We start from the raw sequence: 56,004 nt of genomic DNA, 5'->3' as shown, positions 1-56,004 counted from the left end.
ACAAACGGTTAATTACCGTGAGACCGACCACGTCCGCGCTTACTACGCCTCGCTGCGTGACTGACGGCGGAATGCCAGGAGATTTGCCATGCGTTTAACTCGCAAAACAGACAACCCCAAGGCCTCTGGACTGGGAATTTCCCGCCGACAATTCCTCAAGCGCACCGGTGCAGCCACAGGCGGCGTGGCCGCTGTCGGCTTCATGGGCGCGCCGATGATGCAGCGCTCGGAAGCCGCGGATAAAACGCCGGTACTGGACTCTCCGGTAGAGACCAAACGTACCATCTGCTCCCACTGTTCAGTGGGTTGTGGCGTTTATGCCGAAGTTCAAGAGGGTATTTGGACTAAGCAAGAACCCGCTTTTGATCACCCCATCAACCGCGGCGCACACTGCGCAAAAGGCGCTTCACTGCGCCAGCACGGGCACTCCACGCGGCGCCTCAAGTACCCGATGAAGCTGGTGGCTGGTGAGTGGGAGCGCATGAGCTGGGAAGACGCCGTTAACGAAATCGGCGACAAACTGCTTGAGCTGCGCGAAGAGCACGGCCCGGACAGCGTTTACTGGCTGGGCTCGGCGAAGTTTAGTAACGAGCAAGCGTACTTGATGCGCAAGCTTGCATCGCTGTGGGGTACCAACAACACTGACCACCAGGCACGTATCTGTCACTCCACCACCGTGGCGGGCGTGGCGAACACCTGGGGTTACGGGGCGATGACCAACTCGCTCAATGACATGCATAACAGTAAGGCGATTCTGTTCATTGGCTCTAACCCCAGTGAAGCGCACCCGGTCGCGATGCAGCATATCTTGATCGCCAAAGAGCGTAATAATTGCGACATCATCGTTGCCGACCCGCGCTTTACCCGTACCGCCGCCAAAGCCAACAAATACGTGCGTCTGCGTCCTGGCTCTGATGTGGCGTATATCTGGGGCCTGCTGTGGCACATTTTCGAGAACGGCTGGGAAGATAACGAGTACATCAACCAGCGTGTTTACGGAATGGATGAAGTGCGCGCCGAAGTCGCCAACTTCCCGCCCAGCGTCGTCGAGGAAGTCACCGGCGTGCCCGAAGCCGAGATGTACGATGTCGCCAAACGCCTCTCCGACAACCGCCCAGGCTGCGTGGTCTGGTGTATGGGCGGCACCCAACATACCACCGGCAACAACAACACCCGCGCTTACTGCATTCTGGAGCTGGCGTTGGGCAATATTGGTGTCGCTGGCGGCGGCGCCAACATCCTGCGTGGCCACGATAACGTGCAGGGTGCGACTGACCTTGGCCTTGGCTGTGACTCGCTGCCGGGCTACTACGGCTTGGCGGAAGGCGCATGGCAACACTGGGCGCAAGTATGGGATGTCGACTACGAGTGGATTAAAGGCCGCTATGACGATACCGAATACGCCGATGGTCAGCCCATGTACAGCCCCGGCATTACCGTGTCGCGTTGGGTCGATGGCGTGCTCGAAGACGACGAAAACATCTCCCAGCGCACCGCGCTGAAAGCGATGTTCTACTGGGGCCACGCGGTTAACTCCCAAACCCGCGGTGTAGAAATGCAAAAGGCGATGCAGAAGCTGGAGATGATGGTCATCGTTGACCCTTATCCCACCGTCGCTTCCGTCATGCATGACCGTACCGATGGCGTTTATTTGCTGCCAGCAGCCACCCAGTTTGAGACGACCGGCAGTGTTACCGCCACCAATCGTTCGATTCAGTGGCGCGACCGCGTGATTGAGCCGCTGTTTGAGTCCAAGCCCGACCACGAAATTATGTACCTGTTTGCCCGCAAGCTGGGCATTGGTAATGAGCTGGTGAAAAACTACCAGATGAACGGCGACGAGCCGTTGATCGACGATATTCTGCGTGAAATCAACCGCGGCATGTGGACGGTAGGCTATACCGGGCAAAGCCCTGAACGCCTCAAAGAGCACCAGAAAAACTGGCACACCTTCAGCTTCGAGAACTTGCGCGCAGAGGGTGGCCCGGCGGATGGTGACTACTACGGCTTGCCGTGGCCTTGCTGGGGTACACCTGAGTTTAAACACCCGGGCTCGCCCAATCTTTACGACACCAGTGTTCCTGTGATGGAAGGCGGCATGGGCTTCCGCGCCCGTTTCGGTATCGAGCGTGACGGGATCAACCTGTTGGCGGAAGGTTCAGCGCCTGTCGGCGGCGATATTGACGACGGCTATCCGGAGTTCAACGACCAACTGCTCAAGGATCTGGGCTGGTGGGACGACCTGACCGCCGAAGAGAAGCAGGCGGCGGAAGGCAAAAACTGGAAAACCGACCTCTCCGGCGGTATCCAGCGTGTCACGATTGAGCATGGTTGTGCGCCCTACGGCAACGCCAAGGCCCGCGCTGTGGTCTGGACCTTCCCCGACCAAGTGCCGAAGCACCGTGAGCCGCTTTACACCACGCGCCGCGATCTGGTTGAACGCTTCCCTACTTGGGAGGACTTTGACTCGATCATGCGCCTGCCGACCATGTACAAAACCATTCAGGATCGTGACAACACCGGGGATTACCCGATGATTCTCACCTCCGGGCGTTTGGTTGAGTACGAAGGGGGCGGTGAAGAGACACGCTCCATGTCGTGGCTTGCCGAGCTGCAGCAAGAGATGTTTGTCGAGATCAATCCGGCCGATGCCAACGACCTCAGTATCAAAGATGGTGATGATGTCTGGGTTGAAGGGGCTGAAGGGGGCCGGGTGAAAGTTAAAGCGCTGGTCACGCCTCGCGTTGATCGTAACGTCGCATTCATGCCGTTCCACTTTGGCGGCATGTTCCAAGGCGAAAGCCTGCGCGACCGTTATCCGGATGGGTCTGACCCGTACATCATCGGTGAAGCGGCTAACACCGCCACCACCTACGGCTACGATCCGGTGACACTGATGCAAGAGACCAAGTGCACCATTTGCCGCATTGAGCGCGCCTGAGTCTAGAAAACTTGAGTCTAGAAAACTGAGTTTAGAACAAAAGACGCGACCGACCTGACAGTACGGCGGTGCGGGAGCCATCCCGCACCGGCATGAGGAGAACACCATGGCTCAAATGAAATTTATGTGTGACGCAGAACGCTGCATTGAATGCAACGGCTGTGTCACCGCCTGTAAAAATGCCAACGATGTCGAGTGGGGTATCCAGCGCCGCCGCGTGGTGACACTGAATGATGGCGAAGCGGATGAAATGTCCATTTCCGTCGCTTGTATGCACTGTGACGACGCCCCCTGCATGGCCGTCTGCCCGACCGACTGCTTCTACAAGACCGATGACGGCATCGTTCTGCACGATAAAGACCTCTGCATCGGTTGTGGCTACTGCCTCTACGCCTGCCCGTTTGGCGCCCCGCAGTTTCCCCAGCAGGATGCCTTTGGTGAACGTGGCAAGATGGACAAATGTACCTTCTGCGCGGGCGGCCCGGCCGAAAGCAAAGAAGAAGAGTACGAGAAGTACGGTTCTAACCGTATTGCCGAAGGCAAACTGCCGCTATGTGCAGAAATGTGCTCTACCAAAGCGCTGCTTGCCGGTGATGCCCAAGACGTTGCCGATATCTTCCGCCAGCGCGTTGTACACCGTGGCCATAAAGATGGCGGTTGGTCCAACAATCCCCAGGCCAGCGCCGACAACCTAGCCTATGATGCTGCCCATAAAGGGTAAGGAGGCGTGTCATGAACCTGTTGACTGCACAGGCACCCGGTGGGGTGCCAAGCTCAGGTAAAGGGCTCGCCCTGGGCATTTGGCGTTTTATGTTGGTGGCGCTTGCTTTGGTGCTAAGCCTCGGCTTTACGCAAGTGGCAGTAGCTCAAGCAGACCCTGATCGCGAAATGACCACCGCTGCCCCCGGCATTACCGCTGACCAGTGGCGTCAGGTACGTAGTGGTGAGACTGGCCCCAACTACCGCGACTCGCGCTATGAAAGCAACTACAGCCTGATCAACTCAAGCGGTGAAACCTGGCGGGAGATTCGTAACCGCTGGGTATCGCCGTTTGGATTGATTGCGGTATTTGGTATGGCGGCGCTGATCGCTTTGTTCTACTTCATTGTGGGCCGTAAGGAGCTTGAAGCTCCGCGCACGGGTCGCCTGCTGTTGCGCTGGACGCTAATGAAACGCGCACTGCACTGGACGGTAGCGACGCTGTTTATCATTCTGGCGCTGACCGGGATGACGTTACTGTTCGGCAAGTTCGTGTTCCGCCCCCTGTTTGGCGATGGGATTTGGGCGTGGATGATTGCGGCCACGAAAGTGCTGCACAACTACCTAGGGCCGATCTTTGGCATTCTGCTCGTCATACTGCTGGTTAGTTTGATTAAAGAGAACATTCCCAAAAAGCACGACTGGGTGTGGTTTAAGAAAGGCGGCGGCATGATTGGCAAAAAGCATGTAGATGCGGGTTTTGCCAACGGTGGGGAGAAGGCGTGGTACTGGATATTGGCGACGGTCGGTATTCTTGTCATCGCCAGTGGCTTTGTGCTCGACTTCCCCAACTTCAATCAGGGGCGCGACACCATGCAGTGGGCTAACATTATCCACGCAGTCGGTGCGCTAGGACTCACCGCCATCTCCTTAGGTCATATCTATATCGGCACGCTGGGTACTGAAGGTGCACTTGAGGGTATGACCACGGGCTACGTGGATGAAACCTGGGCCAAAGAGCATCACAACCTATGGTACGACGAGGTCAAAGACCAAACGCTATCCGAAGAAGAGGTGGCGGCGCGTAAGTCATCTGGCGGTAGCAGTGAACCGTCGGCAACGCGAACCAGTTGATACGTGCTTTATGGTAGCGAGGACACCGCCTTTTGGCGGTGTCTTTTGTTATGCTTCACCTTAAGTTCTTAAATAGCCAAATGTCATTTTAGGAGAGCAACGGTTATGTCAGCATTTGATGAGTTAGACCCAGCGACGCGCACTGAGCTGGAAGCCGCCGCATTTCGTCGCTTGCTTCAACACCTGGACGATAACAAGGATGTCCAGAATATCGATCTGATGATTCTGGCGGACTTTTGCCGTAACTGCTTATCTAAGTGGCTGGTGAGTGCCGCTGAGGCGCGGGATGAAAGCCTCAACTACGATGAGGCCCGTGAGTACGTTTACGGTATGCCTTATAGCGAGTGGAAAGAGCTTTATCAACCGGAAGCCACGCCAGAGCAAATGGCGGCTTGGGAAGCACACCACGCTAAGAAGAAAGCAGCCAAACAGGGGTGACGTCAATGAGCGAACCAATGGTGCCCCTCAACATAGCCGTATTGACGGTCTCTGACACGCGTAATGAAGAGACCGATCGCAGTGGGCAAGCCCTTGTGGAGCGCTTAACCAAGGCGGGCCACACGCTGGCTGAAAAGCGCATTGTGCCTGACGACGTTTACCGCATTCGTGCGGTAGTAGCGAACTGGATAGCCGACTCAACCGTGCAGGTGGTGATCACCACTGGCGGTACCGGCTTTACTGGTCGCGACTCTACGCCTGAAGCTATCTCTGTGCTGCTGGATAAGCATATCGAAGGCTTTGGTGAGCGCTTTCGCCAGCTAAGCGGTGACGAGATCGGCAGCTCCACTATCCAAAGCCGTTGCCTTGGTGGCTTAGCCAACGCCACGGTGGTGTTCTGCCTACCGGGCTCAACCGGCGCCTGCCGCACCGGCTGGGACGGCATTTTGGCTGAGCAGTTGGATAGCCGTCACAAACCTTGCAACTTCGCCAACCTGGTCATCCCAGGCCGGGGGCAACATGGCTGATTTGCAGCCGATTTCAGCCGCGCTTGAAGCGCTATTGGCAGATGTGAGCGCACTAAAAGCAGAGAGCGTTCCACTGGAAGCCGCCGCCGGGCGTGTGCTGGCCGAAGCAGTGACAGCACAGCTGGATGTGCCGCCGTTTGATAACAGCGCGATGGACGGCTACGCCTTACGCGCCGCCGATGCAGGGCAGTGGCTATCCGTGAGTCAACGCATTGCGGCTGGTACGCAGGCTGAAGCGCTTGCGCCCGGCAGCTGTGCACGGATTTTTACTGGCGGCGAGATCCCTTCGGGGGCTGACTGCGTAGTGATGCAAGAGCGTGTGGAGGTTGATGGTGAGCGTGCGCTGATTCCTGCCGATATTCCAGCGGGTGATAATGTTCGGAGCCAGGGCCGCGATGTGCGCCAGGGCAGTGTGTTGCTAAATGCCGGTGAGCGACTCGAAGCGGCGGCACTGGGTCACTTGGCGGGCCAGGGGATTACCCAAGTCAGTGTGCGTCGACGGCCCCGTGTGGCGCTGCTTTCGACTGGTGACGAGATCATCGATCCGGGCACGCCGCTCAAGCCGGGTCAGCTCTACAACTCCAACCGACCAATGCTTAAACGTCTGTTGGAGAACTTTGGCGCCGAGGTAGTAAGTACCGTTAGCGTGCCGGATGACTATGCACGCACTGTGGCACTGTTAACGGCGGCGGCTGCTGAGACTGACCTGGTAGTGACTACCGGCGGCGTCAGCGTGGGCGAAGAGGACCACGTTAAAGCTGCGCTGGAAGCGATTGGCCAGCTCGATATGTGGAAACTGGCGATTCGTCCCGGTAAGCCGCTAGCACTCGGTCGTTTGCCTCGCGACGATGGCAGCCAGGCGCGGTTTGTTGGTTTGCCAGGGAATCCGGTATCGGGGTTTGTCGGTGCTTGGCTATTTTTGCGCCCATTGCTGGGGGCAATGCTTAGCTGTCCTGCGCTGAGAACACTACCGACGATTACCGCCAGCGCTGGGTTCGCCACCACCACTGGCCCACGCGAGCACTATATGCGAGTGACGCTGAAATTTACGCCCCGTGGCGTGACGGCAATGGCCTTTGAGGATCAGAACTCTGGTGTGCTTTCGTCGTGTATCAACGCTGATGCCTTCGCGGTGATTCCTGCCAATAGCGACATAGCAGAAGGCGATTTGATTAGCTGCTTATGGCTGGCGGGCTAGGACTTGTGAAGGCTAAGCTTGTTTGCGTCCAGCAGAAGCACTAGTTGCTCCTGCTCAAAGGTGAAGCCACATAGAGCCGGTGAAAAACGTCGGGATTGCAGCAGCTTAGGCAGCGGATAGAGCATGCTGGCGGGCAGTTGCTGAAGCGAGATGTCGCCGTCCACGCCCAATTGCCAAGTGCTGGCGGCTTGGTCATTGACTGTTTGAGTATCGCGCAAGGTTAACCAGCGGCTAGGTTGGGGGGCATCGCTACTCTCTTCATCAAGCAGCGAATGAGCATTGGCAGTGCGCAGTGATGCAGGGTGATCGGTCATCGCGAGGACGTGAGATGCTTCCAGAGCAGCACGGTAACGACCTACCCAAAATAGCACCAAGGCGACTTGAGTTTGCTCATGATGGTCACGATCCATGGGCACTTTAACCCAGTCCTTGCTGGTAGGCGCTAAACAGTGCCTCTGGGTCAAGCAAGGCAAGCGCCTGGCGCTCATCGATCTGCCATAACGCGCTGACGTAGGGAAGTAATGTACTGGAGAGTGTTTCGGGGGGCGGTTGCAGTAGACTCTGAGCGATTTCACAAACATCATCTAGCTGCTCTATTCTTACGCCGCTACGAATTCCCGCGGCATTGACTAATAAAATCATGCCTTTAGAAGTGCCTTCCTGGGTAGGTAAGGCGAGAAGTGGCTGCAGACTTATTACCGACTCAATTTTACCCCGTAGGTGCAGCACGCCCTCGGTGGAAGCGGGCAGTCCCGGGACATAGTAGACGGGCTGATCACTGGGTAAAATCTCACTGACTGCACTACCGGGCAGAGCAAAACGCTGGCCATTAATACGAAAGAGCACTAGCTGCTGGGTGGGCTCGTCAACATCTACTACGCTTTCGTCATCATGGTGGGCAGCTAACGCTTCTTCTAATGTCTGTGAGATCGGCTGCTGTTCATTCGCGTGGCTGTGACGATCGGTTTCAGCGTTCATCGGCTAGCTCCATACTTACCTGATTACGACCCAGGCGCTTGGCGCGGTAGAGCGCCTGATCGGCGTTCAGACGCAACGATTCGGTCGACGGTTGCGCAGGGAAACTGCTAACGCCTGCGCTAAAAGTGCAGCGAAAGCGAACGTCACCGGCATGAAAGTCGACCAGCGAGAAGTCTTCGCGCAAGCTGTCGATTAACCCAGCGGCCTTCTCCGCACTAATGCCTTTCAACAGCACGACAAACTCTTCACCGCCATAGCGTCCAATAATATCGGAGAGCCGCAGACGGCTTTTCAATAACCTGGCCAGTGTGATGATGACTTGGTCCCCCGCTAGGTGACCATGGGTATCATTCACCTGCTTGAAATGATCAATATCAATCATGGCCATGGCGTGCTGGTTCTCTTCGCGGTGTGCCTGCGAGAGGGTTTTCGTGATCAGGTCGGTCGTCGTACTGTGGTTATAAAGCCCGGTCATGCTGTCGCGGGTCATTAATGAGCGCAGCAAGCGCAGGCGTTCTGCGCGCAGTCGCACGGCAGAGACGAGCTCTTCGGGTTGCACGGGTTTGGTAAGAAACGCTTCAACGCCGGCAGCCATGGCGGAAATCTGCTTTTGGCTATCGGTCTCGCTGGAGAGATAAATAATCGGTAGCCCAACGTGCTCTGGCTGCTGACGAATAATCGTTGCCAGTTCTTCACCCGAACACACGGGCATATACACATCGACCAGCACTAAATCAGGGCTAAAGCGTTCTAATGCATTGAGTGCATCGGCAGGGTGGTGCACCTGCTGCACAATCATGCTGGCTTCCTCAAGCAGCAAGGCGTGATAGGCAGCTACTTCGGGCTCATCATCGACAATAAGCACTTTCAGCGGTTCATCCGCCGCTGGGGCAGTGAGCTCATCCACGGCGAGCATCAGATCCAGCGGTTTCACCGGCTTGGTAAAGTAGCCACCGCAGCCAGCGCGAACGGCGCTAAGGCGCGAGTGAAAATCGCCATGGGCTGACAGCACGATAGCGGGAAGCGGCTCGCCGGTTAGCTTGTTCAAACTGGTTAAGGTTTCCGTACCGGCGGTTTGGCCTTGGGGGAAGTGTACATCCATAATCACCGCATCGGGACGGCGGGTGAGAACGGCATTAAAGAAGGTCCCTGTGTCAATAAACTGGACGACCTCATGGCCAAAACAGCGCAGATGATGAATAAGGTGACTGACCTGTTCTGGTTCGTCATCACATAAGTAAATAAGCCGCTGGCGTTTATTGCGTAGCGGCTCTGCTTGGTTGGTAAGCTCGAAGCTATTCACTGCCGCCAGGGCTTGCTGCTGGCCATGATGAGAACGCAAGTGCTGCTGCTCACGCTCCATCTGTTGTAGAAGCTGAGTGATATAGGTATCGATATCGCTGCGTGTGGGGCAGGAGGTCAGGGCCGTTTCAGCTTGGTCGGCGAGCAGGGCTAACCGTTCAAAGCCCAGTGAGCGACCGGTGCCTTTTAGACTGTGAAAGAAACGGTGCAGCTCTGGCGCAAGCCGCGTCTGCTCTTCCTCCGAGTTACGGCTTTGCTGCCACTGCACAGCGGTTTGAGCTAAGCGGTGGGGCAGTTGCTCAATAAAGCGCTCACGAAGCTGGTTCAGCTTATCGTGCAGCGAGGGGGCGGGCTTAGACATCAAACTACCTGCGTGAGTGATCGAAAGCGGCGATCCATTCCATCCATTATTTCTTCCATCTTGCGTTACTTACTTGTTAAGCGCCTGTTTTATGGCGGTTTCCAGATTACTAGCCAGCTCTGCATCTTTGCTCAGACAGGCGTGGAGGCCTGGCGTCTGGCGCAGCTCAGCATCTGGAGTATCTCCGGTGAGTAAGATAAACGGCAGGTCATTATCTTGTTCACGGAGCATTTCCAGCAGCGCTAACCCGCTAATCAAAGGCATATGCATGTCGCTGACAATCAGTGCGATATCGCTGTGTGTGTCCAGTTGCTCGACGGCACCCATCGCATCAAAGGCCATTAAGGTGTCATAACCTTGTGATCCAATCAGTGCGGCCGTCATTTCCCCTGCAAGCGGATCGTCGTCTACGACCAGAATGTGCATCCCATAACCTCGTAATGATTATTCTGTAAGTGATATTCGCGGTTAGCCCAGTAAGGCCTGAAGTGTCTCTACCAAGTTGTTTTGATCAAAGCTGCCTTTGACGATATAGGCATCAGCCCCGACTTCTATGCCGCGCCGACGATCGGCCTCTTTTTCCCGCGAGGTGATAATTATAATCGGTCGATAACGATAAACCTCATTTTCGCGCAGTCGGGCGGTCAGCGCAAAGCCATCCATTACCGGCATCTCGACATCGGTGAGTACGGCATCAAACGGCTCGGCCAGCGCTTTAGCCAAGCCGTCGCGACCATTTTCGGCCAGCGTGACATGATAGCCCCACGCTTCGAGCACATCTTTTTCTATTTCGCGGGTATTCAGCGAGTCGTCGACCACCAAAATCCGTTGTGCGGTAGCGGTGCGCTCAGCACTAGGTCGAAGCGTGCTGCGTCGTGTTACCTCTAATAAAGCGGGCACGTGCAACAGGCTCACCAACGCATTGCGTCCCATGGACACCATGCCCGACACCAAGGGCAAATGGCGTAGATGTCCAGGGAGTGGCTTGATCACCATATCGCGCTCATCAATCAGTGAATCTATGATGAGAGCGAGCTTCTGGTGGCGTTGATGAACGACCAGCAGCAAGGTGGTGTCGGTAACGTTCGTAGTGGGAAGCTCTAACAGGCTAGCCAGCGAGACGACAGGCACAAACTCATTGCGCAAAATCAGTGTGCGCTGGCCAGCAGCATCAATGAATGAGTCTGTTGAGCACTCGACGAGTTCCGATACGTAAGGCGCCGTTACACCGAGCTTGACGCTACCGACACTGACCAGCAGTACCCGCATCATCGCCAGCGAAAGCGGCAGCCGTAGGGTAAAGCGCGTGCCACGGCCCTGTTCGCTGGCAAGCTGTAAATCCCCGTTAAGCTCATCCACGACGGTGCGTTTCACCACATCCATCCCTACGCCGCGACCAGAAAAATCGGTAATCATACTTTTGGTAGAGAAGCCGGGCAGAAAAATCAGCTCAAGCGTTTCCTGTTCGCTTAGCGTGTTCAACTGTTCTTCGCTGACTAGCTGTTTGGCGAGCGCTTTTTGGCGCACCGCGTTCAGCGCAATACCGGCGCCGTCATCATGCATCTCAATCACCACCCAGCCAGCGTCTTGTCTCGCTTCGATGACTAGCTGACCCCGGGGCGGCTTACCTGCCGCCTGGCGCTCGGCGAGGGGCTCCAAACCGTGGTCTAACGCATTACGCAGCAGGTGAATGAGCGGGTCAGACAGACGGTCAATCATTTGGCGATCAAGTTCAATCTCGCTGCCGCGTACACGGCAGTCGACCTGTTTGCCAAGGGACTGGGCTAATTCACGCGACATCTGCGCGAAAGGATCCAATACCACGCTGAGCGGCAGCATCCGCATTTGCAGGGCGCGATCATGCAGGTCGCTCATCAACGAATCATGCGTCAAAACGCTATCTTTCAGCTCCCGGTGAAAGGCTTGAAACGGCGACTGTTGGTCGGCAGGGAGTGTAGCGCTCAGCTCGCGCGCCTGATCTACGAGTGAGTGCAGGTGATGGTGGCCAGAAAGGACTTCGCCCATCAAACGAATCACGTCGTCCAGTCGGTTCAGGCGCACGCGTACCGTATCGCTAAGGCGTAATTCACTCTCCGCCACTGGCGTTGAGGGAGAGGTTGGCGCGGCGGCCGGTGCAACGGGAACGGGTGAACTAGGCTGAGTGGGCAGTTGGCCATGCGCTGCGTTTTCCAGCGCGCTGCATAGCGCCGCATTCGCCTCGGGTAGCTCTTCTCCCGTTGCTCCTTCGGCCAGCCGACCAACAAAGTCTGTCAGCTCATCAACCGCTTGGTTGAGCAAGCTTGTCATCTCAGACGTTATGGTGAGCGTGCCTTCGCGTAGGGCGCTGAGCAGTTCTTCGGTGCTATGCGCTAGTGCCGTGATGGGCACCAGTTTCAGCATGCGCGATGAGCCTTTCAGTGTATGTGCAGCGCGAAACAACTCGTTGATCTGCTCGCGATCAGCGTTACCCTGCTCCAAGGCATGAATCCCTTCGCGCAGGCGGGGTAAATGATCGGCAGCCTCCTCCACAAAGCGCTGTATAAAGCGGCGAATATCCAGCGCCATATTAACCCACTCCCTGTGCGTTGCTGGTCGTTGCCAGTGTAATGTTAAGCGCTTTTAAATAGCGCTCAGCTAAAAAGCGCGCATCGCCTGGTGGTAGCGGTGGGTCGATGGTCTCTAACCCGCCACTCGCGGTGGGCGCGGCTGTTAATAGACGAACGACGGCGGCATAGCAACGTTGTTGCTGTAAGGGCGCATCGGTCAGTTCGCCCTGGCGATAAAGTTCAGCTAAATAGAAGTGTGCAGGCCAGCACTCCGGGGCTGCATAAATAGCCCGTTTAAAGTAGTCGTAGGCGAGCTCAGGCTCGTGCTGCCAGCGAGAGACTAACCCGGCCAGTACCAGCGCATCGATTGACCACGGCTGTTGCTTAAGCAGGGCCTCAAGTAGCTTGGCGGCGTCATCAAAAGCGTTTTGATTGAGCAACCTATGGGCGGTGTGCAACTGGTGGGTGAGGCTGTCAGCTGGTTCACTTTGCGTTGCGAACTCCATTGACGTATGGGGGGGTAAGCCAGTGCCGCGGGCTAACCCTTCGCTCGCGTTCTCACTGACATCAGCACTGCCATTAGTCGAATTACCCATCGCGAGCAAAGGGGGCTGAGAGGAAGCGACTGGCATTGATATGGACTGCTCTGGATGACGAAAATAAAAAACTCCCTGGGCTTCGGTAAGTTCAAACACGCCTAGATCATTCCCCAGGGTTTCGGTGACCCCGCAGAGTAAAATGCCATTGGGCGCCAGTAACTGGCTGAGCTGCTGATGAATTTGACGCCGAGTCTGCTGATCAAAATAGATCGATACATTGCGAAATAGAATGACATCGAAAGGACCACCTGGGTGGGTCTCTGCGGCGTTTAATAGATTGAAGGAGTGAAAGGTAACCCATTGGCGCAGTGATTCGCGGAGCTTAAAGCGGCCCTGGTGAGGGCAAAAGTAACGCTCTTTAAAGGAGGGCGAGAGGGCGCGAAACGCCATGCCGCCATACACGGCTTGGCGGGCCTTAGCGAGAACTTGTTGATCAAGGTCGCCGCCTGAGATGTTAAATAGCGTTTTGGCTCGTTCTCCAAAGCACTCATATAGCATCATGGCGATGCTATAGGGCTCTTCGCCAGAAGAGCAGCCAGCACTGAAGATAGAGATGGGGCCATTTTCAGTGGCTAAACGCTCAGGGAGATAAGTGTCAATCAACCAGTTTAAGGCGTCTGGCTCGCGACAAAAGTACGTTTCGTTAACCGTCAGCTGACTGACAAAATGGTCAAATAGTGTCTGGTCTCGGGTTAAAAGCGCAAGTAACTGCGAGGTGTTAGTGAGTCCTGTGGCGGCTTGTAAACTGGCGACTGCCCGAAATAGCCGAGCTTCGGCTAAACCCTCCAGGTGTAATCCACAGCGTTGATATACCAGGGTTTTAAAAGCGGTAAAGGTGCTCATGCGAAAGGCTCCGGTCGGCCATGATGACCGAGTACCGCGCGTAAAAGCCGGTTAGGCAGGCTATCGAGCGGCAATTCATACTGAATGACGCCTGCTTTAACCGCTTCTTGATTCATGCCGTATATCACTGAACTGGCTTCATCTTGCGCAAAGGTGGTGCCGCCTGCCTGAGAGATCGCCCGCATGCCATTAACACCGTCACGCCCCATACCGGTCAAAATAATGCCAATCGCATCACCGCCATAGACTTCGGCGACGCTTTGCAGCAGTACATCGCAGCTGGGATGGTAAAGTGAGCTTTCGGGGCTGGGTTGAAGCTGGAAGCGATGACGTGGCGTCACGCATAAATCACTTTCTGATGGCGATAAGTAAATATGCCCAGGGCGCAATTGCTCGCCTTCCTGGCCGACACTGACTGGCAAGGCACACAGCGATGCCAGCCATTGGGCCATGCCGCCAATAAATCCATGACTGATGTGCTGAGCAATCACAATGGGTGCTGGAAAACCGTCGGGTAGTGTCCGCAGCACGCGTACTAATGCTTGTGGGCCGCCGGTAGAGCAAGCAATCGCGATAACGTGCTTAAAATCGCGGGGGACACCTCGCAGTGGCGTCATCAGTGTCGAGTGAAACGATGTTGTTGGTGAGGAAACCGTGCAACGCCGGCGCAAGCGAGTAATCACCGATACCCCCGCCAGTAGGCGAACCCGCTCTAACAGACGTTCGGCGTCTGCCTCATCCAGAGAGGGTTTTGGCATGACTTCTAGTGCGCCTACTTCTAGCGCGTGGTAGGCCGTTTGAGCATCGGAGCGGTCACTAATCACCAAAATCGGTACGCCTTTGGTGTACATGATCTCTTCGATGGCGCTTAGGCCATCCATCACCGGCATGTTGAGGTCCATGGTGATTAGCTGCGGCGCTAAACGTCTGGCCAGCTCAACAGCCTCACGGCCGTTAGTGGCTTCCCCGACGATGTCAATGTCACCGTCTCGGCTGAGAATATCGCGTAGCACGTCGCGGGCTACTTGGCTGTCGTCGGCAATGACTACCCGAATTACACTCATCCGATATCCTAATCAGCGGTTTTTTATTTATCGTTGTTAACTGTTTTTGCCTGAGCGATGGTGAACTCCTGCACCAGCGCGTTGAGTTCGGTCGACATATCAATCATGTCCTGGCTAATGTCGGTAATGCTGCGCACCGAGTGCGCATTACGAGAACTGGCCGTATCGATATCACGCAGTGCCATGACCACCTGGCTACTGGCGGTTTTTTGCTGCTGAGTAGAGAGTGATATCTGCTGTGCCGCGCTGCTGGTTTGGCTGGCCGCTTTGAGCAGCGCTTCCAGATCTTGTGCGGTGCTCATACTTGCCTCAACGCCTTGCTCAATAGAAGAGGCGCCTTTTTCAGACGCGACCACCAAACGATTGATTGCCGTCTGGATATCATCGGTATGCTTTTCAATTTCCTGGGTAGAGTCCGTCACACTGTCAGCTAAGCGGCGTATTTCATTGGCCACCACTGAAAAACGGCGTCCAGACTCGCCTGCGCTTGAGGCTTCCAGCGCGGCATTAAAGGCGATCAGTTTGGTCTGGGCTGCCAATGTGTTGATCAGTTCCATAACCTTATTAATCTGTTTGGATTTAGCTCCGAGGGTCATTATTTCGGCGAGGCTCTGCTCGCTGTCGCTACGGATATCCTGCATTTTCGACTGCAGAAGCTGCATAGCAGTGCTGCCTTTACGGCTACGCTCTAACGTTTGGTTGGCGACATCTACCACCGACTGGGAGTGATCGGCTATTTGGGTGGATGAGGTGGAAAGCTCTTCCATCGTTGAGGTGATTTCAGCCACCGACGACGCCATCTCTTCAACGGCCGCTGCCATGGTTTGGCTAGCTTCATGGTGAATATCACTACCGTGCACACCCGAAAGCCCTGCGGTTTTTGCCAAACGCTCCGCTACGTGTGTCAGCGCCTGGGAGTTCTTGGCTACCGCGGCAATAGCACGGGAGAGGCGCTCAAGCAGTTCGTTGGTTTGATCCGCTAAATCGCCCAGCTCCGCTTTGTCGTCGGTACTGACCCGCCGCGATAGATCCAAACTGTGAGTAATGTCTTTAAGCTGACCCTGAAAATCAATCAACGGGCGAATAAGTCTCCCCGTTAGCGGGTAGAGCACCAACAAACCTGCTAGCAAAATGAGCAGTCCTATACCGCTGGACGCCAGGAAGCGCTCGCGGGTAGACGCCAAGTACGCCTCTTTATTGACTTCAACCATGAGGTAGCGCTGCAATTCCGGTATCCAGCGTGTGCTGATCAGTAGGGTTTGGCCGTTGCGCTCAATCTCGTCTACTTTTAGCTGTTCGTCACGTTGCAGGCGCTGCGCTGCTTGTGGGGGTAGGGCCTTCGCTACGTCAACACTACTAATGGTTTCACCACTGTGAACGAGCATCTCACCTTCAGCACTCAGCAGAGAAGCGCGGCCATCGTCACCTAGCCGAAAGTCTTCAATAAGCATGGCCATGTCAGAAAGATCAAGCCCTGCGCCTGCCACTACCAGCGGTCGACCGTTGGCTGCATTTGCCACACTGCGGTAATTAACATATACAAAGGCTTCATCTGTTGAAAATGTATCGCTATCCAAATTCAACTCGTACATGGCATTACCTTCCGTGAAGCGGTAGTACCAGTCGTCTTCGTTACCCGGCGGTTGGATAATACGCTGAAGAAATTCACCGTCGCGCAATTGAAAATAGTAGCCCCTGCCCTGGTATTGAGCGGCAATAAAGAGCAGTTCCGTATCCAGCTGTGCCATCAAACGCGAGAGATAAGTCGTGATCTCGTCCTGGCGCTCTTGGGGCATGCCCTCCTGTACCCACTGCTCAATAAAGTAGCTGTTAGCGAGGCTCTCAGAAACGGCTAAGTCCTGACTGAGGCTGAGGTTGATATGGGCAGCAAGCCCTTCGATTTGAGCGGGCAGCTCATTATTTAGCAGGTTATCAAGCCGCGCCTGACTATGGGTTCGAGCCTGAAGGTAGAGTGCCAACAGCATTGCAAGCGCGAGCACCGTTCCAAAAGAGAGAAATAGCCGAAGCCGTAGGGGTAGATGTTTCCAGCGCGCCATCATATTCGCCGTTGCTCCAAAGTAAACGGTGTCCCTGAAGACGCGGCAAGACTCGCATCAACGCTGTTGGGTAACGCTCAGGGTAATAAAGGTGAAGAGGTGAGTGCTACTCTATTGATTAGATCGGCTCATTAGATCTGCTCTTTAGAGTAACCCCCAAATTAGTAACCTCGATTTCAGCTTTTTTCGGTAGAGATGTCCAGCGTTTGTCGGAGGGATTTAGTCTTTGCTTTTATACAATCGCGTGGGGCACAAAGCAGGAGGAGTCTTTGGTAATCCGGCCAACGTCTTCGCGAATGCCCATACCGCAAGCGCGGTCGCCCACCACCCAGCTGCCAATTAACGCGTGGTTATTACCAAAGCGGGGCATGGGGTGATAGGCCTGGCGAATCCAGGGGCTGTCAGTATAGGGGCCGTCCACGGCCTCGCGATGGCCGGCTGGTGTGATCAATTCAACGTTGCTGCCTTCTCGAGAGAAGAATGGCTTGCGCACCCAGCCTGCTGGCAGCGGCGGGCTATTGGCATCCTCGAAAAACGCCGGTAGCAGGTTGGGGTGGCCCTCAAAGTGCTCCCATAGCAGGGGCAGAATACCCTTGTTGGAGAGAATGGCTTTCCAGGGCGGCTCAAACCAGTGGGTGTTTAGCTGCGGGATATATTCGCCGAAGGCATCGTCGGCCATCTCTTCCCACGGGTAGAGTTTGAACAGTGCGTGAATGGGTTGATTATCCAGATCAACGAAGTGCTCGGCACCGGACCGCAGGCCAATATCTTCGGTGTAGATAAACGGCGCTTTAAGACCCGCCTGCACCGCCACATCCTGCAAGTAGTGCACGGTGGCACGCTCTTCAGCGTTATCTTTGATGCAAGAGAAGTAGAGCGTGCGCGCTTCAAGGCGATCACCAAGGTGGGCCATGGCATTGATCAGCCGCTCTTGGATCGAGTTGTACTGATCCGCGTGGCGCAGCAGGATACCTTGCGCGATGGCCTGCTCAAGCCACACCCACTGAAAAAAGCCCGCTTCGTAAAGCGAGGTCGGTGTATCGTAGTTAAGTTCTAGTAACTTCGCCGGACCATCGCCCGAGTAGGCAAAATCCATCCGCCCGTAGAGGTGCGGTTGGCCCGATTTCCACGAGTTATGGATGCTGTCCCACATATGTTCTGGCAGTGCTAAGCGCTGCATTAAGGCATTGGAGTGGCAGACTTTATCGACCAGCTCCATACACATCTCGTGCACCGCTTCGGTAGGGCCTTCAATATCCCGCTCTACCTGCTCCATGGTGAACTGGTAGTAGGCATCTTCTTTCCAGTAAGGTTCACCATCGATGGTATGAAAATGAAAGCCCAGCTCGTGAGCCAGGGCTTTCCAGTTGCTTCGTTCAGGGATATCGATTCGCAGCATGGTAGTATCCGATGAAGGCTAGGAGCCCCAGCCACCCCGGGCTGAAGAGCGTGAGCCAAAGCCTCGACGCTGAGAGGTCGCTACCGAGTTACGCATGGCATCGTTTCGCTGGTTTACCCGCTGGGTCGCCTGATTAGTGGCCGTATTCCAGTTGCCCTGATTCTGACGATTACGGTACACCGGCTCCTGGTAAACCCGCTCAAAAGAGCGGCCACGGTTGGTGTTCGACATCATGCTGCCGACCATATAACCCATCATGGCGGGCATAAACCAACTACCCCCGGTGCTGCCCGTCGCCGCTTGAGACTGCTCTTCGGTGGGGGCGGTACAAGCGCCTTCACCATTCTCAGCTTCGCACTCTTCCAGGGTGCTATAACGCGGCACCGCTTCCAAAGAGGCTTCGTAGGCGTCTTCGCAGGCGCTACGGGTATAGACATTCTCCGCGACACAGGCTTCTACGCTTTCAAAGCTACGTGGCTCGTCAAATTCGATCTCAGTGATCTGCTCTTCCTGGGGCGGCTGACCACAGGCGGTGAGTCCAAAGGCGCTGGCGCCCATCATCGCCAATGACAGACGTGCACTACGTTTACGGCGGGGCAGATGGGGTGTGTGATCGTGTTTAGACATGCAGGCTCTCCTTTACCACGTCGTCGTTACCAAGTCATCGAAGCGGCGTTGAGCAAGCCGACTGCCACGGCCACACTGGCCATTAAAATGCCGTAGGCCTGATGGCCTTCGGTAATGTGCTGAGACAGGCTTTCACCCTGCTTGCGCAAAAACAGCTTAACGCCAAAGAAGGTGGCTAACTGAACGATAAAGGCGACGATGCCCCAGAGCACAAAATCGATAAAATTGATCGAGTGCGCCATTGCGCTGTAAAGCGGAATGGTAAAGCCAAGAATGGAGCCGCCGTAGGCAGAAGCGGCGGCTGCGTTACCTTCACGAATCAGCGTCCACTCGTGATGCGGAGTGATGCGACTGTAGCAGTACATAAAAGCGGCGAGCAGTAAAATCGCGGTCACTAGATAGGCGATAAATGACGGCAAGCCGTACAGGTAGTTCACCATGGTGGTGGTTTCCTTTTGTCGTAGGTAAATACGTATTTAAAAAACGGCGGTAATGATTACATGGCGTCGATATCGACGGAGGCTACATCTACCCCCACGTTGTGCACCACCATAAAGCTGCCTTCGTCATCATTTTCAGCGCTCATCAGCAGGTACTCCATGCGCTCGGTGCCTTCGATGGTACGCTCATAGAGCATTGCATGGTGGGTCACATGGCGGGCTGACACGCTCTCGGTGGTCATTACCTGCTCTTCGAAAACCACCGGCGGCGACCACAGGCTGTCGCCATCCCCCCATACTCGCTGATAGGTGCAACTACGCGCTTCCTCAGTGGTTGAGGTGAGCGAGATAGCTTGGGCGCCGATGCTGTCGGGCTGCTTATCTTCACCGTTGATCAAATTATCAAATTCGGCATCCGAGAGATGGGCAACACGGTAAAAGTCGAACAGCTTATATTCAAGCACCTGGCCGTTCTCAATGTTGGCCTGTAGCCAGGTGTCGTTGTCCAGATAGAAGCGCACTAGGTGCGCCCCTTGGCCTAGATCGACATGCCCGACGGCGGCAATGTGATGATAGGCATCGTCGTCCCAGCGAAACAGCGCATCGGCATGGGCGCGCAGGCCAATCAGCTTAATATTGACGCGACCATCCAGTCGCAGGCCCTCTAGATCTTCCTGGCTGACGCTCATGGGCAGGCCCGCCGCTACCGGGCGGCCCGCAGCCTGCTCGGGCTGCTTCTGCGTGGTAGCGCGAAAAAGTGCTTTCAGGTTGTTAAGCATGGCCTGCCTCGCTAATGAGCTTGTTGAAGAGAGAACTTACTCTTGTGGAGCGCTTTTCTTTGCTTTCAGGCGCGCTAATACATCGTCTGCTTTGCGCTGCGTGCCGCCGATGCCCGCTGATTTCAGGCGTGCTTCCAGCGAGCTACCGCTCTCTTCCGCGGCCATTTCGTCGGCTGCTTGCATCTGCGCTGAGTTAAGCTGCTGGCGCTCTTTGATGCGCTCCAGTGACTCCATGGCACTGCCCATGGCGCTGTTCTGGCCCGAGTGGCGAGCGGCCACGGCAGATTGCGCTTTCTGCGCAGACTCCGTCGCTTTAACCACGCTAACCTGCTGCTTCAGTTGGCGAAGCTGGTTGTCGGTGCCGCGAATCGCGCCGCGCAGTTTCTCGATGCTGGCATCGTATTCGCTGACAATGGCGCGCTCAGCCTCCAGGTCATCCTGAAGTGCCACCATGCGTTCAGCCACTTCTACCGCCAGCGCTTCCTCGCCTTTATCCAGCGCGGCTTCGGCGCTTTTTTCCAGCTCAGCGATTTTGCTTTCCAGCGTGTCGGCTTTGTTGCTGTTGAGCTGGCGCTGGGCCATCAGGCGGGTCAGTTCAGTTTTCGACTGGCTGAGGTGATTTTCTGAGTCGCGAATTTCCTGGTCTAAAATACGCAATGCCTGGGAATCCACGACCGTTTGACCGGTTTCATTCGCTTTGCCGCGCAGGGCCGTCATAATTTTGCTTAACATAAATAATCTCACAGGTAAGTTGCTGCAATAATAGTGGCTTTAATAATAGCCGAGCAGTGGTAAGCGTTATACGAAATGCGTTTGAATCAGTTCGGCAACTTCCATGGCAGCGCCAGCGGTGGCATGCAGCTCTGCACAAATAGACTCAAGTTTGGAATCGCCAAACAGCTGCCCATAGGCCACATAAACGTCGTGGCCGTCGATTTCGACAATACCCACGGAGGCCAGCGGTAGCGAAATGCCCTGGCGCAGCAGCACTTCGTTGAGCTCAGCGCTGTTTTTAACGCCTTCTACAGCAGCGATGGGCGCCATCGCCATCCACTCATTTTCGCTACGCGACAATGTAATCGCCAAGTTGCCGTAATCACTCAGTTCCCAGATGAGCGTCTGATTCGTCTCGTCCAGGCTGATCGTGCCTTCAGGCCACTCAGGGGTATTGTCGCCCGCGGGCTGGTTGACTAAATGATATAGCTCGGTGGCGGTGATGCCGTTGGTGACGGTAGGCGTAGTCAAAGCAATTTGCTCCATCGTTCGTTAAGTCTTTTCACCTTAACACTTAGTGGAGCAAATGGTTCCTTTTACCCAAAAAGCCCCGCGGTAAGCGGGGCCAAAAGGAGGGAGAGCAAAACGTTAGTGAAGAGCGCGTCTAAGGGCGCTGGTAGGTGTCGTCAAATTGCTTGCGAAGTTCATTTTTTTGCACTTTGCCCATGGTGTTGCGGGGCAATTCATCGACAAAAAATACCCGCTTGGGCTGCTTGTACTTGGCGAGCCGACCGTCTAAATGGCTGATCACATCGTCTTCTTCAAGCCGGCCCTCCTCAAGATCGGCTTTTGGCTGGCGCACGACAACGGCGGTGACGCCTTCGCCAAAGTCAGGATGTGGCAAGCCGATGACCGCAGATTCGGCAACTTGATCAAGCTCGTCGATCACCTGCTCGACCTCTTTGGGGTAAACGTTGTAGCCGCCGGAAATCACCAGATCTTTGTCGCGCCCAACGATATGCACATAGCCCTGCTCGTCGACCATGGCGAGATCGCCGGTAATGAAAAAGCCATCGTCTAACAGCTCCTCGCGGGTCTTTTCGGGCATCCGCCAGTAGCCGATAAAGACATTCGGGCCGCGAATCTGCAGCATGCCGATCTCACCTAAAGGCACTTCATTGCCAGTTTCGCGATTGGTAATACGCATCTCCACACCGGGTAGCGGCATGCCCACGGTGCCTGCTCGCCGTGCGCCTTCATAGGGGTTGGAGAGGTTCATATTGGTTTCGGTCATGCCGTAGCGCTCAAGGATCGCATGGCCGGTTTTGGCTTCAAACGCCTCGTGGGTCTCGGCGGTGAGCGGGGCAGAGCCGGAGACGAACAGCCGCATGTTAGCAGTAGCGTCAGGCGTCAGGCGCTCATCCTGAACCAAGCGCGTATAGAAGGTAGGAACGCCCATCATCACAGTGCCACGGGGCAGCTCTTCGAAAATGACATCGGCATCAAACTTCGGCAAGAACAGCATACTGGCGCCTGCCATCAAAGTGACATTGCAGGCCACGAACAAACCGTGAGTGTGGAAGATCGGCAGCGCATGGATCAGCCGGTCATCGGCGCTGAAGTGCCACGCTTTCACCAATGTTTCGGCGTTGGATGCTAGGTTCTTGTGCGTCAGCATGGCGCCTTTCGAGCGCCCGGTGGTGCCGGATGTGTAAAGAATAGCGGCCAGGTCACGCTCGCCCAGTGCCACGATATCCTCCCGCGGCGTTGCTGCGCGGGTAGCTTCCATCAGGCTGCCATCGGCGGCGCTGCCTAGAGTGGCCACGGCCGGGCAGCCGGTTTCAGCGGCAAGCGCTCGCGCTTGCTCTTCTATCTTGGGTCGGCAGACAAACAACGCAGGCTCGGCATCATTCAAAAAGTAGCGGATTTCATCGCCGGTATAGCCGGTGTTGAGGGGTAAGTAGACCCCGCCAATGCGCAGGCAGGCCAAATAAAGCAGTATCGCTTCAGGACTTTTATCCACCTGCACAGCGACACGGTCGCCTTGCTTAACGCCCAGCTCAGTCAACGCACTGGCAAGTTTCGCGCTTATGCTCAGCGCATCGGTATAACTGTAGCGGCGGCCTTCACGAGTGGTAATGAAATCGGCGTCAGCGCGCTCGCGCATCTTGGCCGCAAAGGTTTCAAACAGGTTATGGCTCATTTGGTGGTCTCTCCCTTGGCCAGCTTGCGGGCACGACGAGCGAGGTCGCGCACCTCATTGGAGCAGGCAACGGTGCCCTTGGCGGTATAGTTTTCGTGGTTGCGTTCGATATCGTCCAGTACGTACAGGTAGTTGACCATCAAGCCTGCGGCCTGGTTAATGCCCTTCTCGGAGATATCGCCCAGCCAATTGATACGATGCAGCTCTGCGCCATTGCCAAGGTGGAAACGGGCCACCGGGTTCAGCGGCAGGCCGTGGCGGTTCTTCTCCTCGGCTAAGTAGCGCGCCGCCAACGGGCGGATCGCGGCTTTCAATGGCTCCTCACGGGTTTTATCTTGATGCCAGCCAGGCGTTTCAAGCCCTTTTAGCGACTGACGCAGTGACTCGGGCAACTGCTCATCATCGCGCTGTTCTTGTAACCACTGGGCGAAGCCGGGCACCGGCGAAAGAGTGACGAAGTATTTCAACTGCGGCAGCTCTTGAGACAACTCCTGCACCACTTGCTTGATCAAAAAGTTACCAAAGGAGATGCCACGCAGACCGGTCTGGCAATTGCTAATACCAAAGAACGCCGCGGTATCAGCGTCTTCAGGTTCTTCGATTGCTTTTTTAGCGCTACTTTCGCCCGCCCTTTCTCCCGATAAAATAGGCTGAATACGGCTGGGCAGTCCCTTGTGCAGGGCGACTTCCACGAAGATCAACGGCTCGTCGCCAATCGCTGGGTGGAAAAAGGCGAAACAGCGGCGATCACGTGCATCCAGCCGCCGACGTAGATCGTCCCAGTCCTGGATTTCGTGTACCGCCTCGTAGCGGATGATCTTCTCAAGAATCGAAGCGGGGGTATTCCAATCAATGCGCTTGAGCATCAAAAAGCCGCGATTGAACCAGGAGCCGAACAGGTGAGCAAAATCGTCGTCAATGGCCTTCAGCTCAGGCTGCTCACGCAGCAACGACAGAAGATCTTCACGCATTTTAACCAACTCATAGGTACCATCGCTGGCCAGATTTAAACGCCGGAAAAGTTCCTGGCGCCTAGGTTCGCTGGCTTCAAATAGCCGCTGTAAAGTGGGGTTGTCGCGGGCTTCCCGATACGCCGTATAGGCCGCATCAATAGGGCCTGGGTCGGCGGCAAAGTCTGTTATTAAACGGTCAAAGAAACTATTTTTTTCAGTTGCCGGGAGCCGCTGGTAAATCGCCAAAGCACGGCTTGCTAGCGCAATGCTGGAGGCTTCGCCATCGCTTTCCAGCAACTTGTGGCAAGCGTTGACCAACTGCTGATGGTCGGGCGTCACTGTCTCAGGCTGACGTCGCCGTAACAAGGCATCACGCTGGGTGATGTTGTTAAACAGCTCCTGCAAAAACATCATGTTCATGGTTAAACTCCTTAGCCCATGATCAAGTTAGGTAGCCAAAGCGCGATGCCTGGGAAAAGACACAGCAACAAGATACCCAGCACCATGCATAGCGCGTAGGGCAAGCTTCCCATCAGAATGTCGCGCAGCGAGATATCCGGTGCGATGCCTTTAATAATGAACAGGTTGAGCCCCACCGGCGGTGTAATCAGGCCAATCTCCAGGTTGATAGTCAGGATCACCGCAAACCAGTACGGGTCGAAGTTGGCCGCGAGGATGATGGGCAACAAGATCGGGGCAGTCATCACGATCACGGCGACCGGGGGCAGGAAGAAGCCAGCCACTAGCAGGAAGAGGTTGATCACCCCCATCAGTGCCCAGCGGTTAATCTCAAGTCCGGCAATCGCCGCCGCTACGGTTTGGGTGATGAACATGGAGGAGAGTGCGTATGCAAATACCTCGGCGGTGGCGATCACCAACATGATCATCACGCTTTCACGCAGCGAGTCGCGCATGATCAGCTTGATGGGTCCCAACTGCCACATGCGGTAGATGAGGATCGCTAGCGCTAAGCATAGAAACGCGCCAACGCCCGCCGCCTCGGAAGGTGTGGCCACCCCGCCATAAAGCGCAAACAGGATGCCCGCGACCACGCCTAAGAAAGGGAGAACCCGCACTAATGCTTTCAGGTTGCTATCGACATTCTGCTTAACATTCTCTTTTAGTCGTTCGACGGACTCGGCCATGGGGTTGTTGTATCCACCGGCCATCTTGCAGGCGATCATGGTCCAGATCATGAACAGACCAGCGAGCATGAAGCCCGGCACCACCCCGGCAATAAACAGCCGACCAATCGAGGTTTCGGTGGAAATGCCGTAGATGATCATGGTGACCGACGGCGGAATCAAAATGCCCAGGGTACCGCCCGCGGCAATACACCCTGCTGCCACGCCATCGGGGTAGCCGCGCTTGCGCATTTCGGGAATACCCATTTTGCCAATTGCCGCACAGGTGGCGGGGGATGATCCCGACAGAGCCGCAAAAATGGAACAGGCGCCAATATTGGAAACCGCCAGACCGCCGGGCAGTTTGCCCATCCACAGATCCAGCGAGCGATACAGATCACGCCCGGTGGGGGAGGAGGCCACCGCGGCGCCCATCAGAATAAACATCGGAATGGCGACAAAACCAAACTCTGCGATGCGGTCAAAAAAGGTTTCCCCGAAGTAGGTGAGCTCAGCAAGGCCACGGTCGTAGATCAGTGCCAGCAGCGATACACCGCCCAGGGCGAAAGCGATAGGGGTGCCAATGGCCATCAGCGCAATCAGCGCGATGGCAACGATAATGCCTAACGTGATGGGATCCATACTCAGTTCTCCCCACGCAAAATTTCAGCTATATACTGCAGCGAAAGTAGGGTGGCGCCGACCGCCATAGGCAGTAAGGCGGGCCACAGTGGCGGATTCCATACCGAGCCCGTGGTCCACTCGCCGTGGAGCGCCTCAAAAACATAGACCCAACTGGCATACGCCAATGCAGCGCAAAAACCTAACCCAAACAGCGACGCGATCAAGCGCATGATAGTGCGGGTAATGCCGCCTAGCGCATCGGGAACAATCGTGATGGCGACATGGCCGCCAGTCATCAATACATAGGGGCTGCCCATCAACATCGCTGCCGTTACTGAGAAGATGGTGAATTCAGTCTGCCAGCTGGTGCTCATTCCCAGTAAGTAGCGAATAAATACCATCTGACAAATCACGAGTACGCCAGCGATAAACAGGGCGCAGGCCAAGTAGGCGGAAAGCCGCGAGAGCTTGTCTATGACGCGAATGTAGCCGCCAATGATGCCCCCTCGCGCAAGGGCATTGTGTGTCGTTGCAGGTGCCATAATTCCCTCGTCAAGCTGGTTATTTCGCCAAGCTAAGCAAGCATCAGTAGAAAACGGCCATCCCGAGCGGAATGGCCGCGCCATTAGGCGATCATGGGTTGCTTACTCGACGGCCAGCGCCGCATCGATAATGGCTTGTCCGTTGGGAACGTTCTCGGCAAAGTTTTTGTAGGAAGTCTCCTTAGCGATATCGAGCCAGGCGTTGTAGTCGTCCTCGCTCATGCTGACTACTTCCACACCATTCTCTTCGTAGAGGTCGACCATCTCCTGGTCAATGGCGGCGGCCTCTTCCGCAAAGAACGCCTCGGCGGCTTCACCTGCTTCCATCAGGGCTGCTTGCTGCTCTTCGTTGAGCCCTTGCCATACCTGCTCGGAAATAAGAATAGGTTCGTACATGTACCACAGCGCGAAGTCGCCGGGCTCGGTCAAGCACTCAACCTGTTCGTAAAGCCGGAAGGAGATAAACGACATTGATGAGGTATTGGCGGCATCCAGCACGCCGGTTTGCATGGCGGTATAAACCTCGGAAGAGGGCATCGAGGCGATGGAGGCACCGGCGGCTTCCAGCATTTGTTCAAACGCAGGCCCGGCGGCGCGGAAGTTCTGACCCTCGACGGTATCGGGGGAGGTAACGCACTGCTCGCTAGAGGCAAAACCGCCCGATAGCCAAGCATCTGCAAGTACCCGAGCGCCACCTTCGCGAATGACCTCTTTAATCATCTCCATATACTCAGAGTCATTCAGGCGTTGGGCATGCTCCTGATTACGCACCAACCCCGGCATCAGCGTAGCCGAGAACTCAGGATGGCGGCCGCTAGCGTAATCCAGCGGTAGAGAAGTGATGTCCAGGCGACCACGGGCGATAGCGCCCCACTGTTCACGCGCCTTAAACAGCGATTGGCCGGGATAGACTTCAATGGTCAGCCCGACATCTGCATCGGCTACTTCGCGGGCCATCATTTGCACCATTTCATCGCGCACGTCCCCTTGGCCACCGGGGAATTGATGCGAAGCACGCAGTACGGTATCGGCAGAGGCGTGTGACGCCGCAATGGCGAGGCCTAGGGCGGCGGCAGTTGAGATTAAATAGCGTTGCATGTGGCGTCTCCAACAATTGTTGTTGTGTGTTTGGATGAGCTTTATATGTTTATCAGAAGATCTGATATATATTTCAATAGCGCTTAAATATGCTAATGTCAACTTTATGACAATTTTAATGGCCTGAAATAAGTCGCGATCCATGGAGGTAAACATGACGGGCACCAAGCGCTCCAACGCTCAGCGATTAAGGGATTCTCTTGAGGATGACATCATCAATGGCCGCCGTTTGCCGGGAGAGCGCCTGGACCCGGAAGCCTTGGGGCGTGAGTTTCAGGTCTCGCGAACACCCGTGCGTGAAGCTTTTCAGCAGTTGGTAGCGAGTGGCCTAGTGACGGTTTCGCCCAAAAAAGGCACCTTTGTGGCGAAGGTAGGAATTGATCAATTGATCGAGATGTTCGAGGTCATGGCGGAACTTGAAGGCATGTGCGGGCGCCTAGCGGCCCGCCGGATCACCGACCCCGAGCTGGTCGCGCTTCGCGAAGCACACCAACGCTGCGAAGCGGCGGCGCTGGCCGGTGATAGCGATGAGTATTACTACGAAAACGAAGGTTTTCACGACTGTATCTACACCGCTAGCCACAACGCCTTTTTGGCCAGCGAAGCGCGCCAACTAAAGCAGCGCTTAAAGCCTTACCGGCGCCTGCAGCTGCAGGTGCGCCAACGGGTAAATAATTCCCTCAGCGAGCACCAAGCCATCGTGGAAGCGATTGAAAAAGGTGATCCCTTGGCTGCACAGCAAGCGCTTAGTGACCATGTACTGATTCAGGGCGAGCGCTTTAGTGACTTCGTTTCCAGCGTCCGCCGTATGGAGGCACCGTTAGAAAGAACGGGCTAATTTTGGCCCGCTGAGGGTTGACCCAGCCCCATGTCCGAATCGGTGGGGTAATGGTCCTTGCCGACATCGAGCGCAGCGCTGACACTCTCTCTAATGCTTCGATACCCGCTAGCGGAGAGAGACAGTGACTCGCCATATTGCCCTATTTGCTTACCCCGACTGCCAACTGCTGGATGTCAGCGGCCCCTGGCAGGTGTTTGCCAGCGCCAATGCGTTAAGCCCCCAGCCGCTCTATCAGTTGACTCTGATTGCCGATGCCGTCGGCCCGGTTGTCACCAACGGCGGCCTGGCCGTGCATGCTACCCACACCTACCAGCAACTTACTCGTTTACTGCCACTGGATACGCTATTGGTGGCGGGCGGTAGTGGCGTAATACAGCAGCGTGAGATAGCTACCGTGAAGCAGGTGCTTGTTGAGGTCGCCCCAGAAGTAAGACGTCTTGGCTCTATCTGTTCTGGCGCGTTTTTACTGGCAGCGGCAGGGTTGCTGGATGGTTGCCGCGTCACTACCCACTGGCGCCATGCACAACAACTGGCTGAGGAGTACCCCGCGCTAAGCGTCGAGCCCGATGCGCTGTATATCGAAAGCAACGGTCGCTATACCAGCGCAGGCGTCACGGCGGGTATTGATCTGGCGCTTTCGCTGGTAGAGGCGGATCACGGTGCTGATCTAGCCGGGCGAGTGGCCCGTGAGTTAGTGGTATTTCTACAGCGCCCAGGTGGGCAGTCGCAGTTCAGCGAGATACTGCGACACCAGCAGGCGGCGGGACCTCTACGTCGCTTACTGGATCAACTTCATGCCGACCCGAGTGTGGATCATGGGCTTGATAGCATGGCCGACCTGATGGCGGTTTCTCCACGCCATTTAACCCGGCTGTTTAGACGCCACCTAAATACGACCCCGGGTGCTTACCTGACCCAACTACGCCTTGAACAAGCGCGCCTGGCGCTGCTCAGCGAACGCGAGCCGGTTTCTCTTGCGCGGCTCGCGCAACGCTGGCGACTGGGCGGTGCAGAGCAGTTGCGCCGTCAGTTTCAGCGCTACTACGGTGTGTCACCTTCGGTTTATCGCCAACGCTTTGCGTCTTCCCATACCGATCCACTTCAGGAGAGCGCCTCGTGCCTTTAACCGTCACACTGTTATCGCTTTGCCAAGCGCTGCTGGTCACCGGCAATGTCCTGCTGATTGCCGTCTCGCCACTGATTGGCGCATCGTTAGCCCCAAGCGCGTCTTGGTCGACCGCTCCGGTTGCCACCCAGTGGCTTGGACTGATGTGCGCGACCATTCCTGCTTCGTTGATCATGGCAAGGTTGGGCCGGAAGCGCGGTTTCATGCTGGGCAACCTCGTTGGTCTAATCGGCGCGCTGGTTGCTGTGCAGGCGCTGATCGGCGAGCGCTTTGGGCTGTTTTTGTTGGCAACTTGGTTAATTGGTATCGGCATTGGCTTTGGCCAGCTCTATCGCTTTGCCGCGGTAGAAGCTGCGCCTACGCCGATGCGTGATCGCGCGATTGGCTTGGTAATGGGTGGCGGTGTGCTGGCCGCGTTTGCCGGGCCATGGCTGGCAAGAGTAAGCCGTGAGCTGGGCGAAGTGCCGTTTCTGGGCAGCTTTGTTGGTTTAGCCGCACTCTACGCGCTGGCATTAGTGGTGTTGATGCTGACAAAACTACCGCCTGCATCCCGCACCCATGACGAAGGCATTGCACTGTCGCTAATCAAGATACTCCGCCAGCCCGCGTTTATCCTGGCGGTAAGCGCGGCGATGGTCGGTTACGGTGTGATGAACCTGGCCATGACCGCCACACCGCTCGCCATGGCGGGAGCCGGACACCACTTTAACCACGTTTCAATGACTATTCAGTGGCACGTGGTGGCGATGTTTCTGCCCTCGTTCTTTACCGGGCATTTGGCTACCCGTTTCGGTGCTAAGCGGGTCATCGTGGCTGGTTGCCTGCTGCTGGTGGCGAGCGCTTTAGTCGCACAATTGGGTATCAGTTTAGCCGGTTTCAATGTGGCGCTGATTTTGTTGGGGCTGGGTTGGAACTTTACTTTTCTGCCCGCCACAGGTCTGCTCACCGAGAGCTATCGCCCCGTGGATAAAGCACGCACCCAGGCCGCCAATGAGTTTTTAGTGTTTGGCACTGCGGCTATCACTGCGCTGCTCGCTGGGCCCTTGGTCAGTGGCTTAGGCTGGGCGACGCTTAACTTGCTGTTGATTCCTGTCTCGCTGGTGCCTTTGGTGGTGCTGCTGTGGCAGCGACAAAGCAGCATGGCATCATCGAAGATTTGAACGTGTGCTTACACACTCTGCAGATGCTCATTTATTAGACTTAAGGAAGGTCTGAATAAATGCCGATATTCATTAACGCTCACTTGAGCCGACAAAAATCGAAAATTCAGACACTCTTCTCCCGTTCTTTGTGTATTTTTGCCCGTTTCCCGCTCATTGAACGGAAAACGGGCGCAATCTCTTCACCGTGAAGCAGCTGATCGGCAGACACAATGTCAAGGACATTGGCAGCCGTGGTCTCGATACTGTGAATCAACCCAAGTTTATCGTCGACACCTATGTGCATTTTCATGCCAAAGTGCCAAGAGCCCCTTTTAGTCTGGTGCATTTTGGGGGCGCGCTCGCCTTTTTGTTTTAGTTGGAACTAGGCGCAGAGATGATAGTGGTATCGACAATGCTCCCTTCGTGCAGCATCAGGCCATTTTCCTCCAGGTGCTTGTTCACTTCCTGAAACAACACCTTGCTAAGGCCGTGGCGTTCCAGAAAATAGCGAAACTTGAGAATCGTGGTTTCGTCCGGCAATCGATCCAGCTTCAAACCGGCGAATTGGCGCATGGACTCGATCTCGTAGAGAGCGTCTTCCATGGTCGCATTGACAGGCTATCGCGAATATAAGCGCAACGATCATTACCGCAACGATGTCATCGCCATCGCCTGTATCCCCATCGTCTGACTTCTTATTTATAGCTCTTCAGGAAGAGGTTTATGAAGATAGATTAGTGCACTGTATGCGAGTATAGGGCAACGAAAAGAGCTAAAAGAGGGCAGGTCATAATGCTAGAAAACCTCGGCGACACTGCCCTGGCTGGTCAGCTCTGTGGCTTGGTGGCCCTGGTGATATGCGTAGTCGCCTTTGCCAGCAAAAACGATGATCGCCTATTGGTATTACTGATTTCCGCCAATGTGGCGTTTGTCTTGCAGTTCGTATTTTTTGAAAGCTGGACAGCTGCTGTGCTGACCTTGCTGGTGATTGTGCGGATTGTGTTGGCCCGTCGTTATATGGGGAGTAAAACGGTGATGGTCGGCGTACTGCTGGCCAGCGGCGTCGCTGCTACTTTTACTTGGCAAAGCTGGGTAGACTTTTTACCCATTGCTGCCATGGTGCTCGGTACCTTTGGTATGTTTCTGCTGCGTGGGATATCGATGCGGGTGTTTTTAGGTTTAGCGGCCACGCTATGGATGTTGAACAATTTATTAATTGGCTCTATTGGCGGCACCCTTGCAGAAGGGCTAATCGTAGTGACCAATATCATCACTATCATTCGTTTAGCGCGGGCAAAACGTAAATATCCCGATTTGTTCGAAGATCCGGAAGTGCTTGAGGTGATTACTAATAATGACCGTTCAAGCTAGCCTGCGGATGCCAGTCTGTTCAGTTTTAACCACCAGCCACTGTCAATGAGCCCCTTGAGCTTGCAACGTTAATATCGGGCGTTACTGCTATGCTGATAGATTGCTAGTGCCGAAGCGAGGAGCGCGATGATGGCAGGTGGATGGGCGAAAGATGGCGCCGAACAAGAGCAGATGGAGAGCACGCTGGAGGATGCGGTGCAGCGTGCGCGTAGCCAATTGCCCCGCGGCGAAAGTCTTGAAAATTGTGAGGAGTGTGGCGACCCCATTCCCGAAGCGCGCCGCAAGGCTATTCCTGGTGTCCGGCTGTGTGTGGTATGCCAGGGTGAGCTAGACAAAAAACAGTCGAGCTTCAGTGGCTATAACCGCCGCGGCAGTAAAGATAGTCAGCTACGTTAAGGCTGGTGAGCCTGAATAACTAGCTTGGCTGGCTTGCCAGTCGACGATGGCGCTGCTGGTGACTTAGATAGATTAAGCCGATAGCACCTATGAGCAGCGCCATCGCAATGTAGCGTGACGCATCTAACGGTCGCACTGCATTGCTTAACCAGCCGAAATGATCAATCAGTAGGCTCATCAATAGTTGGCCAGAAATGACCGCTACTGTGGCCGCTGCGGTGCCTACTCGGGGTACGGCAAACACAATTGCCAACATATAGACCACGCCAAACAGCGCGCCGGTTAGCTGCCATTTCGGTACGCTGAAGAGCGTCGCTTGCTGTGCTGGCTCAAAAAAGAACATCAATAAAAAGGTCAGGACGGCGCCGATCACAAAGGTCAGCCAAGAACTCTCGATGACGCCTGCTTTTGCACCCAAACGGCCATTGATGGAGGACTGAGCTGCCAGTACCGCACCGCCGACGAGCAGTAAGATAAAGATAAGAGGGAGTAGCATGGTTTAGCTCCTGAATACGTTAGCCGTTACATTAACCACAGAGCGGCAAGAATCATCGCTAAGGCACCAATACGGTAGCCGTCGACTTTACGCTGCTCGCTTCCCAGCCAGCCAAAGTGGTCGATAGCGACGCTGGCCGCTACTTGACCGCACAAAATCCCCACCATCGTCATACCAACCCCCACCAGCGGCGTCGCAAGCGTTAACACAATGACATAGACCGGGCCTAAGATGCCGCCCGTCAGTAGCCAGCGCGGCTGCTTAAAAAGGGCTCCCAGCTGTCGCTTAGGCGCAAACACCAGTGCTAGCGAGAGCAGTAGCGCGCCCACCATAAAAATCGACAAGGTGGCCGATAAATGGCCAACCTGCTCACCAAGAGGGCCTAGCAAACCGGCTTCGACCGATAGCCCCATCCCGGCGATTAGCACGCCGAGCAGAATAAGTGCGTGACGCATAGGTGGCTCCGCTAAGTAAAAGAAGCGCGTACTGTAGAGAGTTAGCGTTATTGCTACAATGCGTCAAAACAGCAAAGGACTATTGCATTTTGGACAACTCGCTTCGCCTGTTAGCGCTGCGCCTTTTTGTGCGAGTGGCCTCAAGCGGCAGCTTTGCTGAAGCCGCGCGCTACTTTGATTTACCGGCCTCTTCGGTCTCGCGGCACATTGCAGGGTTGGAGCGTTCGCTAGGCCAGCGGTTGCTCTACCGCCATACGCGAGCGGTAAGGCTGAGCGATGCTGGTGAGCGCTACTATCGGGAGGTAAGAAGCATATTAGAAAGCTTGGATGCCGCTACCGAGCAGGTGATCAGCGGCGCTAAACAACCTCTGGGATTGCTGCGTCTTAATGCACCTGTGGCATTTGGGCGTCGGCATATCGCGCCTTTATTGGCTAGTTTTCAGCAGGCAAACCCGGCCGTGGAAGTAGAGCTAACGTTGAGCGATGCCTTTATCGACCCGGTACAAGAAGGCGCCGATGTCGTAATACGTGTGGGGTCGCTGGGGGATTCAAGCCTGGTGGCCCGGCAACTGGCAACCCAGCGCTTTGTCGCTTGCGCTTCCCCCGGGTATTTAGCGCAGCGCTGTGAGCCTCAACATCCTGAACAATTGAGTGACCATAACTGCTTAGTTTATAAAGGAACACGCGGCGTTCAGCCTTGGTATTTCCAGGGGGCTGGTGATCCCCAAGCGCAGCGTTATTCGGTAAAAGGCAATTTGCATAGCAACAATGCCGAGAGCCTTGTGGAAGCCGCTCTGCAAGGACAAGGTATTGTGCTATTCCCCACATGGTTGCTATTCGATGCGCTGCGCGATGGTGGCCTAACGCCCATTCTAGAAACCTATGAAGCCTTAGGTGAAGCGACGCGAGAAGGAATTCATGTTATCTACCCCGAAAACCGCCTGCGCTCGCAGAAAGTGGCCGCCTTTTTAGAGTATTTGTTCGCGGAAATTGGCGAACGGCCCTATTGGGATCACCATTAATAACGATGACGATAGTCCCCTTATTAACTTTTAACCGTTACTCTCTGATAATCAACGTCTTAAAGCCCCCTATTCGGGCCTGAATATATGCAACGTTTTGGTGAGGATTGGCCTGTGGAGATTGATCAACATTACCGCGCGCTCAGCGTCGACACTCTGTCCCAGCGGCTTGGGAGTGTTGAAGCGGTGGCTAGTCGAGTGGGCGGAGAACCCGCTAGCTGGGAGGTTCGCGAGGTGGGTGACGGCAACCTGAACCTGGTGTTTATCGTCTCCGGTGACGTAGGCAGTGTCGTGGTTAAGCAGGCGCTTCCCTATGTACGCATGGTGGGCGAAAGCTGGCCACTACCGATTTATCGCGCCCACTTTGAATACTATGCGCTGGTTCGACAGGCAAAGCGCGCGCCCGGCATTGCCCCTGAGGTGTACTACTTCGACAAACCCCAGGCGCTATTTGTGATGGAGTACCTGCACCCACACACGATTCTGCGCCGCAAGTTAATCAACGGTGAGCGAGTTGCCCAACTTGGCGAAATCATCGGCCAATTCTGCGCACGCACCGCGTTTCGCGGCTCGGAGCTTTCGCTGAGCAGCCCGGAGAAAAAAGCGGACGTAGGATTGTTCTCAGGCAATGTGGCAATTCCCGCCATCACCGAGTCGCTGGTGTTTACCGACCCCTATTATGGCGCCGAAATGAACCACCACACCCCGGAACTTTCGCCGGTAGTGGACGAGCTGCGCCGCAGTGCGCGTCTGAAAGCCAAGGTGCAGCGGCTGTTGATGAAGTTCACCTCGAACACCGAAACCATGCTGCACGGTGATCTGCACTCCGGCTCGATTATGGCCACGGATACTGACGTGCGGGTCATTGACCCTGAGTTCTCCCAATACGGTCCAATGGCCTTTGACTTGGGCATGGCGGTGGCCAACTTCCTGATGGCCTATTTCAGCCAGCCCGCTCATCGCCTAGAAGATGAGCTTGAGGCTTATCAGGCGTGGATATTGGAGGTGATCGAAGCCTGCTTTACCCATTTTGATGCCGATTTTCGCCACCTTTGGCAAACCGAGCGGACTGGTATTCTATTTCCCAAGTCGCTGTTTGAAGAGCAAGGCAATAGCGCAGACGACGCCTGCGATGCGCTGCTTGAAGAGATCCGCCTGGATGCGCTGGCCTACTGCGGTATCGAAATGCACCGCCGGGTGTTATCTCTGGCCCACAACGCCGACTTTGAAGAGATTAAAGACACCGCGCTACGCGCCAAGCTTGAAGCGCGCAATGTGCTGATGGGACAAACGCTGATCATGGAGCCGGAAGCCTACTGTGACCTGAATGCGCTGGCGGATTTAGCCAGGGCGTATAACCAGCAAGAGGTGTTGTAAACGGTTTACAGGAGAGTTAGAACGAGCAGGCAGGGCCGGGACAAACCTACACGGGGGCGCTGTGACCCCATCCCTGGGCGCTACTTTCGCCATCCATGGCGAAAGACCCCCGCTACGGTTTGTCCCGGCCCAGGCTAAGTTTTTCCTATAGCCGAGCTATTTAAAGCTGATCCAAACGATCAAACTTCCCGGCGATATCGCTTTCGGTCCAGTGGGGCACCCAGCCTTCCACGTTATCGAAGAAACGTAGCGCGGTGAATTCCGGCGCTGGGCCCATATCGAACCAGTGGGGCGTATTGGCAGGCACGCTGATTAGGTCATTGCGAGAACACAGGACCTGATACACCTTGTCATCGATGTGCAGGCAGAACAGCCCCTGGCCTTTAACGAAGAAACGCACTTCATCTTCGTGGTGGCGATGCTCGTTTAAGAACTTCTGCCGCATGGCGTCCTTCTCTGGGTGCGTGGGCACCATGTGCAGCACATCGACGGTCTGATAGCCGCCCTTAGCTTTGACCCGGTCAATATCTTCCTGGTAAAGCGCCAAAATATCTTCCTGGGTGGCATCGTCAGCAATCTCGCCCGGCGCTGCCCAGCGCTCAAACAGCACACCCACCTTGTTGAGCTCAGTGGTCATTTGTTCGCCGTCAGTGGTGTCGATCAGAGCATCGTTCGGGTTTTGATCAGCAAATACTTTTAGTTGCGACATCTACAACTCTCCTTAAAAGTGACGGGCGATGAGCGTTACAGAGCGATCTCATCGAAGCGGGTGACGCATGCATGATGGGTACCGGCCTGAGTACCTTCACGTACCAGTTGCAGCGTTTGCATGCCCGCCTGCTTGGCGGCATCCAGCTCTTCGACCACATCCGACAAGAACAGCACCGCATCCGCAGGCAGGTCAAGCTCGGCAACAATACGCTGATAAGCAGTCGCCTCGCGCTTATGACCAATATGGGTATCGAAGTAGCCGCTAAACAGCGGGGTTAAATCGCCCTCATCGCTGTAGCCGAATAGCAGTTTTTGGGCCTGTACGGAGCCTGACGAATAAACGTAAAGGGCTTTGCCTGCCTCTTTCCACTGGTGCAATGCAGGTGCTACATCGCTATATAGGTGACCTTTAAAATCGCCACGCTGGTAGCCGTCGGCCCATACCATGCCCTGCAGTGCTTTCAGCGGGGTGACTTTTTGGTCGGTTTCGATCCAGTGCAGCAACTCAGTAATGACAGCTTCCAGCGTGGCATCAGGGTCACCCATTTCGCTGCGCACGGCGTCGATCTGCTCGGCGACGGCTGGGATTTCTGCGTTAGCGCGTAGAAACTCAGGTAACTTATTGTGGGCGTAGGGAAACAGCACCTTATGGACGAAGTTAATATCCGTGGTGGTGCCTTCAATATCGGTCACAATGGCGCGAACAGTTGGGTTACTCATTTAAGGCTACTCATTTAAGGCTACTCATTTAAGACTGCTCATTTAAGACTGCTCATTTAAGACCAGCGACTCTCTTCAAGAACACAGGCTAGTAAAAACTCAATCGCTTCCAAGTGGCGTCGGCAGCTGGCAATGCTGTCGCCTAAGGCATAAATGCCGTGCCCCGCGACCAAAAAGCCCCAGGGCATCGGCCAGCCGAGGCGCACATGCTCGGCTAGCTCTTCCATATCCTGGGAGTTGGGCACGACAGGCAAATGGATGGAGGCATCGTGAGTAACGTTTCCCTGTAGCGCTTTTTGCATCTCGAAACCGCTTAGCTCGACACCCTCTGGAAAGCGCCGCGACAGCACCGTGCTGGCCACGGTGTGAGTGTGGAGTACGCAGTTAATCGAAGCGTCTAAGCGATAGAGCGCGGCATGCAGATCACTCTCCGCGCTCGGCTTACCATCGCCTGATAGCACCTTGCCATCCAGGTCACACAGCAATAGGTCATCAGCCTGAATATGGGTTTTATCCCGGCCAGAGGCGGTGACTAGGTAGCCCGCCTCGGTGCGGGCGGAAAAATTACCGCCGGTAGCAGGCGTCCAGCCTTGCTGCGCCGCCCATGAAATGGCGGCCAGCAGTTCAGTTTGTAGCGTCATCATAAGGTCTGCGTCGCCTCTTCTATTGGCGGCCATTCTATATGATAAGCTTCGCGGCTGATAAGCCGTGTAGCTGTTCCGATTAAGTGCCCAAGGAGTCCATCGATGCCTCAACTTCAGTCACGCAGTTTGCGGGTCCATGCCGATACGCTTGAGTACTTGGATCAAACTCAGTTGCCGCAAGCTGAAAAGTGGGTGCCCTGTGACTCTCCCGAGGCGTGGCAGGGGGCGGTTAAGAACTTAGCCATTCGTGGCGCACCACTGATTGGTTTGAGCGCCGCTTTCGTGCTGGCGCAGTACGCCGCGCGCCATCCAGAACACGATTGGCAGGAAGTCAGCGATCGCCTGCGCGCCACACGTCCGACAGCCGTCAATCTAATGTACTGCCTGGATGCCATGGAAGCCTGCTTTGAGCAAGGCGCCAATGCTCTAGCCGAGCGCGCCGCCGTGCTGTTTGCAGAGGATCGTGCGCTGTGCCAACAAATGGCCGAACGGGGCGCTGACTTGCTGAAAACGGGTGATCGTGTGCTCACCCACTGCAACACCGGGGCGCTGGCCACCGCGGGGGTGGGCACCGCGATTGGCGCGCTGGCGGTGGCCAAACAGCGTGGCGTAGACCTTCATGTGTATGTGGATGAAACCCGCCCGCTGCTGCAAGGTGGCCGCTTAACCGCCTGGGAAATGGCTGATCTGGGTATTCCCTACCAGTTAATTACCGACAGCATGGCCGCGAGCCTGATGGCGTTAGGCAAGGTGGATAAAGTGATGGTTGGCGCTGACCGTATCTGCGCCAACGGCGACTTCGCCAATAAAGTGGGCACTTACATGCTGGCGGTAATCGCTCACTACCACCAGGTGCCGTTCTATGTGGTGGCCCCCTACACTACGGTTGATCCCGCCTGCGCCACCGGTGCGGACATTCCTATTGAACAACGTGATCCCGCTGAGGTGCGCGGCGCCGCAGGTGCTTTTGGTGAGGTAATTTGGGCACCCGACAACGCCCCGGTATGGAACCCCGCTTTTGATGTCACTCCCGCCAAACTCGTGACGGCTTGGGTATTGGATACCGGCGTATTTGATGCCGCCGCGATCGCACGCGGTGAACACTGCCAGGGGCGGAGCGAAAAGTAGGAGCGAAAGTTAATCGTTAGCCCAATAGCGTGAGCTCGTAGACATGGCGGATACGCTGACCATCCCAGTCATACCCGAGATGACGCCCTTGCCTTGTCGCAGAGAGCACGGGAGGTCGTAGCACAGCGGCACATTCTCCCTCCGGGTCTCGAACGCTGGGGTAAACGATACCGTCCGTTTGTTCCTCCCAGGCTTTTCTCCCCAAGGTTTTTCCGGCTACCCAGCTATCCGGCGTGAGAAGCGCTTGGGCAGCATCCTGCCCACGTAAATCAAGTAGTTGGCCCGTTAAATCCGACAGATAAACACGTTGCTGAAGCATCATGGGCGGTTCGTTTGACTCCCCCATAAAGCGTTCTGCGTGGTAAACGGTTTCGGCAATGGCGGTGGCTTCGGTGAGTGCGCAGTAGTAAGCACCAAAAGTGCCATCGCTAAAACGCGAACCGGTAGCGGGGAAGTGGCAGAAGGCAGCCATGACTGGCGTCCAGCCGGGGCCGTAGCGGCGATCGTCATCGCGGACTAGATGGATGGCTCCCGCTTCCTCACGAAGCCTTGCGGAGGTTTCACCCTCCAATTCATTGAGTAAGTCCCAGTCATCAGCGTTGCAATTGACGCCTTCGAATAAATCAATGGGAGGAAAACGCGAGGGGATAACGCGGTAACTGGGTCGCCACGTGACATTACTCAGCGGGAATGTCATGCATGGCCTCCACCACGCGCTGCATCTAAATGCTGGCGAACAACGTAGAGGTCTGAGACTTGCCCATTTAACAGACGCTCCATTGGCGAGTGACCGGCGAAAAGAGGGTTGCTGTTGGATCTCTGCAACCAACTGTTGGCCGCTTCTTTGTTGGGCAACAGTATATGCAGTGCTTTGTAGATGCCGAGAATCAACGACATCCGTTCTAGATGATTAGCATCCAGGCGGGCATTCTCTGGTGCCTGCTTCCAACGCCGATAGGTGGAATCAGGTACTCCCAATAGAAGAGCGGCTTCACTCTCTTTCAACCCCCAGCTGTGTGAAATGCTGGGGTAGGTGCGCATCGCTGCGGCCCCCATTTCGCGACGCTTGCCGGCTGTTTTGTGCTGAATAGCCATCTATTTCCCTCCTCACTTATGGATAGATTACGCCAAGTGAGCGATTTTTGAAAATAGCGACCATTTGAGCTTTTTGAGGGCGCGCCGGTTCAGCTGTTTTGCTCGGTTTCTTGATGCGCCAGAATAACGTCCAGAAAGCCCTCGCCGTAATCTGCCAACTTGCGCGCGCCGATGCCTGAAATCGCGCCCAGGGCTTCCATGCTCTGGGGTTTCTGCTCGACCAGTTCGGCCAGGGTGGCGTCATGGAAGATCACATAGGCTGGCACGCCCTGGGCTTCGGCCAGTTCACGGCGGTGCTGGCGTAGAGCTTCCCACAGCGGGCCGTGGCCCTGGGGGGCAGAGGCGCCTTTGTTTCCTCGTCGAGTGGCCTTGGTCTTGAGGGGTTTGCGCAGGGTGAGTGTCTGCTCGCCGCGCAGCACCGGCTTGGCATTGGCGGTGAGCTTAATGCCGCCATGCCCCTCCATATCCACGCTCAAAAAACCGCTGGCAATCAGTTGGCGAAAGAGCGCTTTCCATTCTCTGGCCGTGAGGTCTTTGCCGATGCCGAAGGTGCTGAGGCGGTCGTGGCCAAAGCGGGCGATACGTTCATTGCTTTTGCCTAGCAGCACATCCACCAGGTAGGTCACGCCGAAGCGCTGCTCGGTGCGGTAGACGCACGACAGTGCCTTTTGCGCCGCCACGGTGGCCTCCCAGGTCTCGGGCGGGGTCAGGCAGTTATCGCAGTTGCCGCAAGGGGCGTCCAGGTGATCGCCAAAGTAGTGCAAAAGCGCCTGGCGGCGGCAGCTGATGATCTCGCACAGCCCCAGCATGGCGTCGAGCTTCTGCTGTTCGATGCGCTTTTGCTGGTCGGCGGCGCTGGAGTCCTGCTGCATCTGGCGCAGCGTGATCACGTCCTGAAGCCCATAGGCCATCCAGGCATCGGCAGGCAGGCCATCACGCCCGGCGCGGCCCGTCTCCTGGTAATAGGCTTCGATACTTTTAGGCAAATTGAGGTGCGCCACAAAGCGCACGTCCGGCTTGTCGATGCCCATGCCAAAGGCGATGGTGGCGACGACCACCACGCCATCTTCACGTAGAAAGCGGGTCTGATGCTGCTGGCGCTGCTCGGGGGGAAGCCCTGCGTGGTAGGGCAGTGCAGTCAGCCCCTGACGCTCCAGCCAGGCGGCGGTCTCCTCCACCTTGCGCCGGGAAAGGCAGTAGACGATACCCGCCTCGCCGTCGTGGCGTTCGCGGATAAAGCGCAGCAGCTGTTCCTTGGCGTTACCCTGATTCTCGGCGATATGGTAGCGGATGTTGGGGCGGTCAAAGCCGCTGTTGTAGAGCGCCGCCTCCTGGAGCTGTAAATGCTCCATGATATCGCCCCGGGTAGGCACATCGGCAGTGGCGGTGAGGGCGATGCGCGGCACTTGGGGAAAGCGTTGGTGTAGCTGGGAGAGCTGTCGATACTCGGGGCGGAAATCGTGGCCCCACTGGGAGACGCAGTGGGCCTCATCAATGGCGAACAGCGCAATCCGGGGCTGCTCCAGCAGCCTCTGCATACGCGCCGTGGCCAACCGCTCGGGCGCGACATATAAAAGATCCAGCTCGCCTGCCCGTAGCCGATTCTCTACCTCGACTGCCGCGTGATAATCGAGGCTGGAGTTGAGATAAGCCGCCCTGACCCCGTTCTGTTCCAGTGCCGCTACCTGATCCTGCATCAGCGCAATCAGTGGCGAGACCACAATCGCGGTGCCTTCGCGCAGCAGTGCCGGGATCTGATAACACAGCGACTTGCCTCCGCCGGTAGGCATCAGCACCAGCGCATCACCTCCGGCGATCACATGCTCAATGATAGCCTGCTGCGGGCCGCGAAAGCTGTCGTAGCCAAATACTTCCTGCAGTACCTTGAGGGCTGCCGGGTGAGGGTCGCCATGCATCAATGCTCTCCTTGTCTCGTGCTAGAGAGCAAATTGTCGCACGAAAACTTAAGGGAGTTGGCCTAGCGAATCCCCGCCCGTAAAAATGATTGTACGAACTGGCGTTGGAACAGCAGAAAGGCGACCAGCAGCGGGGCGATACTGAGCAGGGTGGCGGCGCTGACGGTCGCCCAGTTAACGCCGGTTTCGGGTGCTGAAAAGACCCCTAACCCTACCGTGAGCGGGCGGCTCTCTACCGAGTTGGTGACCACTAATGGCCAGATAAAGTTGTTCCAGTGGTGGCTAATCGAGACCAGCCCGTAAGCCAAATAGGTGGGCTTGGCGAGCGGTACGTACACCTTCCACAAAATTTCCAGCCAGTTGCAGCCTTCGATGCGGGCGGCGTCTTCCAGCTCCCGGGGGATGGTTTTAAAGGTTTGGCGAAGCAGAAAAATACCCAGGGCGCTGGCTACATAGGGCAGGCCAATCCCGGTGATGGTGTTGATCAGCCCCAGTTCACTGGCGATGCGGTAGTTCTCGACAATCAGCACTTCGGGGAACACAAACAGTTGAATCAGCACCAGCATAAATAGAACGTTCTTGCCGGGAATCGGGAAGCGCGCAAAGGCAAACGCCGCCAGGGTGCAGACCACAAACTGACCGATCACTACCCCTGTCACCAGCGCAAAGGTGTTCAGGTAGTAGCGAGCAAAGGGCGCTTGCGACCAGGCGTTGGCAAAGTTCTCCAGCGTCAGCGGGGCGAAAAGTTCGAAATTCACCATAAACTCGCTGGGGTGGAAGGCGGCCCAAAAGGCATACAGCAGCGGAAAAATCCAAATAATCGCCAGCAGCCACGCGGCCACGGTTTCCAGTGATGGAATGGAGACGAAACGGGCGCGGGGGGCATAGGGTGTTATCGTATTCATTGGTAGTGCGTCCTACGATCTAGAATCGTGAACTTAAGCGTGGCAACGACTGCGAGGACTAGCAGAATAACCACCGTAATGGTGGCCGCGGTGGTGCGGTCAAAAAATGAAAACGCGTTCTCATAGACGTAATAGAGCAGCAGGTTCGTCGCGTTGTTGGGCCCGCCCTTGGTCAAAATAAACAGGTGATCGACGACTCTTACCGCATTGATCAAGGCGTTAATCAGCACAAACAGCGTGGTGGGCATCAGCAGTGGGAAGGTAACTCGCCAGAAGAAGCTCCAGCGGCTGGTGCCCTCAAGGTCAGACGCCTCTTTAAATTCAGGTGCAATGCCTTGCAGCGCGGCGAGGTAGAAAATCATAAAAAAGCCCGCTTCTTTCCATACCGACATCACGATCACTGATCCCAGCGCCACGCTTGGGTCGCCGAGCCAATTCACGCCCGAAAAACCTAACGCGCCAAGCAGTTTATTGAATAGGCCAATCTGAGGGGCGTAGAAAAACATCCAAATATTGGCAGCGGCGATCATGGGCAGGATGGTCGGGGTAAAGTAGGCCATGCGAACAACGCCGCGTCCGCGCAGTCTTCCGTTAACAAATAGCGCCATGCACAGTGCCAGCGCGATAGAAGTTGGAATCGTACCAACGGCGTAGATTAAGTTGTTACGCGCTACTTTCCAAAATGTCGGGTCATCGAACAACACCTGATAGTTTTCAAGCCCTACGAACTCAGTGGGTGCGCCGCGAAAGCCAGGTAAAAACAGGCTGTTGATCACCGTCGCGATGGTGGGCAGGTAAGCGAAAGTGGCCAGCAGTATGGCGGCGGGCAGCAGCAGAAGCGCGCCATAGAGCTGCATTTTGCGGTGGTCGGTGAAGGGCATAGTTAAATACCGCACGCTGGAAAAGCCGGGGCATGCCCCGGCGAACAGGAAAAAATATGACGATTAGCGAGCGTAGCGGCGCAGCACGCCATCGGCTTCTTGCTGCGCTTGGCTAAGCGCTTCTTCCGGTGACATCTGGCCAGTTAACGCGGCTTGTACGGCGTTATCCAAAGCACGACGCACGCGGCCACCCTGATACGTGGAAAGCTCAGCTGTGCCATGTTCAAGCTGGTCGCGAGCCACGGCTGCGGGCGCGAACTCTTCCACATAGCTTTTCAGTGCATCGGTTTCATAAGCGGCGGGGCTAACGCCCATATAGCCGGTTTCAATTGACCAGGCCGCGGCGCGCTCGGGGTCGGTCATCCAGCGGATAAAGGTCATCGCTGCGCGTTGCTCTTCTTCGCTGGCATCTTCAAAAATGTAGAAGTTGCCGCCGCCGGTGGGGCTGCCGCGCTGGGTTTTCATCGGCAGCATGGCAACGCCAAAGTCGAAATCAGCTTCGCTACGCACGGCCGTTAGGTTGCCCGTGGTGTGCCACATCATCGCCGTAGACTGCTCAATAAAGTTTTGGCGCAGCGTGCCCCACTCGATGGTGCCATCGGGCATGGCGTCGTGCTCAGTGGCCAGCGACACCCAGTACTCCAGTGCTTCAATAGCAGCGGGATCATCAAAGTAGACCTCAGTACCATCTTCGCTCATCAGGCGATGGCCATTCTGAAACGCGAAGGCCTGGAACATCCAGTAGGGGTAGCCAGTGGAAGGCACCATCACGCCCCACTGCTCGCCGCCAGATGCTTCGCGCACGGTGGCGGCCATTTCGGCCATCTCTTCCCAGTTCTCAGGGGGTGTTTCGGGGTCTAGGCCTGCCGCTTCAAAGGCATCTTTGTTCCAGAACAGCACGATGGTGGAGCGCTGGAAGGGAATGCCGTAGGTTTTGCCATCCAGCTGGCCGTTTTCCATCAAGCCAGGGTAAAAGCTGTCGAGCCACTCTTGCTCTTCATCGGTTTCGATTAGGTTATCAAAGGCCACAATGGCGTTTTGCTCAATCAGCTCATAAAGGTCGATTGAGAAAAGGACAGACAGTTGCGGCGTATCGCCAGCCTCGATGGCGGACATCGCCCGCACGCGGGTGTCGTCATAGTTGCCGGCGTAGATCGCTTCCACGTTGATATCCGGGTGTTCACTTTCGAACTCCTCTACCAGATTATCCACCACGTCGGTGAGCGCACCGCCCACCGACACTGGGTAGTACATGGTGAGATCGACGCTATCAGCGTTGACCTGGGCGGCATTCAACAAGCCCGCTGCCAGGGCCGTCATCGCAAAAGGGATCCGCGAACGCATAAGAGACTCCACAAGTGTCAGGACTGAATCAAGGTTGAAAAGCGATCAGTGTTGGAAAGAGCCCACCGCCGGTGGACGAGGAATGCTGCGGATTGGCGGAGCGAAATCGCTTAGTGGCATATCATCGCGCCGTAGGCCGTTAGCATCGAAAAGGTGTATGTTCTTGGACGCCCAAAAGAGGCTGCATGGCTGGCCAGTCAATAGTGGTTTGCCGCTTAGTCGAACGCGTAGGGTATGCGAGCCCACCTCGACATAGGCGATGGTATCTGCCCCCAAGTACTCTTCACTTAATACCTTGGCGGGTACGCCTGGCGACGCTGCGGACCTAAGCTCAATATCTTCTGGGCGCACGCCCAGGTGTCCACCGGCGGCTTCCATTGGTGCCACTGGCGTGCTCGGCTCACCTTCGATGACGGCACCAGTCTCACCGGCCACCAACGGCAGCAGATTCATCGCTGGACTACCGATAAAGCTTGCGGCAAAGGCGCTGGCGGGGCGGTTATAAAGTTCGTCGGGCGTACCGTCCTGCACGATTTTGCCGTGCTGCATCAGAATGACGCGATCACCCATACTCATGGCCTCAACTTGATCGTGGGTGACGTAAATCACCGTCATATTTAGGCGACTTTGCAACGCTTTGATTTCTCTGCGCATATCGCTTCGCAGCCGCGCATCCAGATTGGAGAGCGGCTCATCCATTAAGCAAATGGGGTGTTCGGAGATAATTGAGCGCGCCAACGCCACTCGCTGTCGCTGGCCACCGGAGAGTTGGGCAGGTTTGCGGGTCAGGTAATCGGTGAGATCGACCAGCTCGGCGACCTTGGCGAGCCGTTCGCGCTGTTCGGCTTTGGGTACTTTACGACTGCGCAGGCCAAACACGATGTTGTCGGCAACACTTAAATGCGGGAACAGTGCATAGGACTGAAACACCATGCTCAGCCCACGGTCACCGGGCGGCAGGCGTGTCACATCACGCTCACCAATATAGATATGCCCGCCGCTGGCCTCTTCCAAGCCTGCGATCATACGCAGCGTAGTAGATTTGCCGCAGCCCGAAGGGCCTAGCAGAATGACAAATTGCCCAGGCGTGACGTCGAAGGAGATATCATCGACGGCAGCGGTCGCGTCCCAACGTTTGGTGACGCGTTCCAGGCGGATACGCGATTGGTTTGACATAGCACACACATCACCGGCTGTTGGTTGTTATTGGTTCAGCTTGTGTTGAAGGTGTTGCCGTTGTATGACACTTACATGGATCGTTTATGACAGCCGCTGTGTCAAGCAGAAAATCATTTGGCGACTTTAATGCCATAGCGCTGAAGCCTACGCACCACGCTGGATTGGCTGATGCCCAGCCGCTCGGCGATGGCATAGGTACTGGGGAGTGTGTGGCATAGCGCTTGTAGCGCTTCACGCTCTAAGCGTTCGAGGTACTGTTTCAGGTTTTCTTCCGGCGCAAGTGGTGCTACCAGCAGTGCGGGGGAGCCACTCGGCAAGCTGTCGGCTCGCTGTTCGCTATGGGCCTGTGGGGTGGGGGCTTCAATTTGATCGTTGGAACTTGAGAGCCAGGCCCGCTCCAGCCAGTTTTCAAGCTCGCGAACATTTCCTGGCCAGTCGCTGCCCATGAGGGTCGACCACACCTGATTGCCGAGAATTTTTTGCCGTCCATAACGCTGATTCAGCCGTTTTAAGCACGCTTCGACCAGGTCGGGGATATCCTCGCGGCGGTCTCGGAGCGGCGGTAGGGTGACTGGAATCACGTTGAGACGGTAGTAAAGATCCAAGCGAAATAGCCCGGCTTCCACCTGTTTGCCCAGGTCCTGATTGGTCGCCACCACTAAGCGGAAATCGACCCGGCGCGAACGCGTATCGCCCAAGCGGGTCAGGCTGCCATCCTGAATGACTTTGAGCAGCTTGGTTTGCATCAGTAGCGGCAGCTCGCCGATTTCATCAAGGAACAGCGTGCCCCCTTCAGCCTGCTCCAATAAACCAGCTTTACCTTGCCGCGCCGCGCCGCTAAACGCGCCGGGCTGATAGCCAAACATCTCGGACTCGAACAGGTTTTCAGGAATCGCCGCGCAATTGACGTCGATAAAAGGGCCGTTATGGCGCTGACTCCAGCGATGTAGCTGCTTGGCAAAAGCGGTCTTGCCCACGCCGGACTCCCCCAGCATCAGCACATTGGCGTCTGAAGGGGCGACCCGCTTGAGCAGTAGGGCAATTTCCCGCATCACATGGCTTCTGACCTGCAGGTTATCCAGGGCGTCATCCAACGCCTGCTCTTCGGCATCCGGCGCGGCATGGCTGCGCTTTAAGTGTTCGCTAAAGCGTTTTTGGAGCAGCGCGTATTCGTCTTGCAGCAACTGGAGGTCGGTTAAATCTCGCGAGCGACTGATAATGCGTTCCAGCTTGCCATTCACGAACACTGGATAGGCTTCTGCAATGACGCGGCGGCCTGTGCCTGTGATTTGCATCAATTGCGCAGGCCGACGGGTACGCATGACTTCCATGGTAATGGAGGGCTTCAATACCCCAGCCGCCTGTAGCTGTTGGACGCTGCTGGAAAGCAGCTCTTCACGCGATACTCCATAAACCGCTTCGGCACCTGGGCTGACATCCACGATCTGCCCATCGCCACTGACGATAAAGAAGTGGTCGTTGGCGGTTTCTACGATGGTTTGCAGTACGTGCTTGTCTATTTCACTCATTGTGTGTCTCTCACGCCAGCCAGCCTTGCCTAGGCGATTCATAAATGAATGATTGATTCATTTATGAATCGTTGGTGTGCTTGTTTGATGCATTTTTGCATCGTTTTGCCCGTTATCCTACCTGTTTATCGCTAGCGCAGGGTTGGCACGTTCTGTGCAATGTCTTAGAAGACAAAAAACCCAAGAAGACAAAGAACTCAACTAGGCAGCATGGATCAGCCGTGCCTCAACGCCACAATAAATCCAAGGAGATAACGATGTCAGAGTTTAATCAGCCGCTGGGCGGCAACACCATGCCGCGCTTTGCAGGTCCCGCCACCATGATGCGCCTGCCGACGCAAGAGAACGCCCAAGGGCTGGATGCTGCCTTTATTGGCATCCCCATGGATATCGGTACCTCGAACCGCCCCGGCACGCGCCTTGGGCCGCGGCAGATTCGCGATGAGTCGCGCATGCTTCGCCCCTACAATATGGCCACCGGCGCCGCGCCTTTTGAAAGCCTCCAGGTAGCCGATATCGGCGACGTACCGATCAATACGTTCCATCTGCCGAAAAGCGTCGACATTATCACGGCCTTTTACGACGACGTGTTAAAGCATGACTGCATTCCGCTGACGCTAGGCGGCGAGCACACGCTGACGCTACCGATTCTGCGCGCGATGGCCAAAAAGCACGGCCCGGTGGGGTTGATCCATATCGACGCCCACGCCGATGTGAACGAGCATATGTTTGGCGAGCCGATTGCCCACGGTACGCCGTTTCGTCGTGCCCAGGAGGAGGGGCTGCTGGCCCATAACAAAGTCGTGCAAATCGGTCTGCGCGGGACCGGTTACGCCCCTGAGGACTTTGACTGGTGTCGCGAGCAGGGCTTCCGTGTGGTGCAGGCTGAGGAGTGCTGGCATCGCTCGCTGACACCGCTGATGGCCGAAGTGCGTGAACAGATGGGCGATATCCCGGTGTATATCAGTTTCGATATCGATGGACTGGACCCCTCGGTCGCGCCCGGCACCGGCACGGTGGAAATGGGCGGCCTGACCTCTGCCCAAGGGCTTGAGATTGTTCGCGGCGCGGCGGGGTTGAACATCGTCGGCGGTGACTTGGTTGAAGTATCGCCCCCCTATGACCCCAGCGGCAACACGGCGTTGATGGGCGCCACGCTGCTGTATGAAATGCTCTGCATCCTGCCGGGCGTGAAGCGCGGCGATTAAGCCGATGGTAAGACAGTTTTGATTAAAAAAGCGCCGATCTAACAAGGCGCTAATAAAAAAGACAGATGGCAGGAAGGTCGACTTCCTGCCAGGACGCCGCTAGCCCACCTCCAATAATCACTTCCAATAGGTGAATCCTATGTCGAATAGTAACGTTAAGACCGCAATGCCGACCTCGTCGGGGCCGATCCCCCAGGCGCATTTACTGAAGTTTATAGTGCCTTCTTTAATTGGGGTTTTGCTGTTCCTCGTCCCTTTCCAATTTGGCGATACCATCAATATTGGTATGGGCCTTATGGCGGAGGGGTTGCAAACGCTATTAGGCTCAGCGCTGCCAGCTATCGCGGTAGTCGTGCTTTGTCTTTCAGTGGTAGTCACTGTTTATGCCAAGCTAGCTAACCCTGGCTGGGCCAAAAAAGGCATGTTGCACGAGATGTTTCATGTTGGGCCGCTGTGGTTGGCAATGCGTTCTTTAGGCGCTCTGTTTGCGGTGATGACCTATTTCCAGTTTGGGCCTGAGTTCGTCACTGCCTCTTTTACTGGTGGCGTCATGCTCAATGACCTTGCGCCGGTGCTCTTAACGTTCTTCTTCTTTGCCGCGCTGTTGCTACCGTTTCTGGTCGAGTTTGGCTTTATGGAGTTTATCGGCAGCATGGTACGCAAACCGTTCAGGATAATTTTTAACCTGCCGGGGCGCAGCGCCATTGATGCCACTGCCTCATGGATGGGGTCAGGTACCGTGGGTGTGCTCATTACCACGCAGCAGTATGAACAGGGCTATTACAATGGTCGCGAAGCCTCCGTCATTGCCACCAACTTCTCTGTGGTATCTATTGCCTTTGCGCTGTTAGTGACGAGCTTCGTCGATATTAACCATCTGTTTGTGCAGTTTTACACGACGGTCGTGGTGGCAGGGTTAATCGCTGCGGTCATTGTGCCGCGCATCCCACCGCTATCGCGCAAGTCCAATGATTACTATGATCCGGTCGGCTGTCAGTTAAACGAAGAACGTACCGAAAAGGTCGGCCTGTTCCGCTATAGCTTGATTCAAGCCACCAATCGCGCCGCTGGCGCTCCCGGCCCTCGCGAGCTAGCACGTTTGGCGCTGCTCAACGTGATGGATATTTTCCTAGGTTTACTACCCTTGGTGTTTGCCATTGGCACGGTGGCGCTCATTCTGGCGGAGTTTACCCCGCTGTTTACGTGGCTCTCTTACCCCATGGTACCGGTGCTGGAACTGCTGCGTATTCCAGAGGCAGAAGCGGCAGCACCCGCAACGCTGGTTGGCTTTGCCGATATGTTCCTACCAGCGGTATTAGCGACCAATATTGAAAGCGAGCTCACTCGCTTTGTGATCGCCTGTCTCTCCCTGACCCAGCTGATTTACATGTCTGAAATAGGCGCGCTGCTGCTCAAGTCGAAAATCCCCATCAAACTCTGGGAACTGGTGGCCATCTTTCTACTGCGTACCGCGATTACGCTGCCGATCATCGCCTTTATGGCCCACACGTTTTTCTTCTAAGGGGACTGTAATGAGCGTTGAAGAAGCACGTAAACAACCCGCCATGACCTGTGCAGAGCTACTCATTCGGCTGCTGCGGGAGACTTACGGGGTGAGCGCCCTGTTCGGCATCCCCGGCGTGCATACGATAGAGCTTTATCGTGGTCTGGAAGGCAGCGATGTGCAGCATATAACCCCGCGCCATGAGCAGGGCGCGGGGTTTATGGCCGACGGTTATGCCCGCGCCAGCGGCCAACCGGGGGTGTGCCTGATTATCACCGGCCCAGGCATGACCAACATTGCCACCGCCATGGGCCAAGCCCTGGCGGACTCCATCCCCATGCTGGTGATCTCCAGCGTCAACCGCCGCGATACCTTGGGCTTAGGCCAAGGGCGGCTGCACGAGCTGCCCAGCCAGCAGCAGATGATCAGCGGCGTAGCGCGGTTTAGCCACACGTTGCTGGACGCCAACACACTGCCCGAGGTGTTGGCTCGCGCCTTTGCCATTTTCAAGGGGGCGCGCCCAGGCCCGGTGCATATCGAAATCCCTATCGATCTGTTTCATGCCCCGGTGAATGTGCCAGCCAGTTGGCAAGCGCCCACGCTTTACCGCGCCGCACCTGACCCAGAAGGCTTGGCCGAGGCTGCACGCTTACTAAAAGCAGCGAAGCAGCCCCTGGTGCTATTGGGCGGCGGCTGCGTTTCAGCGCCGGAAGCCGCAAGAGCATTAGTTGAGCAACTGGATGCCCCCACGGTGACCACCATCAACGCTAAGGGGCTGCTGGGTCGTGATCACCCGCTGGACTTAGGCGCTAATGCCGCGCTGCCCGCGGTTCGTGAGCTAGCCGCTAAGGCGGATGTCATTTTGGCGATAGGGACCGAGCTGGGTGAGACTGACTATGACGTCGTTTTTGATGACGGCTTCCACCTCAACGGGACACTGATTCGGATCGATCTCGATCCCGAGCAACTGGTGCGTAACCAGCGCACCACGCTGGGCCTGGTGGGCGATGCCGGACGCAGCTTGGCGCTTCTGCTGGCGCATTTTTCGGCGCCGTTAAAGCGTCAAGGCGCTGAGAGAACGGCCGCCGCTCTGAATACCTTAGACTTGGCGAACGATCCCGCGTTTAGCGATTTCGTGCCCCTCTATGCCACGCTTGCCGACCACCTTCCCGAAGCCATTTTGGTAGGCGATTCCACCGCCCCGGTGTATGCCGGTAACCACCTGGTTAGCCAGCCTGCACCCCGCCGCTACTTCAATGCCTCTACCGGTTACGGCACCTTGGGTTACGGGTTACCCGCCGCATTGGGAGCACAGCTGGCGCGGCCTGACCTGCCGGTGGTGGCGCTGGTGGGAGATGGCGGTGTGATGTTCACGCTGTCGGAAATTGCCACCGCCGTCGAAGCCCGCCTGCCAGTCGTCATCGTTTTGTGGCACAACGCCGGTTACGAAGAGATCCGTCGTTATATGGACGCCAACGGCGTCGCGCGCTTAGGGGTGGATATTCAGGCGCCTAACTTTCTCACCTTGGCCGAAGGCTTTGGTTGCCCCGGCATGCTGGTAGAGAGCCCTGCCGAACTTGCCAACGCGCTCGACAACCGCGAGCCCAACGGGCCGCTGCTGATCGAAATTGACGCCGCTGCCTGGCAGCGTGCGTGCGCATTTTCTGAATAGGATTCCATCATGCAGTTACTCAACCAGCAGTTCATCAACAACCAGTGGGTGCCCTCAAACGGCACGCGCCTGCTCGATGTGATGAACCCTTACCGTGAAGAGCGTATTGCCCAAGTAACTGCCGGGGATGCTGCCGATGTCGATGCGGCGGTACAAGCCGCCCAACGGGCGCAGCCTGAGTGGCAGGCGTTGGGTGGTGCCGTGCGTGCAAAGTATTTGGAAGGCTTCGCCGATGCACTGGAAGCCCGCCGTGATTCGATTACCACGCTGTCGGCGACCAACAATGGCAAGCCGTTAGCGGAGGCGGAGATCGATCTAGAGGATGCCATTGCCTGCTACCGCTACTACGCCAAACAGGCTAAAGCGTTGGATGCCCGCCAGGGTGAGTTAGTGAGTGTTGAAATGGAGGGGGTTGAAGCGCGCACCTATCACGACCCCGTGGGCGTGGTGGGGCTGATTGCGCCGTGGAATTTCCCACTCGTCACCAGTGCCTGGAAGCTAGCGCCTGCTTTGGCAGCCGGTTGTACCGCGGTGCTTAAACCCTCCGAAGTGACACCGCTCCCTGAATTAGTGCTGGCAGAAATCGCCCTGAAGATTGGCCTGCCCGCGGGTGTGCTCAACCTGCTCAATGGTGACGGTGAGGGCATCGGTGCACCGCTCACCCACCATTCTGGTGTGGATAAAATCTCCTTTACCGGCAGTAACCGCGTGGGCGAAGCGGTGATGCAGGCAGCCAGCGCCCGCACCGCAAGCGTATCGCTGGAGCTAGGCGGCAAATCCCCCATTGTGGTGATGGAAGACGCCGACCCAGCCCAAGCCGCTGACTGGGTGATGGCGGGCATTTACTTCAATGCCGGACAAATCTGCTCAGCAACTTCGCGGCTATTAGTACACGAAGACGTCGCGGAAGCTCTCTATACCGCGCTTGGAGAGCGAATGGATGCGCTAACGCTAGGCGATCCGCTTGCCGAAGGCACCGACTTAGGCCCGCTGAGCAGTGCCAAACAGCGCGACGCCGTGCAACGCTATTTGGATCTGGCCGAACAGGAAAAACTGACAGTCGTGCGCGATGCGACGCACCGCACGCTGCCGACCCAGGGCTACTTCCTGGCACCGACGCTTTATCGCGACGTGCCGCTCGAGAGCCGCCTGTGGAAAGAGGAGATTTTCGGCCCGGTGCTCTGCGCCCACAGCGTGACAAGCGAAGCCGAGGCCATTCAGCTTGCCAACGACAGCAGCTTTGGCCTGGCAGCAACGGTCATCAGCGGCGATCCTGAGCGGGCAAAACGCATCGGCCGCCAGCTCAAGGCTGGCAGCATCTGGTACAACAGCGAGCAGTTGGTGTTACCCGAAACTGCCTGGGGCGGCTTCAAGCGCAGTGGCATTGGGCGTGAGCTTGGCCCCTGGGGGTTAAGTGCGTATCTCGAAGTGAAACACGTGATTGGGCCTGCCTAAAGGTCAGACTTGCGCATTAGGCATCGCATAACGCCGGGTCGATTTCCCGGCTTTGACCACCTGCCCCGGCACGTCATGGCCGATCAGGTCGGGTAGGGTGGCGGCGACTTCTAGCAGGGCATCCAGATCGACGCCGGTATCGACGCCCATGGATTCGAACATATGCACCAGATCCTCGGTGCATACGTTGCCCGTCGCACCCGGGGCGAAGGGGCAGCCGCCTAGCCCGCCTAATGAGGCATCGAAACGGGTGATACCCGCTTGCCACGCCCCCAGTGCGTTGGCCAAGCCCATTCCGCGGGTGTTGTGGAAGTGCAGCGTGAACGGCGTTTGCGGCCAGCGCTCAAGCACCGCTTCACATAATCGTTTGACCTGGGCAGGGTTGGCCATGCCGGTGGTATCGCAGAGCGTGACGCCTTGAATACCAAGGCCAATCAGCTTTTCAACAAGCGCTAATACCCGCGCCTCTGGCACCTCGCCTTCGAAGGGGCAGCCAAAGGTCGTGGAAAGCGATGCGTTGATAAACACACCGCTATCTTTACTAACATCCAAAATTGCCGCGAACTGCTCTAGCGACTGTTCCGGTGTCATTCGCAGATTGGCCAGCCCGTGGCTATTGCTGGCCGACATCACCAGATTGATCTCATCCACCTGACAGGCCAGGGCCCGCTCGGTGCCCTTGACGTTGGGCACCAGTACGGTGATATCGACCCCTTCCCGGCGCTGAATGCCGGTGACTACGTCGGCGGCATCGCGCAGGTTGGGGATCGCTTTAGGCGATGTGAACGACGTTGCTTCAATACGCCGTAGGCCAGTGGTAGAGAGCGCATCGATCCAGCGGATTTTCTCTTCCGTCGGCACAAACCGCGCTTCAATCTGCAGGCCGTCCCGTGGGGCAACTTCGTTGATCTCGATTTTGGTGGGGCAAGGTGTTACCAACTTCATGAAAACACTCCCTAAATAATGCCCGCTTGGCGCAGCTTGGCGCGGGTTTCGTGATCGATGCCCAGCTCATCCAATACGTCGTCGGTATGCTGGCCAAGAGTGGGGCCGCCGTCGCCAATTCGCCCTGGCGTAGCGCTAAGCTTGGGCAGTACGCCGGGCACTTTTAGCGGTTTGCCGTTGGGGCGAGTGAAGGTTTGAATCATCTCCCGCGCCAGATAGTGTGGATCAAAGGCGATATCTTCTGCGGTATAGGGATAGCCTGCGGGAACGCGGGCATCATCCAGGGCCTGTAGAATGGCACCCCGTGGGCGCTCTGCGGTCCACGTTTGAATCGCGGCATCAATCATTTCAGCTTGATGACTACGCCCATCGTTATGGGCCAGGGTCGGGTCGTTGGCGAGGTCGTCACGGCCAATCACGCCCATCAGGCGCTTGAAGATACTGTCGCCATTGCCAGCAATCAGCACATAATCACCGCCTTGGCAGCGGTAGGCGTTGGATGGGGTAATGCCGGGCAGGGCGCTGCCGCTGGGTTCGCGAATCTGGCCACTGGCATCGAATTCCGGCAGCAGGCTCTCCATCATCGCAAACACCGACTCATACAGCGCGACGTCGATCTCTTGGCCCAAGCCGCTGCGGTTGCGTTCCTGAAGTGCTAACAACGTGCCGATGACGGCGTAGAGCGCGGAAAGCGAGTCACCAATGCTGACGCCTACGCGTACCGAAGGCTCGCCCGGCTGGCCGGTGAGGTAACGCAGCCCGCCCATGGCTTCGCCAATCACGCCAAAACCGGGTTTATCGCGGTAAGGACCGGTTTGCCCATAGCCGGAGATATGCACCATGATCAGCCGAGGGTTGAGTGTAGAAAGCGCTTCCCAGCCCAGCCCCCAGTTGTCCAGCGTGCCGGGGCGGAAATTTTCCACCACCACGTCCGCCTCGGAGGCGAGCTTTCGCACTAAGGCCTGACCCTCTTCGCTTCTTAAATCCAGCGCCACCGAGCGCTTGTTGCGGGTTTGCACATGCCACCACAGCGAGGTGCCATCCTCTATCATTCGCCATTTGCGAAGTGGGTCGCCGGTGCCTGGCGGTTCGATTTTGATCACATCGGCACCGAATTCCCCCAGCAGTTTGGTGGCGAAAGGCCCCGCAATCAGTTGACCAAGCTCAAGCACTTTCAAGCCTTGGAGCGGAAGCTGGCGGGCTTCGGGAGCATTCATTAAGGCTTTCCTCTATTTGTCGTTATCATCATTTATTGTCAGCATGCGTGAGCCGATCCAGGGCGACAATTAGGCAATCGGTAACAAAGGGTTCGTGGTTAGCGAAGGTGTGCGTTAGCATAATCCGCCTGTCTTATGGGAGTCATGTGTCATGCGCCGCTTCGATTTTGTCACCCTCAAACTGTTTATTTCCGTAGCGGATGAAGGCCGCCTGACCGCCGCTGCCGAGCGAGAGCACTTAGCACTCGCTGCAGTGAGCAAGCGAATAAGCGACCTGGAAGCGCTGGTCGGCACGACGCTGCTGTATCGCCGTCCACGGGGTGTGGAGCTCACGCCTGCGGGCCAGGCATTTTTGCACCATGCCCGGCGCATTATGGATAACATCGAGCGCCTGCATGCGGAACTCAGCGAGTACGGCGAAGGCGTGCGCGGCCATGTGCGTATCCACTCCAATACCTCGGCGATCATTGCTTTTCTTCCCCAAGATCTCAGCGCTTTCTCCCGGCTTTATCCCGAAATTAAGATCGATCTTCAG

General features: G+C 56.3%; 56 protein-coding genes (2 of these 56 cut by a window edge). 20 read left to right on the top strand and 36 right to left on the bottom strand.

Going from position 1 to position 56,004, the window contains the following annotated elements:
- The 7 genes from V8L71_RS09145 to V8L71_RS09115 all read left to right on the top strand — a co-directional run.
- Positions 1–64, top strand: the final stretch of a protein-coding gene (locus V8L71_RS09145; protein ID WP_336273912.1) for a twin-arginine translocation signal domain-containing protein. It extends 137 nt beyond the left edge of the window; only the last 64 of its 201 coding nucleotides appear in the window; its start codon lies beyond the left edge, outside the window; the stop codon is at positions 62–64.
- A gap of 24 nt (positions 65–88) precedes the next feature.
- Positions 89–2,941, top strand: coding sequence for a molybdopterin-dependent oxidoreductase (locus V8L71_RS09140; RefSeq protein ID WP_336273911.1), 2,853 nt, complete (start codon positions 89–91; stop codon positions 2,939–2,941).
- Between the two features lie 106 nt (positions 2,942–3,047).
- Positions 3,048–3,662: a formate dehydrogenase FDH3 subunit beta gene (fdh3B, locus tag V8L71_RS09135; protein WP_008959355.1), complete on the top strand. Its 615-nt coding sequence runs from the start codon at positions 3,048–3,050 to the stop codon at positions 3,660–3,662.
- Between the two features lie 11 nt (positions 3,663–3,673).
- Positions 3,674–4,774 (top strand): formate dehydrogenase subunit gamma, encoded by a 1,101-nt coding sequence (locus tag V8L71_RS09130; RefSeq protein WP_336273910.1) that lies wholly within the window; start codon positions 3,674–3,676, stop codon positions 4,772–4,774.
- Positions 4,775–4,879: 105 nt separating this feature from the next.
- The gene (locus tag V8L71_RS09125; protein ID WP_176303973.1) at positions 4,880–5,212 is read left to right on the top strand and encodes a DUF1244 domain-containing protein; all 333 of its coding nucleotides are present in this window, start codon (positions 4,880–4,882) and stop codon (positions 5,210–5,212) included.
- Between the two features lie 5 nt (positions 5,213–5,217).
- Complete coding sequence (gene moaB / locus V8L71_RS09120) at positions 5,218–5,739, top strand: molybdenum cofactor biosynthesis protein B (RefSeq protein ID WP_176303974.1); 522 nt, start codon at positions 5,218–5,220, stop codon at positions 5,737–5,739.
- Entirely contained in the window at positions 5,732–6,937 is a 1,206-nt protein-coding gene (locus V8L71_RS09115) for a molybdopterin molybdotransferase MoeA (protein WP_336273909.1), read from the top strand. Before moaB ends, V8L71_RS09115 begins: the two co-directional genes overlap by 8 nt.
- On the opposite strand, the gene V8L71_RS09110 is transcribed toward V8L71_RS09115, so the two are convergent.
- The 19 genes from V8L71_RS09110 to dctP all read right to left on the bottom strand — a co-directional run bounded on the left by V8L71_RS09110 (position 6,934) and on the right by dctP (position 27,190).
- Positions 6,934–7,347, bottom strand: a complete 414-nt coding sequence (locus V8L71_RS09110; RefSeq protein ID WP_336273941.1) for a hypothetical protein — start codon at positions 7,345–7,347, stop codon at positions 6,934–6,936. The genes V8L71_RS09115 and V8L71_RS09110 overlap by 4 nt on opposite strands.
- A gap of 7 nt (positions 7,348–7,354) precedes the next feature.
- Positions 7,355–7,915, bottom strand: a complete 561-nt coding sequence (locus tag V8L71_RS09105) for a chemotaxis protein CheW (protein WP_336273908.1) — start codon at positions 7,913–7,915, stop codon at positions 7,355–7,357.
- The gene (locus V8L71_RS09100) at positions 7,905–9,578 is read right to left on the bottom strand and encodes a diguanylate cyclase (protein ID WP_336273907.1); all 1,674 of its coding nucleotides are present in this window, start codon (positions 9,576–9,578) and stop codon (positions 7,905–7,907) included. The genes V8L71_RS09105 and V8L71_RS09100 overlap by 11 nt, the downstream gene beginning before the upstream one ends.
- A 69-nt stretch (positions 9,579–9,647) precedes the next feature.
- Positions 9,648–10,004, bottom strand: a complete 357-nt coding sequence (locus V8L71_RS09095) for a response regulator (RefSeq protein WP_336273906.1) — start codon at positions 10,002–10,004, stop codon at positions 9,648–9,650.
- Positions 10,005–10,046: 42 nt separating this feature from the next.
- A complete protein-coding gene (locus V8L71_RS09090) occupies positions 10,047–12,143 on the bottom strand; it encodes a hybrid sensor histidine kinase/response regulator (RefSeq protein ID WP_336273905.1) in 2,097 nt (698 codons plus the stop codon).
- 1 nt (position 12,144) lies between these two features.
- On the bottom strand, positions 12,145–13,566 hold the full coding sequence (locus V8L71_RS09085) for a CheR family methyltransferase (protein WP_336273904.1): 1,422 nt from the start codon (positions 13,564–13,566) through the stop codon (positions 12,145–12,147).
- A complete protein-coding gene (gene cheB, locus V8L71_RS09080; protein WP_176303981.1) occupies positions 13,563–14,630 on the bottom strand; it encodes a chemotaxis-specific protein-glutamate methyltransferase CheB in 1,068 nt (355 codons plus the stop codon). The genes V8L71_RS09085 and cheB overlap by 4 nt, the downstream gene beginning before the upstream one ends.
- Positions 14,631–14,653: 23 nt before the next feature.
- Entirely contained in the window at positions 14,654–16,690 is a 2,037-nt protein-coding gene (locus V8L71_RS09075) for a methyl-accepting chemotaxis protein (protein WP_336273903.1), read from the bottom strand.
- A gap of 229 nt (positions 16,691–16,919) precedes the next feature.
- Complete coding sequence (locus V8L71_RS09070) at positions 16,920–18,086, bottom strand: glutathionylspermidine synthase family protein (RefSeq protein WP_336273902.1); 1,167 nt, start codon at positions 18,084–18,086, stop codon at positions 16,920–16,922.
- A gap of 18 nt (positions 18,087–18,104) precedes the next feature.
- The gene (locus V8L71_RS09065; protein ID WP_336273900.1) at positions 18,105–18,713 is read right to left on the bottom strand and encodes a DUF1190 domain-containing protein; all 609 of its coding nucleotides are present in this window, start codon (positions 18,711–18,713) and stop codon (positions 18,105–18,107) included.
- A gap of 26 nt (positions 18,714–18,739) precedes the next feature.
- The gene (locus V8L71_RS09060; protein WP_336273899.1) at positions 18,740–19,153 is read right to left on the bottom strand and encodes a DUF350 domain-containing protein; all 414 of its coding nucleotides are present in this window, start codon (positions 19,151–19,153) and stop codon (positions 18,740–18,742) included.
- Positions 19,154–19,209: 56 nt separating this feature from the next.
- Entirely contained in the window at positions 19,210–19,932 is a 723-nt protein-coding gene (locus V8L71_RS09055) for a DUF2491 family protein (protein WP_336273898.1), read from the bottom strand.
- A 36-nt stretch (positions 19,933–19,968) separates the two neighbouring features.
- Complete coding sequence (locus V8L71_RS09050; protein ID WP_336273897.1) at positions 19,969–20,664, bottom strand: PspA/IM30 family protein; 696 nt, start codon at positions 20,662–20,664, stop codon at positions 19,969–19,971.
- 66 nt (positions 20,665–20,730) lie between these two features.
- Entirely contained in the window at positions 20,731–21,177 is a 447-nt protein-coding gene (locus tag V8L71_RS09045; RefSeq protein ID WP_336273896.1) for a DUF2170 family protein, read from the bottom strand.
- A 133-nt stretch (positions 21,178–21,310) separates the two neighbouring features.
- On the bottom strand, positions 21,311–22,849 hold the full coding sequence (locus V8L71_RS09040; RefSeq protein ID WP_336273895.1) for a malonate--CoA ligase: 1,539 nt from the start codon (positions 22,847–22,849) through the stop codon (positions 21,311–21,313).
- Complete coding sequence (locus tag V8L71_RS09035; protein WP_101148098.1) at positions 22,846–24,222, bottom strand: malonyl-CoA decarboxylase; 1,377 nt, start codon at positions 24,220–24,222, stop codon at positions 22,846–22,848. Before V8L71_RS09035 ends, V8L71_RS09040 begins: the two co-directional genes overlap by 4 nt.
- 11 nt (positions 24,223–24,233) lie before the next feature.
- Positions 24,234–25,568 (bottom strand): TRAP transporter large permease, encoded by a 1,335-nt coding sequence (locus V8L71_RS09030; RefSeq protein ID WP_336273894.1) that lies wholly within the window; start codon positions 25,566–25,568, stop codon positions 24,234–24,236.
- A gap of 2 nt (positions 25,569–25,570) precedes the next feature.
- Positions 25,571–26,092 (bottom strand): TRAP transporter small permease subunit, encoded by a 522-nt coding sequence (locus tag V8L71_RS09025; RefSeq protein ID WP_336273893.1) that lies wholly within the window; start codon positions 26,090–26,092, stop codon positions 25,571–25,573.
- Positions 26,093–26,194: 102 nt separating this feature from the next.
- A complete protein-coding gene (gene dctP / locus V8L71_RS09020) occupies positions 26,195–27,190 on the bottom strand; it encodes a TRAP transporter substrate-binding protein DctP (RefSeq protein WP_336273892.1) in 996 nt (331 codons plus the stop codon).
- A gap of 154 nt (positions 27,191–27,344) precedes the next feature.
- Between dctP and V8L71_RS09015 the strand changes: the two genes are divergently transcribed.
- The 3 genes from V8L71_RS09015 to V8L71_RS09005 all read left to right on the top strand — a co-directional run bounded on the left by V8L71_RS09015 (position 27,345) and on the right by V8L71_RS09005 (position 30,317).
- Positions 27,345–28,028: a GntR family transcriptional regulator gene (locus tag V8L71_RS09015; RefSeq protein ID WP_336273891.1), complete on the top strand. Its 684-nt coding sequence runs from the start codon at positions 27,345–27,347 to the stop codon at positions 28,026–28,028.
- Between the two features lie 124 nt (positions 28,029–28,152).
- Positions 28,153–29,157 (top strand): GlxA family transcriptional regulator, encoded by a 1,005-nt coding sequence (locus V8L71_RS09010; RefSeq protein ID WP_336273890.1) that lies wholly within the window; start codon positions 28,153–28,155, stop codon positions 29,155–29,157.
- Positions 29,148–30,317 carry an MFS transporter gene (locus V8L71_RS09005; protein ID WP_336273889.1) on the top strand — a complete coding sequence of 390 codons (1,170 nt, stop codon included), beginning with the start codon at positions 29,148–29,150 and terminating at the stop codon, positions 30,315–30,317. Before V8L71_RS09010 ends, V8L71_RS09005 begins: the two co-directional genes overlap by 10 nt.
- Before the next feature lie 106 nt (positions 30,318–30,423).
- Here the strand turns inward: V8L71_RS09005 and V8L71_RS20750 are convergent, their stop codons facing one another.
- Both V8L71_RS20750 and V8L71_RS20745 read right to left on the bottom strand, forming a co-directional pair.
- Entirely contained in the window at positions 30,424–30,645 is a 222-nt protein-coding gene (locus V8L71_RS20750) for a transposase (protein ID WP_431313173.1), read from the bottom strand.
- A 26-nt stretch (positions 30,646–30,671) separates the two neighbouring features.
- Positions 30,672–30,872, bottom strand: a complete 201-nt coding sequence (locus tag V8L71_RS20745; protein WP_431313172.1) for a hypothetical protein — start codon at positions 30,870–30,872, stop codon at positions 30,672–30,674.
- A gap of 219 nt (positions 30,873–31,091) precedes the next feature.
- Between V8L71_RS20745 and V8L71_RS08995 the strand changes: the two genes are divergently transcribed.
- Positions 31,092–31,670: a YgjV family protein gene (locus tag V8L71_RS08995; protein WP_336273888.1), complete on the top strand. Its 579-nt coding sequence runs from the start codon at positions 31,092–31,094 to the stop codon at positions 31,668–31,670.
- Positions 31,671–31,799: 129 nt separating this feature from the next.
- Complete coding sequence (locus V8L71_RS08990) at positions 31,800–32,066, top strand: DksA/TraR family C4-type zinc finger protein (protein WP_336273940.1); 267 nt, start codon at positions 31,800–31,802, stop codon at positions 32,064–32,066.
- A gap of 19 nt (positions 32,067–32,085) precedes the next feature.
- Here the strand turns inward: V8L71_RS08990 and V8L71_RS08985 are convergent, their stop codons facing one another.
- Positions 32,086–32,562 (bottom strand): DMT family transporter, encoded by a 477-nt coding sequence (locus V8L71_RS08985; protein ID WP_008959382.1) that lies wholly within the window; start codon positions 32,560–32,562, stop codon positions 32,086–32,088.
- A 26-nt stretch (positions 32,563–32,588) separates the two neighbouring features.
- Entirely contained in the window at positions 32,589–33,017 is a 429-nt protein-coding gene (locus tag V8L71_RS08980) for a DMT family transporter (protein WP_008959383.1), read from the bottom strand.
- A gap of 89 nt (positions 33,018–33,106) precedes the next feature.
- On the opposite strand from V8L71_RS08980, the gene V8L71_RS08975 reads away from it, so the two are divergent.
- Complete coding sequence (locus V8L71_RS08975) at positions 33,107–34,039, top strand: LysR family transcriptional regulator (protein WP_336273887.1); 933 nt, start codon at positions 33,107–33,109, stop codon at positions 34,037–34,039.
- Positions 34,040–34,153: 114 nt separating this feature from the next.
- Positions 34,154–35,416 carry an S-methyl-5-thioribose kinase gene (mtnK, locus tag V8L71_RS08970; RefSeq protein ID WP_336273886.1) on the top strand — a complete coding sequence of 421 codons (1,263 nt, stop codon included), beginning with the start codon at positions 34,154–34,156 and terminating at the stop codon, positions 35,414–35,416.
- 160 nt (positions 35,417–35,576) lie between these two features.
- Here mtnK and V8L71_RS08965 read toward each other — a convergent pair whose 3' ends face one another.
- From V8L71_RS08965 to mtnB, 3 genes are read right to left on the bottom strand one after another with little or no spacing between them, the layout of a single operon-like run.
- The gene (locus V8L71_RS08965; RefSeq protein WP_336273885.1) at positions 35,577–36,125 is read right to left on the bottom strand and encodes a 1,2-dihydroxy-3-keto-5-methylthiopentene dioxygenase; all 549 of its coding nucleotides are present in this window, start codon (positions 36,123–36,125) and stop codon (positions 35,577–35,579) included.
- Between the two features lie 35 nt (positions 36,126–36,160).
- Positions 36,161–36,847, bottom strand: coding sequence for an acireductone synthase (mtnC, locus tag V8L71_RS08960; protein ID WP_336273884.1), 687 nt, complete (start codon positions 36,845–36,847; stop codon positions 36,161–36,163).
- 56 nt (positions 36,848–36,903) lie between these two features.
- A complete protein-coding gene (gene mtnB / locus V8L71_RS08955; protein ID WP_336273883.1) occupies positions 36,904–37,491 on the bottom strand; it encodes a methylthioribulose 1-phosphate dehydratase in 588 nt (195 codons plus the stop codon).
- A gap of 102 nt (positions 37,492–37,593) precedes the next feature.
- Between mtnB and mtnA the strand changes: the two genes are divergently transcribed.
- A complete protein-coding gene (gene mtnA, locus V8L71_RS08950; RefSeq protein ID WP_336273882.1) occupies positions 37,594–38,619 on the top strand; it encodes an S-methyl-5-thioribose-1-phosphate isomerase in 1,026 nt (341 codons plus the stop codon).
- Between the two features lie 16 nt (positions 38,620–38,635).
- Here the strand turns inward: mtnA and V8L71_RS08945 are convergent, their stop codons facing one another.
- The 8 genes from V8L71_RS08945 to V8L71_RS08910 all read right to left on the bottom strand — a co-directional run bounded on the left by V8L71_RS08945 (position 38,636) and on the right by V8L71_RS08910 (position 47,468).
- On the bottom strand, positions 38,636–39,316 hold the full coding sequence (locus V8L71_RS08945; protein ID WP_336273881.1) for an RES family NAD+ phosphorylase: 681 nt from the start codon (positions 39,314–39,316) through the stop codon (positions 38,636–38,638).
- Positions 39,313–39,714 (bottom strand): MbcA/ParS/Xre antitoxin family protein, encoded by a 402-nt coding sequence (locus V8L71_RS08940; protein ID WP_336273880.1) that lies wholly within the window; start codon positions 39,712–39,714, stop codon positions 39,313–39,315. The genes V8L71_RS08945 and V8L71_RS08940 overlap by 4 nt, the downstream gene beginning before the upstream one ends.
- An 89-nt stretch (positions 39,715–39,803) precedes the next feature.
- The gene (gene recQ / locus V8L71_RS08935) at positions 39,804–41,630 is read right to left on the bottom strand and encodes a DNA helicase RecQ (protein ID WP_336273879.1); all 1,827 of its coding nucleotides are present in this window, start codon (positions 41,628–41,630) and stop codon (positions 39,804–39,806) included.
- A gap of 62 nt (positions 41,631–41,692) precedes the next feature.
- Positions 41,693–42,535, bottom strand: coding sequence for a carbohydrate ABC transporter permease (locus V8L71_RS08930; RefSeq protein WP_336273878.1), 843 nt, complete (start codon positions 42,533–42,535; stop codon positions 41,693–41,695).
- Entirely contained in the window at positions 42,532–43,416 is an 885-nt protein-coding gene (locus V8L71_RS08925; protein ID WP_336273877.1) for a carbohydrate ABC transporter permease, read from the bottom strand. Before V8L71_RS08925 ends, V8L71_RS08930 begins: the two co-directional genes overlap by 4 nt.
- Positions 43,417–43,479: 63 nt before the next feature.
- The gene (locus V8L71_RS08920) at positions 43,480–44,760 is read right to left on the bottom strand and encodes an ABC transporter substrate-binding protein (protein WP_336273876.1); all 1,281 of its coding nucleotides are present in this window, start codon (positions 44,758–44,760) and stop codon (positions 43,480–43,482) included.
- Positions 44,761–44,805: 45 nt separating this feature from the next.
- A complete protein-coding gene (locus V8L71_RS08915) occupies positions 44,806–45,936 on the bottom strand; it encodes an ABC transporter ATP-binding protein (RefSeq protein ID WP_336273875.1) in 1,131 nt (376 codons plus the stop codon).
- Between the two features lie 113 nt (positions 45,937–46,049).
- Positions 46,050–47,468: a sigma-54 interaction domain-containing protein gene (locus tag V8L71_RS08910; protein ID WP_336273874.1), complete on the bottom strand. Its 1,419-nt coding sequence runs from the start codon at positions 47,466–47,468 to the stop codon at positions 46,050–46,052.
- A gap of 257 nt (positions 47,469–47,725) precedes the next feature.
- Here V8L71_RS08910 and speB point away from each other — a divergent pair, with 257 nt between their 5' ends.
- The 4 genes from speB (at position 47,726) to V8L71_RS08890 (ending at position 53,307) form a co-directional block, all read left to right on the top strand.
- On the top strand, positions 47,726–48,676 hold the full coding sequence (speB, locus tag V8L71_RS08905; RefSeq protein WP_336273873.1) for an agmatinase: 951 nt from the start codon (positions 47,726–47,728) through the stop codon (positions 48,674–48,676).
- A gap of 139 nt (positions 48,677–48,815) precedes the next feature.
- Entirely contained in the window at positions 48,816–50,198 is a 1,383-nt protein-coding gene (locus tag V8L71_RS08900; protein WP_336273872.1) for a YjiH family protein, read from the top strand.
- 10 nt (positions 50,199–50,208) lie between these two features.
- Positions 50,209–51,852 (top strand): 5-guanidino-2-oxopentanoate decarboxylase, encoded by a 1,644-nt coding sequence (locus V8L71_RS08895; RefSeq protein ID WP_336273871.1) that lies wholly within the window; start codon positions 50,209–50,211, stop codon positions 51,850–51,852.
- A gap of 9 nt (positions 51,853–51,861) precedes the next feature.
- Positions 51,862–53,307 carry an aldehyde dehydrogenase family protein gene (locus tag V8L71_RS08890; protein WP_336273870.1) on the top strand — a complete coding sequence of 482 codons (1,446 nt, stop codon included), beginning with the start codon at positions 51,862–51,864 and terminating at the stop codon, positions 53,305–53,307.
- Between the two features lie 3 nt (positions 53,308–53,310).
- Here V8L71_RS08890 and V8L71_RS08885 read toward each other — a convergent pair whose 3' ends face one another.
- The gene (locus tag V8L71_RS08885; protein WP_336273869.1) at positions 53,311–54,252 is read right to left on the bottom strand and encodes a hydroxymethylglutaryl-CoA lyase; all 942 of its coding nucleotides are present in this window, start codon (positions 54,250–54,252) and stop codon (positions 53,311–53,313) included.
- A gap of 11 nt (positions 54,253–54,263) precedes the next feature.
- The gene (locus V8L71_RS08880; RefSeq protein WP_336273868.1) at positions 54,264–55,469 is read right to left on the bottom strand and encodes a CaiB/BaiF CoA transferase family protein; all 1,206 of its coding nucleotides are present in this window, start codon (positions 55,467–55,469) and stop codon (positions 54,264–54,266) included.
- A gap of 151 nt (positions 55,470–55,620) precedes the next feature.
- Here V8L71_RS08880 and V8L71_RS08875 point away from each other — a divergent pair, with 151 nt between their 5' ends.
- On the top strand, positions 55,621–56,004 hold the start of the coding sequence (locus tag V8L71_RS08875; RefSeq protein WP_336273867.1) for a LysR family transcriptional regulator. 516 nt of this gene lie beyond the right edge of the window; the window shows 384 of its 900 coding nt (coding positions 1–384); its start codon is at positions 55,621–55,623; its stop codon lies beyond the right edge, outside the window.

Source organism: Vreelandella indica (assembly GCF_037070225.1).
Lineage (GTDB): Bacteria > Pseudomonadota > Gammaproteobacteria > Pseudomonadales > Halomonadaceae > Vreelandella > Vreelandella arctica.
Note: the sequence above shows the minus strand (reverse complement) of the source record. Positions and strands in the feature narration are given on the sequence as shown.

Excerpts from the sequence above, each read along its gene's own strand:
- cheB (WP_176303981.1), bottom strand. The coding sequence starts at position 14,630 with ATGAGTGTAATTCGGGTAGTCATTGCCGACGACAGCCAAGTAGCCCGC.
- V8L71_RS09090 (WP_336273905.1), bottom strand. The coding sequence starts at position 12,143 with ATGGCGCTGGATATTCGCCGCTTTATACAGCGCTTTGTGGAGGAGGCT.
- mtnA (WP_336273882.1), top strand. The coding sequence starts at position 37,594 with ATGCCTCAACTTCAGTCACGCAGTTTGCGGGTCCATGCCGATACGCTT.
- mtnB (WP_336273883.1), bottom strand. The coding sequence starts at position 37,491 with ATGATGACGCTACAAACTGAACTGCTGGCCGCCATTTCATGGGCGGCG.
- V8L71_RS09140 (WP_336273911.1), top strand. The coding sequence starts at position 89 with ATGCGTTTAACTCGCAAAACAGACAACCCCAAGGCCTCTGGACTGGGA.
- V8L71_RS09065 (WP_336273900.1), bottom strand. The coding sequence starts at position 18,713 with ATGTCTAAACACGATCACACACCCCATCTGCCCCGCCGTAAACGTAGT.
- V8L71_RS08995 (WP_336273888.1), top strand. The coding sequence starts at position 31,092 with ATGCTAGAAAACCTCGGCGACACTGCCCTGGCTGGTCAGCTCTGTGGC.
- V8L71_RS09055 (WP_336273898.1), bottom strand. The coding sequence starts at position 19,932 with ATGCTTAACAACCTGAAAGCACTTTTTCGCGCTACCACGCAGAAGCAG.
- V8L71_RS08925 (WP_336273877.1), bottom strand. The coding sequence starts at position 43,416 with ATGCCCTTCACCGACCACCGCAAAATGCAGCTCTATGGCGCGCTTCTG.
- V8L71_RS09085 (WP_336273904.1), bottom strand. The coding sequence starts at position 13,566 with ATGAGCACCTTTACCGCTTTTAAAACCCTGGTATATCAACGCTGTGGA.
- fdh3B (WP_008959355.1), top strand. The coding sequence starts at position 3,048 with ATGGCTCAAATGAAATTTATGTGTGACGCAGAACGCTGCATTGAATGC.
- V8L71_RS08985 (WP_008959382.1), bottom strand. The coding sequence starts at position 32,562 with ATGCTACTCCCTCTTATCTTTATCTTACTGCTCGTCGGCGGTGCGGTA.
- V8L71_RS09050 (WP_336273897.1), bottom strand. The coding sequence starts at position 20,664 with ATGTTAAGCAAAATTATGACGGCCCTGCGCGGCAAAGCGAATGAAACC.
- mtnC (WP_336273884.1), bottom strand. The coding sequence starts at position 36,847 with ATGAGTAACCCAACTGTTCGCGCCATTGTGACCGATATTGAAGGCACC.
- dctP (WP_336273892.1), bottom strand. The coding sequence starts at position 27,190 with ATGCAACGCTATTTAATCTCAACTGCCGCCGCCCTAGGCCTCGCCATT.
- V8L71_RS09100 (WP_336273907.1), bottom strand. The coding sequence starts at position 9,578 with ATGTCTAAGCCCGCCCCCTCGCTGCACGATAAGCTGAACCAGCTTCGT.
- V8L71_RS08890 (WP_336273870.1), top strand. The coding sequence starts at position 51,862 with ATGCAGTTACTCAACCAGCAGTTCATCAACAACCAGTGGGTGCCCTCA.
- V8L71_RS09130 (WP_336273910.1), top strand. The coding sequence starts at position 3,674 with ATGAACCTGTTGACTGCACAGGCACCCGGTGGGGTGCCAAGCTCAGGT.
- V8L71_RS09070 (WP_336273902.1), bottom strand. The coding sequence starts at position 18,086 with ATGCTGCGAATCGATATCCCTGAACGAAGCAACTGGAAAGCCCTGGCT.
- V8L71_RS20750 (WP_431313173.1), bottom strand. The coding sequence starts at position 30,645 with ATGCACCAGACTAAAAGGGGCTCTTGGCACTTTGGCATGAAAATGCAC.
- V8L71_RS09060 (WP_336273899.1), bottom strand. The coding sequence starts at position 19,153 with ATGGTGAACTACCTGTACGGCTTGCCGTCATTTATCGCCTATCTAGTG.
- V8L71_RS08920 (WP_336273876.1), bottom strand. The coding sequence starts at position 44,760 with ATGCGTTCGCGGATCCCTTTTGCGATGACGGCCCTGGCAGCGGGCTTG.
- V8L71_RS08990 (WP_336273940.1), top strand. The coding sequence starts at position 31,800 with ATGGCAGGTGGATGGGCGAAAGATGGCGCCGAACAAGAGCAGATGGAG.
- moaB (WP_176303974.1), top strand. The coding sequence starts at position 5,218 with ATGAGCGAACCAATGGTGCCCCTCAACATAGCCGTATTGACGGTCTCT.
- V8L71_RS09105 (WP_336273908.1), bottom strand. The coding sequence starts at position 7,915 with ATGAACGCTGAAACCGATCGTCACAGCCACGCGAATGAACAGCAGCCG.
- V8L71_RS08885 (WP_336273869.1), bottom strand. The coding sequence starts at position 54,252 with ATGAAGTTGGTAACACCTTGCCCCACCAAAATCGAGATCAACGAAGTT.
- V8L71_RS09040 (WP_336273895.1), bottom strand. The coding sequence starts at position 22,849 with ATGAGCCATAACCTGTTTGAAACCTTTGCGGCCAAGATGCGCGAGCGC.
- V8L71_RS08900 (WP_336273872.1), top strand. The coding sequence starts at position 48,816 with ATGTCGAATAGTAACGTTAAGACCGCAATGCCGACCTCGTCGGGGCCG.
- V8L71_RS09075 (WP_336273903.1), bottom strand. The coding sequence starts at position 16,690 with ATGATGGCGCGCTGGAAACATCTACCCCTACGGCTTCGGCTATTTCTC.
- V8L71_RS08880 (WP_336273868.1), bottom strand. The coding sequence starts at position 55,469 with ATGAATGCTCCCGAAGCCCGCCAGCTTCCGCTCCAAGGCTTGAAAGTG.
- V8L71_RS09110 (WP_336273941.1), bottom strand. The coding sequence starts at position 7,347 with ATGGATCGTGACCATCATGAGCAAACTCAAGTCGCCTTGGTGCTATTT.
- V8L71_RS08930 (WP_336273878.1), bottom strand. The coding sequence starts at position 42,535 with ATGAATACGATAACACCCTATGCCCCCCGCGCCCGTTTCGTCTCCATT.
- V8L71_RS20745 (WP_431313172.1), bottom strand. The coding sequence starts at position 30,872 with ATGCGCCAATTCGCCGGTTTGAAGCTGGATCGATTGCCGGACGAAACC.
- V8L71_RS08940 (WP_336273880.1), bottom strand. The coding sequence starts at position 39,714 with ATGGCTATTCAGCACAAAACAGCCGGCAAGCGTCGCGAAATGGGGGCC.
- speB (WP_336273873.1), top strand. The coding sequence starts at position 47,726 with ATGTCAGAGTTTAATCAGCCGCTGGGCGGCAACACCATGCCGCGCTTT.
- recQ (WP_336273879.1), bottom strand. The coding sequence starts at position 41,630 with ATGCATGGCGACCCTCACCCGGCAGCCCTCAAGGTACTGCAGGAAGTA.
- V8L71_RS08980 (WP_008959383.1), bottom strand. The coding sequence starts at position 33,017 with ATGCGTCACGCACTTATTCTGCTCGGCGTGCTAATCGCCGGGATGGGG.
- V8L71_RS08910 (WP_336273874.1), bottom strand. The coding sequence starts at position 47,468 with ATGAGTGAAATAGACAAGCACGTACTGCAAACCATCGTAGAAACCGCC.
- V8L71_RS09125 (WP_176303973.1), top strand. The coding sequence starts at position 4,880 with ATGTCAGCATTTGATGAGTTAGACCCAGCGACGCGCACTGAGCTGGAA.
- V8L71_RS08895 (WP_336273871.1), top strand. The coding sequence starts at position 50,209 with ATGAGCGTTGAAGAAGCACGTAAACAACCCGCCATGACCTGTGCAGAG.
- V8L71_RS09035 (WP_101148098.1), bottom strand. The coding sequence starts at position 24,222 with ATGAACATGATGTTTTTGCAGGAGCTGTTTAACAACATCACCCAGCGT.
- V8L71_RS09030 (WP_336273894.1), bottom strand. The coding sequence starts at position 25,568 with ATGGATCCCATCACGTTAGGCATTATCGTTGCCATCGCGCTGATTGCG.
- V8L71_RS08915 (WP_336273875.1), bottom strand. The coding sequence starts at position 45,936 with ATGTCAAACCAATCGCGTATCCGCCTGGAACGCGTCACCAAACGTTGG.
- V8L71_RS08965 (WP_336273885.1), bottom strand. The coding sequence starts at position 36,125 with ATGTCGCAACTAAAAGTATTTGCTGATCAAAACCCGAACGATGCTCTG.
- V8L71_RS09095 (WP_336273906.1), bottom strand. The coding sequence starts at position 10,004 with ATGCACATTCTGGTCGTAGACGACGATCCGCTTGCAGGGGAAATGACG.
- V8L71_RS09025 (WP_336273893.1), bottom strand. The coding sequence starts at position 26,092 with ATGGCACCTGCAACGACACACAATGCCCTTGCGCGAGGGGGCATCATT.
- V8L71_RS09115 (WP_336273909.1), top strand. The coding sequence starts at position 5,732 with ATGGCTGATTTGCAGCCGATTTCAGCCGCGCTTGAAGCGCTATTGGCA.
- V8L71_RS09015 (WP_336273891.1), top strand. The coding sequence starts at position 27,345 with ATGACGGGCACCAAGCGCTCCAACGCTCAGCGATTAAGGGATTCTCTT.
- V8L71_RS08945 (WP_336273881.1), bottom strand. The coding sequence starts at position 39,316 with ATGACATTCCCGCTGAGTAATGTCACGTGGCGACCCAGTTACCGCGTT.